We start from the raw sequence: 57671 nt of genomic DNA, 5'->3' as shown, positions 1-57671 counted from the left end.
TTTGTGTTTCCAGATTCAAGGTGACTCCCGCCGGTTTCGCGGGCTCTCGCCGTCAGATTGAGGTGTAGCGGTTTATGCAGATTCTCGTTCGCGATAACAACGTCGACCAGGCTCTTCGTGCACTCAAGAAGAAGCTGCAGCGTGAAGGCGTGTATCGCGAAATGAAGCTGCGTCGTCACTTCGAGAAGCCCTCGGAAAAGCGCGCTCGCGAGAAGGCTGCCGCGGTTCGCCGCGCCCGCAAGCTCGAGCGCAAGCGCCAGGAGCGTGACGGCGTCAAGTAAGACGGATCGGGGCGGAAACGCTCCATCTGGCTACTTGCCGTAAGCGCCCTGATGGGCCAAGAGGGCGCCGCACTCCGGCGCCCTTTTTCGTGGGCCTCGGTCAGGTCATTCGAATCATCCGGCGCGATTCGGGCGAATCGCGCTCCAGGGGGAAAGCATGTCGGAAATCACCCGCGTTCCGCTCCAGCCCGTTGCCAAGGGCTCCGTCGGCAAGATCTGGCTCGGCGTCATTGCCGCAGTCCTGCTCGGTTCGGGCGTGGCCTATGCCACCCGCTATCAGGGCATCGAGATCGAGACGGTCAAGGCCGGCACCGGCGCTTCGCCGACTAAGGCTGATGTCGCGCTGATCAACTATGTCGGGCGTCTCGCCAGCGGCAAGGAATTCGACCGGGGCCAGAACGCGGTCCTCCCGCTCGAGACCGTGATCCCTGGCTTCTCCGAGGGCCTTTCGAAGATGCAGAAGGGCGGCAAGTACGTCCTCGAGATCCCGTCCGAGAAGGCCTATGGCGCCGAGGAAAAGCGCAATCCGCAGACCGGCGAAGTGGTGATCCCCGCCAATTCCGACCTCGTCTTCGAGATCGAACTGCTCGATTTCCGCAGCGCTGCCGAAATCCAGCAGCAGCGCATGATGCTCGAACAGATGCAGCGCATGCAGGGCGGGGCCGGTGGTGCAGAAGGCGGCGCTCCCGGTGGCGTGCCGATGCCCGAAGGCGCTCCGCAACCCTGATCCTGGCCGGGCGCCCTTATGGGGCGGCCTCGGCTTGAAGCACGCCGTGCGCTCTGGTAGCGCGCGGCGTTCCTTTTTTCTTTCCGATAAGAGTATCCGCCATGTCCGTAGATACCGCCACGGTGGCGAAGATCGCCTCGCTGGCCCGCATCAAGGTCACCGAGGCCGAGCTTGACGCGATGGTCCCCGAACTCAACGGCATCCTCGCCTGGGTCGAACAGCTCGGCGAAGTCGACGTGACCGGGATCGAGCCGATGACCGCCGTCATCCCCAACCACCAGCGCCTGCGCGATGACGTGGTCAACGCCGATCCGCTGACCGGCGGCGATATCCGCGATGCGGTGCTGGCCAATGCGCCCGCGCCCGAACATGGCTTCTTCGGCGTGCCCAAGGTGATCGAATAATGACTGACCTGACCAACCTCGGCATTGCCGCCATCCGCGATGGCGTGGCCAAGGGCGAGTTTACCGCCACCGAAGTCGCCACCGCGTTCAACGCGGCGGTAGAGGCAGCACAGCCTGCCCTGAACGCCTTCATCGTCACCACGCCCGAAAAGGCGCTGGAAGCCGCTGCAAAGGTCGATGCAGACCGTTCGGCGGGCAAGGTACTGGGCAAGATGGCTGGCGTGCCGATCGGCATGAAGGACCTGTTTGCCACCAAGGGCACGCAGACCACCGCCGCCTCGAAGATCCTCGAAGGCTTCAAGCCCGAGTATGAGTCGACCGTTTCGCAGAAGCTGTGGGACGCGGGCGCGGGCATGCTCGGCAAGCTCAACCTCGATCAGTTTGCGATGGGCTCCTCGAACGAGACCAGCGCTTTCGGCAACGTGATCTCGCCCTGGCGCCGTCCGGGTGACACGGCGCCGCTGGCCCCCGGCGGCTCGTCGGGTGGTTCGTCATCTGCCGTCGCCGCGCGCATCGCCCCTGCCGCCACCGGCACCGACACCGGCGGCTCGATCCGCCAGCCTGCCGCCTTTACCGGCATTTCCGGCATCAAGCCGACCTATGGCCGCTGCTCGCGCTGGGGCGTCGTCGCCTTCGCCTCCTCGCTCGATCAGGCAGGCGCGATGGCCCACGACGTGACCGACTGCGCGATCATGCTCGAAGCCATGGCCGGATTCGATCCCAAGGATTCGACCAGTCTCAACCTGCCGGTGCCCGAATGGACCGAAGGCCTCAACGCCGACATGCGGGGCAAGAGGGTCGGTATCCCGCGCGAATACCGCCTTGATGGCATGGACCCGGACGTGGCCAGGTCGTGGGACGACGGCATCGCCTGGCTGAAGGACGCGGGCGCCGAGATCGTCGAAATCTCGCTGCCGCACACGAAGTACGCGCTGCCGACCTATTACATCATCGCTCCTGCCGAAGCTTCGTCGAACCTCGCCCGCTATGATGGCGTGCGCTACGGCCTGCGCGATCTGCCCGACGGTGCCGGCCTGCAGGACATGTACGCTGCCACCCGCGCTGCCGGCTTCGGCCCGGAAGTGAAGCGCCGCATCATGATCGGCACCTATGTGCTTTCGGCCGGCTTCTACGACGCCTACTACACGCAGGCGCAGAAGGTCCGCACCCTGATCTCGCGGGACTTCACCAACGCGTTCATGGACGTCGACGTGATCCTCGTCCCGACCGCGCCGTCCTCGGCCTTTGCGCTGGGAGAAAAGAGCGCCGATCCGCTGGAGATGTACCTGAACGACGTGTTCTCGGTGCCCGCCAGCCTTGCCGGCCTTCCGGCGATGTCGGTGCCCGCCGGGCTTGACCGCAACGGCTTGCCGCTCGGTCTTCAGGTCATCGGCAAGGCGTTCGACGAGCAGGGCGTGCTCAACGCCAGCCTTGCCATCGAACAGCGCGCGCAGTTCACCGCACGACCGGAGAAGTGGTGGTAAGCCAGCCGACCGACGGGAGCAGCGCCGGCAAGCCCTTGCGCTATCCCGTCCTCGATGCCTTGCGCGGTCTTGCGGCGCTGGGGGTGGTGTTTCATCATATCCCTGCCATGGCCGGCATTTCCGCTGCGGGGTTCGATGCGAACTTCGGCCGCATGGTCGACCTGTTCTTCGTGCTGTCGGGCTTCGTCATCGCCGCGTCCTATGGCGCGAAGCTCTCGGCAGGCTTTTCGTTCTCCCGTTTCATCTGGCTGCGCTGGGGCCGCGTGTGGCCGCTGCATGCGGCGATGCTCACCGTTTTCGCGCTGTCGATGCTGGCGCTGGGGCTGATGCGGCCGGAGTTGCGCACCCATGGCCTGATGGCGGGGGCGGCCGATCCGGCCGACCTGCCGATTGCCTACCTGCTGCTGCAGGGCGTGGTGCCTTCGCTGGGTGTCATCTGGAACCACCCAAGCTGGTCGGTATCGGTGGAGATGTTGCTTTACCTGCTTGCGGCCGCAGGCTGGCGCGCGGGCGGACAGCGCAGCTGGATGGCGTGGTTGGCGCTGGCCGTGGCCGTGCTGACATACGTTGCGCTTGGCGGACCGTTCTACGGCCTGGCGTCCAACATCGGGCGCGGCATTGCCGGGTTCGGCCTGGGCCTCGCTCTCCATCGCGCTTACCAACGCTCGACGCCGCCGACCCTGCCGGTCTCCCTGGCGACCGCGCTGGAAGGGGCTGCGCTCCTCGCTCTTGGCGCGGTGCTTTGGGGCAGCGGCAGTCTCATCGCCTTCGATCTTGCCGCCACTGCGCTGGTGGCCTTGGCCGCACTCCAGCGCGGGCTCATTTCGCGCCTGCTGTGCGCAGCGCCATTCCAGTGGCTCGGAACGATGTCCTATGCGCTCTACATGGTCCACGTCTTCGTGATCGGCCGCGTGTTCGATCTGCTGGCCGTGTTCCAGCCGCGCCTGGGGCTGATGATTGCCGATTCCACCATTGGCGGGGCAGACGCCCTGACCGGCCCGGCTTGGCAAGCTGACAGCATGAAACTTCTCATCATGGCACTGTGCCTGATCGTCGCCGTGCCTTTTGCCAGGCTAATCGAGCAACCGGCGCGCAGCTGGTCGCGCCGCGTGGCCGGGCGACCGGTGCCCAGGCCGGCGATTTGACCCCTTTCCAACCCATCCCTCACACCTTATCGGGCGGATCATGAGCGAATATCGTATCCAGGGCGCAACCGGCGAATGGGAGGTCGTGATCGGCCTCGAAGTCCACGCGCAGGTCACTTCGAATGCCAAGCTGTTCTCGGGCGCGGCCACCGCTTTCGGGGCCGAGCCGAACACGCAGGTCAGCCTCGTCGATGCGGCAATGCCAGGCATGCTTCCCGTGCCGAACATGGAGTGCATCCGCCAGGCGGTGCGCACCGGCATGGCCATCAACGCGCAGATCAACAAGTGGTCGCGGTTCGATCGCAAGAACTACTTCTACGCCGATCTTCCGCAGGGCTACCAGATCAGCCAGCTCTACCATCCGATCGTGGGTGAGGGTTCGATCGAGATCCAGCTTGACGACAAGAACCCGGAATCGACCAAGACGATCGGGATCGAGCGGATTCACGTGGAGCAGGACGCGGGCAAGCTGATGCACGATCAGCACCCGACGATGTCCTATGTCGATCTCAACCGCTCCGGCGTCGCGCTGATGGAGATCGTCAGCCGCCCCGACATGCGCTCCCCGGCCGAGGCCGGAGCGTATCTTTCGAAGCTGCGCACGATCCTGCGCTATGTCGGCTCGTGCGATGGCAACATGGACCAGGGTTCGATGCGCGCCGACGTCAACGTCTCGGTCCGCCGCCCCGGAGAACCCTTCGGCACCCGCACCGAAACCAAGAACGTCAACTCGGTCCGCTTCGTCATGGCCGTGGTCGAACAGGAGGCCAAGCGCCAGGTTGCCCTGATCGAGGATGGCGGCACGGTGGTGCAGGAAACGCGCCTCTACGATCCTGACCGCAACGAGACCCGCTCGATGCGCTCCAAGGAAGACGCGCACGACTATCGCTACTTCCCCGATCCCGATTTGCTGCCGCTCGAACTCGATGATGCCTTCCTCGAGGATTGCCGCGCGAGCCTGCCGGAACTGCCCGACGCCAAGCGCCACCGCTACGAGACCGCGCTGGGCCTCTCGGCCTACAATGCCGGTGTCCTGACGGCCGATGTCGAGACCGCGCGCTGGTTCGAAGTGCTGCTGTCCGAAACCGCGGCAAAGGCGAAGAAGAGCGAAGCCGATGTCGCCAAGCAGGCGGCCAACTGGCTGATCTCCGAACTGTTCGGCGCATTGAACAAGCTCGGCAAGGGCCTCGACAATTCGCCAGTCAGCCCGGCAGCAGGGGCCGAACTGCTCGCACTGATCGCCGACGGCACGATTTCGGGCTCCATCGCCAAGCAGGTGCTGGAAAAGATGCTGGAAAGCGGCGACGGCGCTGCCGCCATCGTCGAGCGCGAAGGCCTCAAGCAGACCTCGGACACCGGCGCCATCGAAGCCGCGATCGACGGCATCCTTGCAGCCAACGCCGACAAGGTCGAACAGTACAAGGCGGGCAAGGAAGCCCTGTTCGGCTTCTTCGTCGGCCAGACGATGAAGGCCATGCAGGGCAAGGCCAACCCCGGCGTCGTCAACGAACTGCTGAAGAAGAAGCTGGGGTGATCTTGCTGGCGCGGTGGGCGGTGCGCAGTGCGCTCCGCCCGAAGTGCTGGTGTCTATGCCGTACCGGTCAAATCAGTTCGAAGCGGGCATTACCCCGACCAGACCCTTCGACCAGATCACCATGCTGCCGGGGCCAGCTGTTCCACGATCGACCGCAGGGCCGAAGCGCCCTGCAGCCTGCGCCATGTCAGTCATGGTGGCAAAGGAAGCCACTCTTCCGGTGTCCAGCGCCAGCGACTCCGGAATAAGATCGCGCAACTGTCCGAGTGCACGATCAATGGCGCTGCGGGCAAGCTCTCCATTGTTGGCTGACCAGCGCGCAACGTTCTCGCGTACGACGAACGACGGCTTGTTCAGCACGACGGCGCTGGTAACATGCTGCAAGACCAGCACAGTCACCGTGGCACCGCCCTTGCCCGCCTTGCGCACGATCTCGAGATCCGCGCGGGCTTCGATGCGCGTGGCATCGGGCGAGAGGTAATATCCGATCCGCACGAGCCCGACGGTTGGCGTCTTGGCGACGGCGATGAAATCCAGTGGGCGCGTGGCGCCGGGCTCGACGGCAGTTTCCAATGGTGCCGGATTGACCCACGGCACGACGGCAAGGCCAGCCTTGGCTGCGTCCAGCGCCTTGGCGTTTGCGTCGTAGTCCTTGAGTGCTGCGCGCAGCGGAGTGATGGCGAAGTCCGCCTCGCGCTGGGCTATGCTGGTTAGAGCCGTGATCTTCGAACCTGCTGAAAGATCCGGGATGACACGTCCGATCTCGACCGTTGCGCCAATCTGCGGCGTGTCCACCACGATCTGGACGGCGCGACCTTCGGGCGCTGCACGATCCTTTTGGGCGAGCGTCAGTGGTCCCTTGGCCAGGTTGGGGGAGCCGGCGAATGCCGGATCTGCTGCCAGCAAGGCAATAACGGCGGCCAAGCCCGCCTTGGCAAATAGCCTCAAGGGCAGTGCTCCTATGGATCGATTGTCTGTGTGTCGCTAGCCAGTGCGGGAGGGCGAAGCGCGAGCTCTCCCTCCCGCAGTTTCCTTACTTGGTCGCCTTCAGGGTGCCAGCAAACTCGAGGAAGTTCTTGGTGAACACGTCACGCAGTTCCTTCTCTGCGCCTTCTGCCTCTTCGGTGGTCTTCGGCGGGAACAGGCTCAGGCCATTGCCGCCGCGTCCCTTTTGCAGGTCGGTCTTGGTCTTTCCGGTCCGGAAGTCCTTGACGATGAACCGGTTGTTGAGCGCACGTCCGTAGATTGCGCGCTTGGTGTATAGGTTCTGCGTGACGATCAGCTCGGCGTAACACGGCGCGGTGGAGGCCGAGAGCCGGTTGCCCGCCTTGGTTGTCACGTTGCGATCGGCGATCGGCGTTTCGAAGATCACCTGCGACGCCGGCAACTTCAGTGCGGCGGCAAGGTCGAGCGCCTTGAGCGCATCGACCTGCATCGCTGGCCCCAGCGCTTCCTTGAGATACGCGGCATCGCCGACGTTGCGGTTCTTGTTCGCGGATGCATCGGCCACCGCGCCAATGATGCCAAAGCCGGAGAGCCAGCCGGTCGTCTGCGCCTGACCTTCGATGGTCGGGAAGACGTGGAGTTCACAAGCGGGAGCGGCAGGCGCTGCAGCCTCCGTCGTCGCCGGCGCTGCCGACGTGCTGGCTTCCTGTGCCAGGGCGGTGCCGGACAATGCGCACGAAATTGCTGCCACCGCAGCAGCGAAACTGGATTTCATCTTGGGCATGAAGTTTCTTCCTCTCGTCTTGCAAGGATTTCAGGATTTCAGGACATAGGGGTGGCGGACGCGGCAGGCATGCTGCTGGCAGGCAGAGGCGACTCTGGCTTGTTCGGCTCGCGCGGCGGCGCTGATACTGCGGGTGCTGGAATGAAGCTTATCGCCTCGCCGGTCTTGCCCTTGAGGACAAGATCCTTCGGGATGGTGCCGGAGTCGCCCTTGATGAGACCCGCGAGGATGCCGACCGTGAAATAGGTTGCTGCGGTCGATCCGTTGCGATTCTTGCCTTCCTGGCGGAAGCGTCCGTCAAGCATGATCGTGCGACTGCCGACGACGAGATCGCGCAGGGTGATGTAGATGAAGCCCGCCTTGCCAAAGCTGCCTTTGTCACCCGTATAGAGTATCTCGCCGTGACCCACAGTTCCCTTCGGGATCACGACCGTTCCAGCCATGGAGACATCTTCGACCACGATCACATCGAAGCGGTCACCGGTCTTGCTGGTCTTGGACGATAGTTCGCTGGCAATCGCGACGGAAACAGCCGTGCCGACTGGCAACTCGAGCGTTGTGGCGGCTGGCTGTTGGGCAGATTGACCCGATTGCGCCTCTGTCGACATTCGTGCTGAGCTGGTTGCCGATGCAGATTGGCCATCCAATCCTTGCGCGGCCAGCGCGGCAACGCCTGTCACGAAGCTTGCAAACAGATGCATAGTACCTGAACACCCCCACCCTGCGCGCTTACTTGCACAGGGCGGGCGGTTCCACAATTACGAATCCGTCTGAAAGGATAAATCGAACGCGTTACAGGCTCGGACTTGCTGAACTACTGGGATTCACCCCCGCGTCCCCTCCATCGGGAATGTCCCGAACATGCCTGCCGTGACCTTGCCGGTCAGGGTGTCGCCCTCGATCGTTGCGGTGCAATCCAGCGTCATCGGCATCGGCACGGTCATCTTCATTTGCCAGGTCAGCGTGTTGCCATCGACCTTGCCGTTCTCGACTTCCATCGAGCCCATCTGGCCGGCGTTGGTGCCGGTGAAGCTGTCGCCATCGACGTTGACGGTGAAGGTGCTGGTCTGGTCGCCCATCGGGGTGTGGGTCACGCAATTGTAGGTGCCGGCAACGGACATTGATGCTCTCCCATTATGGTGTGCTGAGCGAAGTCTATCTACAAACGTGTCAATAGCAAGGCAGCCTCGTGACGAAGCGTTGCCCCAGTTGGCGGCACGAAAAAAGGGGCGCGCTGGCCGCACGCCCCCCAATCCGATTCGAGATGCGAAAGCTTACTTCGGCGCGGCCATTTCCTCCACCGGCAGGCCGAACTTGTCGAGCTGCGGCTTCACCTTGGCGGCGTCGCCGACCACGACCCAGACCATGCCGTCCGAGTTGATCTTCGAGCGGAAGGCCTTGTCCACCTCGGCGGCGGTCATCTTGCCGTAGCGCGCGGAAAGCGTCTCGTAGAAGTCATCCGGGCGCTGGTAGTTGACGATCTTGGCAAGGCCATCAAGCACTGCGGCGCTGGTCTCGAACATGCCGGGCAGTTCGCGGGCGCTGCCCTTGGTCGACCAGTCCAGCTCCTCTGCGGTCACGCCCTTGGTGCTGCCGTACTCGTCGATCTCGCGCTTGATCTCGACCAGGGAATCGCCGGTGCGGTCAGTCTGGACCGGGGCGATGACCTGGAAACGGACCTTGTCGAGCGGTTCGCTGACGCCGTTGTAGGCGCCATAGGTCCAGCCCTTGGCTTCGCGCAGGTTCATGTTGATGCGGCCGAGGAAGTTGCCGCCCAGGATGTCGTTGGCGGTGTTCAGCGCGACGGTGTCATCGGTGCCCTTGGCGTCGATCACCTTGCCGGCCATGATGAACGACTGCGGCGAGCCGGGGCGGTCGACGAGGATCACGCGCGACTTCTGGGCCGGGACCGCGGCGGAGAAGTCCTTCACCGGGCGGGCCATGCGGTTCGAAGGCCAGTTGCCGAAGCTGTCATCCAGCATCTTGACCACCGCATCGAGCGTGGTGTCTCCCACCACGAAGATGCGCGCGGTATCCGGGCGGAACCAGCGGGCGTGGAAGGCCAGCAGGTCTTCGCGCGTCAGCTTCTTGACCACTTCGGCATCGCCCAGGCCGCTCGACGGGAAGGCATAGGGGTGGCTGCCGTAGAGCGTTGGCACGAGCACTCGGGCGGCGAGCGCCTGCGGGCTCTTCATCTCGGCCGAGATGGCCGTGAGCTGCTGGGTGCGCACGCGCTCGAGGTCCGCCGGAGCCAGCGCCGGACGGCGTACCACGTCGGCAAGCAGGCCGAGCGATGCACCGAGGTTGGGCGAGAGCGCATCGACCTGGAACGAGGTCAGGTCGCTGGTTGCCGAGAGCGAGATGTTGGCGCCGAGGCGTTCACGCTCACGCGCGAATTCCGAGCCCGAGAGCTTCTGCGTGCCTTCATCCATCAGGCTGAGCAGAAGCGATTCGGTGCCGAGCGCCGACTTCGGATCGGCGGCATAGCCGGCATCGAAGCTGACGCGGACCGAGACGGTCGGCACTTCGGAACGCTTGGCGAAATAGACCGGAATGCCGTTCTTGAGCGTCGCGCGCTGGATCGCCGGGAAGTCGAGCGGCGCAAGCTGGCCGACGGCGGGCAGCTTCGAACGGTCCGCGCCCGCGACTGCCGGGGCAGGCACGCCCTTGGCCGGCATGTCCGGATCGCGGAAGTAGGCGGGGCGCATGCCGGTTGCGCCGTTGGTGTAAAAGCCGCCACGCGCTTCGCCGCCTTCGGTGCGCTCGCCCGGCTCCACCGTCAGCGCGAAGGCGGGGCGGGTCAGCCACTTGCCCAGCGCGGCCTTGACCTCGGCGGGCGTCATCTTGGCGGTGCGATCAAGCTCCTGCCGGTAATGCTCGGGGGTGCCGTTGTAGAGCAGGCCCTCGGCCAGTGTCGGCGCCTTGCCGTTGAAGCCGCCGGTGCGCTCCAGCCCGCGGATCTCGTTGGCGGTGGCAGAGGTTGCGGCGCGCAGCAGTTCGTCCTGCGTCGGGCCATCCTTGATGAACTTCGCGATTTCGGCATCGAGCGCGGCGGCGACCTTGGCCGGGTCCTGCCCCGGCGTGACATCGGCCTTGATCACGAACTGCGCGGCCTGCGCGAACACTTCGGCATCGGCCGAAACCGCAACGGCGACCTTCTGTTCACGCACCAGCGCGTCGTCGAGGCGCGAAGAGGCGAGGCCGCCCAGCACCGAGGCGGCAAGATCGAGCGGCAGATAGTCGGGGTTGTCGAGACCGGGCACGGCCCACATGCGGTAGATGCGCGTGGTGGCAACCTGATCCTTGATCGTCTTGGCGACGGTGGCGGGAAGCGTCGGCACCGGGGCGCTGACCGGCTTGACCTGCGGGCCCGGCTTGATGTTCCCGAACCACTTGGTGACCTTGGCCTTTGCGGTAGCCGCGTCGATGTCGCCCGAAAGGACGAGGATCGCGTTGTTGGGCCCGTAATGGTCGGTGAACCAGCCCTTCACGTCCTCGAGGCTGGCTGAATCGAGGTCGGCCATCGAGCCGATCGTCGAGTGATGGTAGGGGTGGCCCGAGGGGTAGAGATTTTCGAGCTGTTCGTACTCGACGATGCCGTAGGGATTGTTGTCACCCTGACGCTTTTCGTTCTGGACGACGGCGCGCTGGTTATCGAGCACCTTCTGCGTCACCGCGCCGAGCAGGTGGCCCATGCGGTCCGATTCCATCATCAGCACCATGTCGAGCGCGGCGGTGGGCACGGTCTCGAAGTAGTTGGTGCGATCGAACCAGGTGGTTCCATTGACGTCGGTGGCGCCGACCTGCTGCAGCGGCGTGAAGAAATCACCCGGCACGTTCTCGGTGCCATTGAACATCAGGTGTTCGAACAGGTGGGCAAAGCCGGTCTTGCCCTTGGGCTCGTTCTTCGAGCCAACGCCGTACCACACCGAGACCGCGACCACGGGAGCCTTGCGGTCGGTGTTGACCAGCACGGTCAGGCCGTTGTCGAGCTTGAAGCTTTCGTACGGAATCTGGACCTTGGCAACGAGGTCGGAGAGCGGGGCAGGCTTTGCTTCCTGCGCAAGGGCAGGTGATGCAAGCGCGGTCGATGCGGCAAGGGCAAGCAGGCTGGCGGAAAGTTTGTGCTGCATGAGTGTCCCGTGAAGTGGCAGCGGACAGGCGCGCTGCGGGGGTTGTGCGAGGTCGAAGAGCAGGTCCAGCCTGAATGTCGGCTTAGCCACAGCTCCCAGATTTGGTTTGATTGGAAACTTTCTAGTGCCCATGCTCGCGCGCGCAAGTGGCGCGTGCCCAATGGACAGGTGCCACGCGATCCGTTTCGACAAACGACAAAGAGAGACCGATGAACGTCAAGCTGCTTGTTTCTGCGCTGTTGCTGTCTGGCGCAGCAGTTCCTGCCTTGGCCGAGGAGCCGGTGTTCGATGCGCAGGCCGTGCGTGCGCACGTGACCTTCCTGGCCGACGATCTGCTGGAAGGGCGCGATACCGGCAGCCGCGGTTACGACATCGCCGCCAGTTACGTTGCCTCGCAGTTCATTGCGCTGGGGCTCAAGCCTGCCGCCGCCGATGGCTCGTTCTTCCAGAAGCTGACGGTGCGCGAGGCGCGGCTGGATGGCGCGCCGAAGCTCGCGCTGACTTATGGCGGCAAGGAGACTGTGCTGTCCGATACGGCGCAACTGCTGGTGCGGCCCAGCCTGACCGACGCCAAGGTGTCATTCGAAGCGCCGCTTGTGTTTGCAGGCTTCGGTTTCGACCGCCCGGACCTTGGATTCAACGACTACAAGGGCCTCGACGTAAAGGGCAAGATCGTCGTCGTGCTCACCGGCTTTCCCAAGGGCACGCCGAGCGAGCTTGGCGCGCACCTCAATTCCGACAAGGCGATGATGGCGATGAAGCGCGGCGCGATCGGCGTGATCAGCGTGCCGACGATCGAGGATACCGCCCGCCGCCCGTGGGACAAGCGCGTGGCGATCTCTGATGGTCCGGCCAAGGGCTGGGTCGGCGCTGATGGCAGGGCCTTCAGCCGCACGCCGGGTATCAAGGGCGGGGCGACGCTCAACCCCGATGCTGCCGCGCCGTTGTTCGCCGCATCGGGCAAGCCGCTGGCGAAGATTCTTGCAGAGGCCAACAGGACCGGCGGCAAGCCCAAGGGCTTTGCCATGAAAGCTCGCGCCAGCCTGTCCTATGCGCAGACGTGGAAGGACGTGGTCAGCGAGAACGTGGTTGCCATGTTGCCGGGAAGCGACCCGCGGGTTGCGGACGAGTTCATCGCCATGACCGCGCATCTCGATCACATCGGCGTGCATGGGAAAGGCGAGGACACGCTGCACAACGGCGCCATGGACAATGCCTCGGGCGTGGCGACGATGATCGAGGTGGCGCGTGCCGTGGCGAAGGAGAAGCCCCGCCGTTCGGTGATGTTCGCGGCGCTGACCGGGGAGGAAGGCGGTCTGATCGGCTCGGACTATCTGGCGCGCAACCCGGTCGTGAAGGGTGAGGTTACAGGCCTCGTCAACTTCGACATGCCGGTGCTGACCTACATGTTCAGTGATGTCGTGGCCTTCGGTGCCGAAAATTCGACGATGGGCAAGGTCGTGGCCGAAGCGGCGACAAAGGCGGGGATCAAGCTCTCGCCCGATCCGATGCCCGAGGAGGGGCTGTTCACCCGCTCGGACCATTACCGCTTCGTGCAGCAGGGCGTGCCCGCGGTGTTCATGATGACCGGCTTCGAAGGGCCGGGCGAAAAGGCCTTCCGCAGCTTCCTGAAGGATCACTACCATCAACCCAGCGACGATCTGAAGCTGCCGTTCAATTGGGATGCCGGTGCGCTGTTTGCCAAGGTCAACTACTACACCGTGATGGGGCTCGCCAACGGGGCCGAGCGGCCGAAGTGGTACGCAGGCAGCTTCTTCGGCAAGGAATTCGCGCCCAGGGCTGCGAAGGCGGCCGATCCGGTGAAGTAGGCCGGAACCTTTGGCGTCCCCGCGCAGGCGGGAACCTCGGCGGTGTTAACGAAGGTTCGCGTAAACCGACCGAGGCCCCGGCCTGCGTGGGGGAGCAGGTTCCTGTCCTTGCTCCCGATCAAGGAACTACCCCTGTCGAACGGTGTAGCTTTTTCGTCGGCGCGACCCTTGTGTTGCGTAAAAGCCACACCATGTTCTGCGCAACAGGAGGATGTTCAACACCATGAACCTCGAGAAATTCACCGACCGCGCCAAGGGCTTCCTGCAAGCCGCGCAGACCGTTGCGATCCGCATGAACCATCAGCGGATCACGCCGGACCATATCCTCAAGGCCCTGCTGGAAGACAGCGAGGGCATGGCCAGCGGGCTGATCCAGCGCGCGGGCGGCAATGCCGCATTGGCGCAGACCGAAGTCGACAAGGCGCTGGCGAAGATTCCGGCGGTGTCGGGTTCCGGTGCGCAGCAGACGCCGGGGCTCGACAACGATGCCGTGCGCGTGCTCGATGCCGCCGAGCAGATTGCCGCGAAATCCAACGACAGCTTCGTCACCGTCGAGCGCATGCTCGTCGCGCTGACGCTCGCCACCACGACCTCGGCGGGGCAGGCGCTCAAGGCTGCCAATGTCACGCCGCAGGCGCTCGAAGCGGCGATCACGCAGCTTCGTGGCGGGCGCACGGCGGACAGCGCCAGCGCCGAAAACGCCTATGACGCGATGAAGAAGTATGCCCGCGACCTGACCGAGGCCGCGCGCGAGGGCAAGCTCGACCCGGTGATCGGCCGCGACGAGGAGATTCGCCGCACCGTGCAGATCCTCGCCCGCCGCACCAAGAACAACCCGGCGCTGATCGGCGAACCGGGCGTGGGCAAGACCGCGATTGCCGAAGGCCTCGCGCTGCGCATCGCCAATGGCGACGTGCCGGATTCGCTGCGTGACCGCACGCTGATGGCGCTCGACATGGGCAGCCTGATTGCGGGGGCGAAGTATCGCGGCGAGTTCGAGGAGCGCTTGAAGGCCGTGCTGGACGAGGTCAAGGGCGCCGAAGGGCAGATCATCCTGTTCATCGACGAGATGCACACCCTGATCGGGGCGGGCAAATCGGAAGGCGCGATGGACGCTGGCAACCTGCTCAAGCCTGCGCTCGCCCGCGGCGAACTGCACTGCATCGGCGCGACGACGCTCGACGAGTACCAGAAGTACGTCGAGAAGGACCCCGCGTTGCAGCGGCGGTTCCAGCCGGTCTTCGTGGGCGAGCCGACCGTGGAGGACACGATCTCGATCCTGCGCGGCATCAAGGACAAGTACGAGCTGCACCACGGCGTGCGCATTGCCGACAATGCGATCGTGGCGGCGGCGACGCTGTCCAACCGCTACATCTCGGACCGCTTCCTGCCCGACAAGGCCATCGACCTGATGGACGAGGCGGCGAGCCGCATCCGCATGGAAGTGGAAAGCAAGCCCGAGGAGATCGAGAAGCTCGACCGCCGCATCATCCAGATGAAGATCGAGGAGATGGCGCTGGCCAAGGAAACCGACGCCGCGTCGAAGGACCGGCTGGCGACCTTGCGCGAGGAACTGGCGAACCTTGAGCAGCAATCGGCCGAGCTGACCACGCGCTGGCAGAACGAGCGCGACAAGATCGCCGCCGAGGGCAAGGTCAAGGAAGCGCTCGATGCCGCGCGCAGCGAGCTGGAAGTGGCGCAGCGCAATGGCGACCTGGCGAAGGCCGGGGAGCTTGCCTATGGCCGCATTCCCGAGCTTGAGCGGCAGCTGGCCGAAGCACAGGGCGTGAGCGCCAATGCCATGCTGCGCGAGGAGGTGACCGCCGAGGACATCGCCGCCGTCGTCAGCAAGTGGACCGGCGTGCCCGTCGACCGCATGATGGAAGGCGAGCGCGAGAAGCTGCTCAAGATGGAAGAGGTGCTGGGCAAGCGCGTGATCGGGCAGAAGGACGCGGTGCTGGCCGTGTCCAAGGCCGTGCGCCGCGCGCGGGCCGGATTGCAGGACCCGAACCGTCCGCTGGGCAGCTTCCTGTTCCTCGGCCCCACGGGCGTGGGCAAGACCGAGCTGACCAAGGCGCTGGCCGGCTTCCTGTTCGACGACGACAGCGCGATGGTGCGCATCGACATGAGCGAGTTCATGGAGAAGCACTCCGTCAGCCGCCTGATCGGCGCGCCTCCGGGCTATGTCGGCTATGACGAGGGCGGCGTTCTGACCGAAGCTGTGCGCAGGCGGCCCTATCAGGTCGTGCTGTTCGACGAGGTCGAGAAGGCGCACGGCGACGTGTTCAACGTGCTCCTGCAGGTGCTTGATGATGGCCGCCTGACCGACGGGCAGGGCCGCGTGGTGGATTTCACCAACACGCTGATCATCCTGACCAGCAACCTCGGCAGCCAGTACCTCGCCAATCTGGAAGAGGGGCAGGACGTCGCCTCGGTCGAACCGCAGGTCATGGATATCGTGCGCGGGCACTTCCGGCCCGAGTTCCTCAACCGGCTGGACGAGATCATCCTGTTCCACCGGCTGGGCCAGGAACACATGGCGCCGATCGTCGACATCCAGGTCGGCCGGGTGGCGAGCCTGCTCAAGGACCGCAAGATCGTGCTCGACCTGACCGATGCGGCCAAGCGCTGGTTGGGCCGCGTCGGCTACGATCCGGTCTATGGCGCGCGTCCGCTGAAGCGGGCGGTGCAGCGCTATCTGCAGGACCCGCTGGCCGAGAAGCTCTTGGGCGGCGAGGTGCCGGACGGCTCGACCGTGCGGATCGACGAGGGCGACGGGGCGCTGACGTTCATCGTGGAGTGATCGGGGAAGGGGCTGCTGCGGTGGCCCCTTTTTCGTTGGCGCGGCACTGATTTGCCCACCCCGCTGCGACTAGCTTCACTGCGTTCAGGAAGTCTCGCGGCCCTCCCGCCTGCGGGAGGGCAGGAGTCAGGCGCTGCCCTTTCATCCCCCCTCCCGTAAACTGGAGGGGATCGGGGTGGGCATCCTTCGACAAGCTCAGGATGAGGGGTGACGCGCGACAGGGCAGATCATCCGCTGGCGAATGCGGACCGTAACGCCGGTGGGAAGCTTGCAGATCGCGCGACCGGTGCGGTGCCGTTGTGGCACGCAAAGGATGGGGCGCGGGACCGGTTGCGAGTGGCCGGGGGGCGGTTCCGGGCCCCTTGTCGGCTCAGCCTGAGGGCGGACACATGCGAAAGGACGAAGCTTTGGCAGCGGCTCGCGTACTGCCTTGGCTTCTGGCAAGCGGCTGCGTGAAAAGAACCTGTCGTTTGCGCCGACATTGTCACGCAATCATGGCGGGTTCCGCATCCGCAGCGTCGCTCAGGGTTCGGCGCCGTGCTATCAGCCCTGGGTTGTCCTGTCTGTCCTTGGGTAACGGCAAGTCTTGCCCGGTGGGTCTGGGCTTTACGCCCCGCATTGAACCCGCTGCGCACCTGCCGCACCGATCGCGCCGGAAGCTTTCCGCACACAGCATGGGCTTCCGAAGGGAGAGGAGCGAGTTGGCCTTGTGCCCTCTCCTGACCTGTGGGCGGGGCGTATAACCTATATGGTTCGTTTTGTCAAGGGTCACCGCATCTGACTTACTCGTACTCAGCACGGATGACAAAGCTTTGGTGTGAAAGCCAGTTTGCATTTATATTGGCAACTTTAGCTGCCTCAGCAGTAACGCCGAATGACATGTCTAAGGTCGTGATGGTTTCTATACGCCCCCCATCCACACCTTTTGTCGCAGCGACTATCTCATCAAAATATGGCATCCAATGGAGAGTTTTATCCTCATCAAAACTCTCTTTCTTTGGATTTTTATAGCTCGCAGAAAACCACCGCCGCTGCTCTTCCGACAATTTTTTCTCACCTGAACCTCCGATTTCCCAGCCCCCGGCAGCATAATAATTTCCTGATTTTTGCGAAATAATTTCTATGCTTATTTCTCTCAGAGCTACTGCAGATCGGAAGTATCTAATAATATGGGATCTCTGTTCATTTAATATGTATGCATGCATTTGATCTGATCGAATATATACCTCGGGCAAGCGTGGGTGTTGCGCATATACAACGCCGGTTTGTAGAATGTCTCCATCGATATCGACAAAATCTCTAACGAACTTTGACTTTAAATCTTCGACTTCAACTGAACCCGATTTCGCAGAAATATTCTTCGAAATAGTATCTGCGGCTGTTGATATCGCCATTCCGGCGGATTTCATCCACGCAGGTGCCTTTGGTGAAAAACCAAAGCGTTTTGCAGTCTCAACCACAGGAAGTTGAGACAAGCTTTTCACTGCGTGATCAGACCATGATTTCTGGGTAGAATCGGGCACAATGCGTATGATGCGGGTCAGCAAGTTGGTTACCTCTGAAACATGAAACGTACAAGATCAATCTTATTGGATCTCTTGCTTCAAGGACAGGGTCTTTGTCAAAAATTTTGGCTGAGAGGCGTCTTGGGTGAGCGCAAGTTTTGTGTAGTTTATCTTGTCATCGGCACGTTACAATTAGTCTGATCTTTGGGCATTGCAGGGTCTTTGCGAAACTCTAAAATGAATGCGCAAATGCGAGAAGCCCACTGCACAGTCCATTACACCGCCTTGCACCCCACCTTCACCCACCCCATATCCCGGCAGATGGGGGCCGCAGATACGATCATTTCCGGGACTGTCGCGGCTGGCGGGCAGCGGCTGGACAAGGCTTTGGCCGATGCCTCGGGCTTGTCGCGGGAGCGGGTGAAGGCTTTGTTGGCCGAAGGGCGAGTGACTCTTTCCGGGAAGGTCGCTTCGCAGGCTTCGGTGAAGGTGGCCGAGGGCACTGCCTTCGAGATCCGCGTGCCTGAGGCGGCGCCTGCCGAGGCCATTGCGCAGGATATTCCTCTCAGCGTCGTCTATGAGGACGATGCGCTGATCGTGGTCGACAAGCCGGCGGGCCTGGTGGTGCATCCCGCGGCCGGGAATCTCGACGGGACGCTGGTCAATGCGCTGCTGCACCACTGCGCGGGGCAATTGTCCGGCATCGGCGGGGTGGCGCGACCGGGGATCGTGCATCGGATCGACAAGGATACCTCGGGGCTGCTGGTCGTCGCCAAGACCGACGTGGCGCACGAGGGACTGGCCAAGCAGTTTGCCGACCATTCGATCGTGCGCGCCTATAAATGCGTGACGGCAGGGCTGCCGGTGCCGCCATCGGGCACGGTGCGCGGGGCGATTGCGCGGTCGAGCCACGATCGCAAGAAGATGGCGCTGGTCGAGGATGGCAGGGGCAAGCATGCGGTGACGCATTACAAGACGCTGGCGGCGCTCGAAGGGGCGGCGCTGGTGGAGTGTCGGCTCGAGACCGGGAGAACCCACCAGGTGCGCGTTCACCTTGCGTCAATCGGCCATGCGCTATTGGGTGATCCTGTCTATGGACGCACACCTTCAAAGCTTCGGCCGCTGCTCCAGCGGCTCGGGTTTCATCGCCAGGCGCTGCATGCCGCGGAACTGGGGTTCATTCACCCCGTTACCGGTGCGACCCATCATTTCGCCAGCCCGACGCCCGTCGATATGCGGGAACTCATCGTCGAACTCTGCGCTGAAGGGCATGATGCAAAGGTACTGGCGATGTTGTAATGAAGGACTTTGGAGTCGTCCGCGAGGAGGCTCCGTTTGAGTGGTCCCGCCGCCGGTCGCCCATCAGGGGGCCGTCAACTGGGAACCGACGCGAAGAAAGGACGTGTTCAGGTGAGTGAGGAAAGAAACGCTGTGTCAGTACCTGCCCTTGGCGGGGAAGCCAGCCTCAACCGCTATCTCTCGGAAATCCGCAAGTTCCCCGTGCTTACGGCTGAGCAGGAATACATGCTCGCCAAGCGTTTTCAGGAACATCAGGATCCCGAAGCTGCCGCCCAGCTGGTGACGAGCCACCTGCGTCTCGTGGCGAAGATCGCCATGGGCTATCGCGGCTATGGCCTGCCGGTCAGCGAGCTGATCTCCGAAGGCAACATCGGCCTGATGCAGGGCGTGAAGAAGTTCGAGCCCGACCGGGGCTTCCGTCTCGCCACTTATGCGATGTGGTGGATCAAGGCCTCGATGCAGGAGTTCATCCTGCGCTCGTGGAGCCTGGTGAAGATGGGCACCACGGCGGCGCAGAAGAAGCTGTTCTTCAACCTTCGCCGGATGAAGAAGAACCTCGAGGCGTTCGAGGATTCTGACCTGCATCCTGACGACGTGCGCAAGATCGCGACCGACCTCGGCGTGCCCGAGCAGGAAGTGGTCAACATGAACCGGCGCATGATGATGGGCGGCGATGCCTCGCTCAACGTCTCGATGCGCGAGGACGGTGAAGGCTCGTGGCAGGACTGGCTGACCGACGACCGCCCGCTGCAGGACGAGACCGTGGCCGACGCCGAGGAGGCTAGCTATCGCCACCAACTGCTGGTCGAGGCGATGGACAGCCTGAACGAGCGCGAGCGGCACATCCTGACGGATCGCCGTCTGGTCGATGAGCCGAAAACGCTGGAAGAGCTTAGCCAAGTCTACAACGTCAGCCGCGAACGCGTCCGCCAGATCGAGGTGCGCGCGTTCGAGAAGCTGCAGAAGGCGATCCAGCGAATCGCGGTGGAGCGCAAGCTGCTGCCGGCCTGACGCGGGTTGCATGAGTCATACGAAGCGGCCGGGTGGTAAGCCCGGCCGTTTTTGTTTGTGCTTCTGGTTCCCCTGTCTGCTCGTGCTGAGCTTTTTCGAAGCATGCTGATTGGCCCAGCGTCCTTCGACAGGCTCAGGACGAGCGGAGGGTGGGGCCGGGGGGCTCACGACATATGCAGCCGGTCCGTATCCAGCGCCGCGCCCGCAAGGAACCACAAGGCGTGGCGGCCGGGGAGGAAGAAGTAGCCGCCGCCGCGCAGGGTGACGTAGCGCTGGACGGGGCACAGCTCGAGCGGGGCATTGCGGCCGAGGATGGTGAAGCGCTGGTCGGCGGTTTCGGTCGGGCCCTTGTGCATGGCGAAGGGATCGGGTTCGCATTCGAGGCCGTGGAAGGTGGGCGAGGCGAGCCAAGTTTGCTGGACGAATTCGAACTGGCGTTCGAGATCGGCGTTGAAGGCCATGAACAGCGTGCCGCGGGCGGTGTCGCCGTCCTGATCGAGATAGGGGCGGCCTCGGCGGAGCAGGCGGTGGCGGTTGCTGACTGACAGCTCCACCGGCTCGGTCGGGGCGAGGCTGTCGCGCGGGAAGGTGCGCCGGACGTGGCTGCCGAAGGGGCAGCGCAGCCCTTGCGGATCGGCGTCCTTGTAGAGGAAATCGTTCTTCCGCATCGCGTCCACCCCGCTCTTCATTGCCGGGTGGAAGGGATTGTCGATCAGCGCCGAGCCATCACGCCAACGGCCGAGCATCTTGGCAGCGATCCATTCGCGTGTGCGGTGGATGTTGCCGTTATGCGGGTTGATGACATCGGGCTGCCGGCAGATCTCGTGCGCCTTTTCATCGAGCTGCTTGCGAAAACCCTCGACATCCTGCGCCAGCTGGCGGATCACCAGATAGCTACCGTTGCGGCCGAAATCGCGCGCGCGGGCGCCCTGATCGGCGAAATCGGGGTACTGTGTCGGCTGGTCGGGCGGGGGCGAGGGCAGGAGGACTTCGGGCAACATGCCCAGGCTGTCCATGCGGCGCTCGACCAGCGGGGAAGGCGGGTAGTAGCCGCGGTTGTCGGTGTAGCCGAGGATGAACTCGCCGGGTTCGACGCCATGGACCGGATCGGGCGCGCCGTGGCGACCGGGGAAGCCGCGCACCAGTGGTTGCGAGACGCCATCGACGAAGCCGAAGGGTTCTTCGGAGAGATCGTCGTTGCTAGACTGGGCATGGACGAATTCCGCGCCCTCGGCCGGCTTGGAAACGCTGTCGTCACTGGTTCTCCATGCCTCCTTGAAGCGTTCGAGATCAAAGGCTTTCAGGCCCGTGCGGATCGAGGCTTTCTCGGTAATGCCGATGGCAGCAGCATCGCTGACGATCTGCGCGAACTTCTGCGCAGCGAGTTCGTCCTTGGCGTAGAGCAGCAGGACGACGTGGGTATCGTCGTCGCACCATTCGAGCTGCTCGGGATCGCCCAGCGCGCGCTTGCGGCTGGCGTGGGCCATGCCGAGCGAGAAGGCCGGCGGGAATCCCTGCTGCGTGCCGGGACCTTCGAGCGCCAGTTCCTTGTCCAGCCCGAGCAGGCGCAGGCCGGCGGCGGAGAAGGCGATGTTGCAGACGAAGTCCTGCGGCGGCTTGTCACCGAACGAGACGAGATCCTCGGCAATCAGGCCTGCGAGCCACTTCTGCACGTGGGCATAGGGATGGGCGCTGCCTTCACGGCGCGGCTCGCCGAAGTTCAGGGCGACGACGCGGCTGTGCGGGTGGCGCTTCAACCCGCCGAACATCAGCGTCTGGATTTCCTCGTACTGCAACCCGTAATCGGGCCGGGGAATCGAGCCGAACAGGTCGAGCCAGGCTTCGGCGTCGGAGGGGTTGGCTTCGAGGCGGTCCTTGCAGAGCAACCCGCTGACGATCAGCGCATGCTTGCGCATGGCGGTGGTCGAAAGATCGGGGTGTGCGGCGAACCAGAACGGGGTGGGGCGCATCGAGCAGCGCGCATAGCGCTTCATGCGGTCGCCATCCTCGGCGCCCTTGAAGAAGAGCAGGCGCGTGGAGGGAAAGCCCTCCGCGTTGCTCCACACGGCGGTGACGCCTTCGGAGGCCTTGGTGATGAAGTCTTCGAGGTAGCTTTCCCAGCTGCCATCGTAGTTCGAGAAGAACACGAGCTGGCGGGTGCCGGGCAGGACGACCCAGCGCGCGGCGTGGATCGTGCCGATGGTGGCGAGGAAGCCTTTTCGCATCACCCCGATCCTGGCCATGATGGCGACGGCAGTGAAGGCAAGCGGCAGGGTCCAGCGGCGCACCCACGCGCGGCGCAGCGTGGTCACGCTGACCATGTGGTTGGGGATGACGCCGGGCGCGTTCTCGCGCGCCATCATGTCGCCGAGCGCGGCGGCAGAGGGTGTGCGATCCACTGGCGTGTTGGCGAGTTCGTCGCGGCGCAGCAGCCACGCCACAGCCGCTACAATCATCAGTGCGATGACCAGGGCGGGGAAAATGGCGCCCTTGAACAGGGCGATGCCGGTTGCGCCTCCTGCCAAACCGAGCAGGAGCGCAAGGCCATAGCCGATCGCCAGCAGGGGCCAGATCAGCCCTTGCGCATTGGCAAGCCCCTTGCCGATCCAGCCCAGCGTCCAGCGCGAGCGGGCGAAATCGAGCCATGGCGCGTCGGCGCGCTCGCAGAAGGCGAGCTTGGGTGGCTTGCGGTCGTCCAGCCTGGCGAGATCGTCTTTCAGCTCTGTCGCGACAACGCGGAACAGGCTTTGCGGGCCGTGGAGCGAGGAGCGGGCACGCTCGCGCGCGATGATTGACCGTGCCTTGGCAACGATCGCGCGATTCTCGTCGATGGTGCGCACGCCAAGGCCCGGCAGACCGACGAAAGGCAGGCCGGTCAGGCGGCGGTCAATCCAGGGCACGCGGAAGACGGCGGGGTTGATACCGTAGGCATGGCGACGCAGCAGCGGCAGGACTTCGCCGACCGCGCCGATGCCGCTGGTCAGCTTGAGCACCGGGAGCAGCAAGGGGCCGGCATGCTCGGCAATCAGGTCAAGCGCGCGTCCGGCGTCGCCATCGACCGTGGCTTCGATGACGAGATGTGCCCGCTTTCCCGGTGCTTCGGGCGGGATGGCATGGATGCTGGCGAAGTGGACCACGCCGGTCTGGCGCAGGGCGCTGGCCATGGCTTCGTTCGCCGGATTGCCGAGTTCGCCGATCTCGCGCTCGATGTCGCCCACGTCGCACCATTCGGACTTGTCTCCGAAGGGGATGGCAACGGTGACGAAGTCCTGAGTGACGCTCAAAGGTTGGTTCCTTTGTGTTTACTGGCGGATGGCGGTGAAGCTCAGATCGTCCGGCAGGCCGAGGAAGGTGCCAAGGCTGGCGTTTGGGGCGGGTTCGATCCGCCCTGCAGTGGCGGCGATGGCCTCGGCAATGATCGTCCAGGCGATGCCGCGGCCATAGCAGACATGCGGACCCTGCAGCGGGCCGGAGGTGATGTAGGGACGGGCGGGATCGGGCGCGAAACGGTCCGCTTGCGGGAAGGCGGCATCGTCGTGCGCCGCAGCGCCGACCAGAGCGACGATGCGGTCTCCAGCCTTCAGTTGCTCCCCGCGCCAGGTGCAATCGCGGCGGACGCGGCGAACGAGCTGGCTGGTATCAGCCAGACGCAGCATTTCGGCGATCGTCGCGTCGCGCGCTTTTGGCTCAAGCGCGGGATCGCACAACCGCTGCACCAGCGCAGGCCAGGGAATGCCTGCTTCGCGCCCGCGCTCCGAAGCGCTGAAAGCGGCCACTTCCGAAAGGACCTTGCCGACGATCAGCACGAGCGCGCCGGTCAGTTCGAACAGGACGCTGCGTGCCTGCAGGCGGTAGTCTGCAACATCGGGGAATTGCGGCTGCACCGCGACAAGTGCGCTGAGCAGGCTGATATCAGGCGCGACTTCGGGCATGTCGAGCGCATCGTCGATGGCGGCGAGCCCGACGCTGGCGGTCTTTCCGGCGAGCCATGGAACTGCGCCGGTGCTGGTGATGATGGTCCCGAAGACATGGCCGAACAGCGGCACTTGCAGGAACAGGGCGCTCAGCGCGTCGCCCAGTTCGTCCTTGCGGCGCAGAGCGGGGCCGGGTCTCGCCAGGTTCCGCGCAAACAGCAGGAGCGGCACCGGCCACGGCACCTTTTCCGGCGCAGGCACGCCCAAAACCCGCCGCGCCACGCGGTAGGAGAGCAGGAAGGCATATTCCCGGACGAAATTGATGGTCTCGCCGGTCTGCGCACGTCGCTGCAGGACGTCGAGAATGTCCGACGCCTCCTTGCGTGCCATGGCAGCGATCCAGCCGCGGAAGCCCGGGTCCAGATTGGGCGGAACGCTTGGGTCCACGCCCGGAATGCGGGCATTGAGCCAGCTTTGCGCGGCATGGAGCTGGCGAAGGCGCACCTGCCGGTTGCCGTCGTTCTCGCCCACCAGATAGCGCGTGCCGGGCACGACCTGTTCGAGCAGGTCATCGTACTGCTGCAGCGAGAAGGTGTCTTCCTCGCTCAACACTGCGCTGACCACGTCGTGCCTTGCGGCGGCAAAGACCCGAACGCCACCCTTGTCCAGTTCGGCGCAGCGGAGCAGCGCTGGCGCGCCCGGCTGGAACAGGCGGGCTGACGCTGCGGCAAGCACGGCCTGCTGGTTCATGCGATGCGATCCTCGATGGCGACGAGCCGGCGTTGCAGGCAAGCGAGGCCTAGTTCGTCGATCCTGCGGACGAGGTCAGCCGTCGGCACATCCTGCGCGCCCCACACTGCCATCCCGGTCTGCGCCTCAACCTCGCGGCACAGCACCAGTGCGTGCAATTCGTGCATCGCCTCTCCGCACGAACGGCAGTGTTCGAGCGCTTCGGCGGCAAGGTCGGCGGCCTGCACCACCTTGCCCTGCGCCAGGGCAAGGCGGGCGCGGGCCTCGTGCAGGTAGTAGGTCGCAGAGGTGCGGACATGCCGGAAGTGGCCCCGGGCGACCGACTCTGACAGAACGGCTTCGGCTTCGCGCAGCTGGCCCAGTTCGATCAGCGTCAGGGCAAGCCAGCTTGCACTGGCCGGTTCGAAGCCGAGGAAATGATGGTGCAGGCAATCGGCGTAGGCGCCGCGCAGTATGCCAAGTGCCCGTTCGAACCTGCCCTCGCGGTAGTGCAGGTAGCCATGGGCGAGATCGGCGAGCAATTGCGAATAGGCGTGCGCATAGCGGCGCGAAAGATTGAGCGCTTCGGCCACCCACGAACGCGCCTTGGCGATATCCCCCAGATCGGTGAGATACCACGCGCCGAAAGCGCGGGCGAGCACGTGGGGAATGACCACGACTGCACCGAAGGTCGATCCGCGCTGTCCATCGTCCAGCCTGTTTCCCAGACGTTCGATGCGCGCGATTGCAGCACGCGGACGGGCTTGCGAGAAGGCGAGATAGGCCGCGACGAGATCGGCATAAGTCCGGCGTGGCAAGCTGTCGTGCGCATCGAGATCGGCCTCGGCGCGGGCGAGCCAGGCTTCGCCCTGAAGCGGAGCGCCATCGATCCAGTCAAGCAGCGCCATGTTGATCCGTGCGACGGTGCGGATGCCCGGGCCCATGTCGACGGTGCCTTCAGCCAGGAGCGCCATGTCCTCGCGCGTGATCTGCTCTTGCGACAGCTGCTGCAGCGTATCGAAGGCGAGCAGCGAGAAGCGCGCCCGTTCCGATGCGGCAGCGGCGGGTTCGAGGCGTGCTGCCATATCGCGCGCGCGCAGGTAAAGCTGGCGCACCGAATCGATCGCCGCGAGGCTCAATGCCTGCTGGCAGGCATCCCAGAGATGCCCGAGTGCGCGCTGCGGCAGGCCGGCCTTTTCGGCGTGGGTCGCAAGTTCGGCATGGCTGGCGACCTCGGCCTCCTGCGATGACGAGGCCTGCGTGGCGAGAAGTTCGAGCGCCTTGGCATGCATCGCGGTCCGCCGCCGCCGGGGCATGGTGCGATAGGCCGCTTCCTGCACCAGCTGGTGGGTGAACCGCGCCTGGTTGGCCACGGCGAATTCCACCACCCGCGCTTCTACCAGCCGCGCGATGGCGCTGGAAGGATTGCGGCAGACGAGTGCGGCGCCTTGCTGCAGGCGGCTCACCGGGAAGATGGGGCCAAGCGCTGCGCAGAACTGGCACAGGCGTGTCGAATCGTCGTCAAGCGCCGCGAGCCGGGCGCCGAGCAGGGCATCGAGCCGTGCCGGAATGCGTGCCGACAGTTCGGCTGGCTCGGTGCCGTCCTCTCCCTGCGCGCTGACCGCGAATTCCTGCAGTGCGAGAGGCAGGCCTTGCGCACGGTCGAGAATCCGCTCGATGGTGGCTTCGTCAAGCGGAGCGAAGCGATTGATCATCGCGACAAGGCTGCGCGCGGCGCGGGGGCCGAGCGGATCGAGGTCGATCACCTGATCGCAGCATTGGGCGAGGCTGGTGCGCGCTTCCGGCCGCGCGGCCAGAAGCATCGTCATGATGCGGCCCTCCCTGATGCCGGTGAGCACCGAGAGGGTTTCGCGATCGAGATATTGGCCATCGTCTACCAGCAGCAGCAGCGGGACGTGGACTACGGCCAGCTGAAACAGGCGGAGAATGGTCTGGGTAGCGATACGGTTGCGGTCGCCCGGAGCGAGATGGGCAAGCCACGTCTGGCCGTTGTCGATGAGGCCCTGCAGGCATTCGGCCTGGTCTGCGGTCAGCGCTGCTGCGGATGCCACGTCAGCCAGCAGGGGCTGCAACAGTTCCACCAGATGGCGGACAGGGCCGGAAAGGCAGCCGAACGGGACCGGCGCAAGCAGGGCGTTGCCCCGGACCACCAGCGTCGTGACGCCAAAGCCGGCCGAAAGGCGCGCGCCTTCCAGAAGCAGGCGGCTCTTGCCCATGCCGGCTTCGCCAACGATGCACAAGGCGGCGCCAGGCTCGCCCGAAACCAGCGCCTTGACCGCGTCGAGCTGGACATCGCGGCCGATCAGGGGGCTTGTGGCGTTGCCCTTCACGGGAATGCGATCGGCACCTTCAAGGTCGATGGCGGTGAGTTCGAAGACCGCTTCGCCGCGCTGGTCGATCTCGCTGGTGATCGTGCCGAGCGGCTGCAACTGGCACGATTCGGCAATAAGCGAAACGGTGGTGGCCGAGATTGCCACGCTTGCCGGTGGCGAGAGCTTTTCGATCTGCCCGGCAACGTGCGTGGCATGGCCCACGACATCGAGGATGCTGCCGAAATCGTTGTCCTGGCGGCGCAGCAGGATCGGCCCGGAATGGAGGCCGACGCGCGCGCGGTGCCGGGAGAATTCCCGATGGCCCGGTGCGCATGCGCTCGACAATGGCCCGTGCGGCAAGCGCGGCGCGCAAGGGGTGGTCCTCCACTGCCGGATGCACGCCGAACACGGCCATCACGCCATCGCCCTGCACGCGCACGACCATGCCGTCGAAATCGTGGATGGCGTTGCGGATGAGCGTGATCGTGCTGTCGAGAACATCGCGGGCGTCTTCCGGATCGAGCACGGAGATAAGCCGGGTGGAGCCGACGATATCGGCGAAGAGCACGGTCGCAAAGCGCACGGCCTCGACATCACCGGACAGCGAGGGCGCCCGCCCGTTCGCTTCCCCGGCAATCGGCTGCACCGGTTGTCCGGTGGCAGTATCGAGTCCCTCGGCCCGCACCCTGTCGTCTTTCGCCCCCATGACAGTCCGGTCGAATCCCGCGCCGAACCGACTGACAGTGGCAGATATTCAGTTTGTTGACTGAATCGCAACGAGAATCGGCAGAGGCGTTCGGCATGTGCTTTCGCACTGCCGATCATGACAGGCCGATGATCTGATGGCTGCGCGCCATTCCCGAGCGTTCGGGGATGCGTTGCAGTTGCGCCCGGGTAAAGCCATCGCGGCGCAGCGGCAGCGGCGTGCCGTCAAGGTCGTAGCATGGCAGGGCCTCGCCCTCGCGCGAGACGCGGATCGACCAGCCCCAGCGCCGCTGGTCGCACGCCAGCCCCAGGAAGGCATCGCATTGCAGCATCAGGCAGGGCGGGCGCAGTCCACCCCGCGCCGCAAGCACGCGCTCGACATCCCCGTCCGAAAGCGAGAAGCGTGCGACATCGCAATCGTCCTGCCGAGGCAGGGGGGCTGAACCGGTTGGCGTCACGATCTGCAGCGACGGGCGCAGGATTGCCTCGCCCACGCGCCGGAATTCGACCTGCAGGGGGCCGGGGCCGGATTTCCAGATGAGATAGCGCTGCATTGGCCTCGATGGTTCGCGACCGGCAATCAGGCCGGAAACGGTCGGAGTGTCGGGCCGCTCTCTATGCCGCCCGCCCGCGTGAGGCGTCCGTTGGCCAGCGCACCGGCCCCTTGTGATTTGGCGCACATTCACTAAGCCTCGGCCGTGAGATGCCGCGGGAACGGTGATATCAATGTCCAGTTCGATCCTAAAGGTGCCGGATGATGTCCAGGCAGTTCTTGCTCTTCACGGGCGGCAGATGCGCGTGCGCAAGGGGCAGGTCCTGCTCGCGGTGGGACTGCCTGCGAACGACGTCTACGTCGTTCTGGAAGGCAGCGTCAGTGTCTCGCTCGTCTCGGCGCAGGGCCGCGAAACCGTGCTCCGCGCCATCGGTCCGCGGGAAATGTTCGGGGAATTGGCCGCGATCGACGGGGAGCCGCGCTCGGCCGACGTGGTCGCGGTAGAGAACAGCACGCTGCTGGTCATTCCCGGGCCGACCTTTGCCGGCCTGCTGGGCGTGGAGCCGGTCCTGTCGCTGTGGCTGGCAAGGTACCTCTCGCACCAGGTTCGCTATCTGACCAACCGCATCTACGAGCTTTCGACGATGGGCGTCGGGCCGCGCCTGCAGGCCGAATTGCTGCGGCTGGCAGGCGAGCCGGATCAGGCCGGTGCCGCCACGATCAATCGCATTCCGACGCAGGCCGAACTTGCCGCCCGCATCGGCACGAACCGCGAAACCGTGACGCGCGAATTCTCGCTGCTGATCAAGGAAGGCCTCGTCATGCGCGAGGGGCGGCGCATCGTCGTGCCATCGGTGGCGCGGCTTGCCGACCGGCTGCATCGTTATTCGCAGAGCAGTTGACGATCCCATCAGCGAAGACGTTGCCAGATCGGGTGCGGCGCGGATAGGCTGGGGCCATGCTCGAGGACCTGAAGAACCCCCGCACCACGACTGGCCGACGCTCCGGAATCATCGGGCGCATTGGCTGGGTTCTTGCCCGGCTGATTGCCGCCTTCCTGTTCATCTCGGTGGTTCAGGTGGTGATCTACAAGTTCGTGCCGGTGCCGATCACGCTGACCATGCTGATGGACGATCATTCCATCACCAAGGACTGGACTCCGCTTGGCGACATCGACCGCGACATGGTGGCGGCGGTGATTTCGGGCGAGGACGGCAAGTTCTGCCAGCACAACGGCTTCGATCAGGAAGCGATGATGGAGGCCTTCCGCCGCAACCAGAAGGGCGGGCGCATCCGGGGCGGCTCGACGATCAGCCAGCAGACCGCCAAGAACGTGTTCCTGTGGCAGGGCGGCGGCTATTTCCGCAAGGGGCTGGAGGCCTGGTACACCGTGCTGATCGAGACGATCTGGGGCAAGCGCCGGATCATGGAAGTCTACCTCAACGTCGCCGAGACCGGGATCGGCACTTATGGCGTCGAGGCAGGTGCCCAGCGGTATTATGGGAAGAGCGCGCGCAAGCTGAGCCCAGTGGAGGCCGCGCGCATCGCCGCCGTGCTGCCTTTGCCCAAGGAGCGCGAAGTCAACGGCGCGGGCGGCTTCACCCGCCGCCATGGCAATTCGATCGCCCGCCAGGTCCGGGTGGTGAAGAACGGGGCGCTGGACGCGTGTGTCTATAATTGAGGTTTGTTAGCGGTGCAGTCGGTTGCGGGGATGGACGTACGTCGGGTCTGGGTGAACCGGCCGGATGCGCTGAATGGCGTGTTTGGGGTAAATCGTTGCGATCACAAATTTTGGACTTCTACGTTAGCGCTGACCGGAGGAAGATAATGCAGCGTGATCGACGACTGCTCGCTGCGCTGTTGCTTTTCCTTGTCTCGCTTCTGACGGGAGCGGTTCAAGCGTGGATCGTAAATGCGTATGTGAGATCGGCAATTTCCGGCGGGTGGGAGTCTTTTGCCGATTTCTTTGGCCTCGATGCTCCAGCCAAAGGTCCGGCGGCGTATTGCATCGACTTCTGCGGACCTGAACTGCCTTTTATGGCGGGCTGGATAGCGATCGGCGCGTTTGTCAGCGGCCTGATGATTTTGGCTTTCGCTTGGTGGAAGCCGAAGGCGTGAGGTCGCAGAGGTAAGTGACTGGAATTCCTGCGGGCGCATCCCTAGCTTTTCTGTATGACTTCTGGTGGCCCCCCCGCGCAACGCCCTTATCGGCTCAGGACTTGGGTGCGGCAGAGATTGCCGTTTTGCCTTATTGGCCTCGTCCCGAAGGGTGCGGATTGTAAGCTGGCCGGGGGGACGCACGACTCGTACAGCAAGGACGGTCGAAATTCCGCGTGTTATCATTGCCAAATTGTTCGCGAGGGCAGGTTCTGGCGAAAGTGAAGCGGTGGGGACATTTGGCCGGCGTCCGAGAAGGCCTCGTGCGCTGAACGGCAGCTTTTGGAGCAATGGCCCCTTGATCGCCAAACATCCCCCCAGCACAACAAAAAGCGCGGGGTGAGTTTCCCCACCCCGCGCCGTTTTGTTCAACCGTTTAGGCTTATCAGAAGCCGACGCTGATCGAGCCGATCACCGTGCGCGGTGCGCCGATCTGGGCGAAGGGCACGCTGGTGGTCGAGGTTGCGGTGCCGCTGAAGCCGCCGACGTAGACTTCGTCGAACACGTTGAGGACGTTCAGCTGGAAGAACGTCTTGTCATTCAGGCCGAGGAACTCGAGGCTGACCTTGGCGTCGAGATCGACCAGCGTGTAGGCCGGGGTCTTGTTCGGATAGACCACCGAACCGCCCGAGGTGATCGGCAGGTTCTGGTCGTTGACGTAGCGCGGACCGGTGCGCTTGGCCTGGACGCCGAGCGAGACCGGGCCGATTTCACCCTGGGCGCGGGCGCCGAAGGTGTAGACCGGAGCGCCGCCTTCACGCTTTCCAGCAGTCTGGGCGAAGACCGGAACGGTCTGGCCGTTCGAGATCGTCTCGCCCGTGACCACGTTGTTCTTGATCTTCGACTTCAGGTAAGAGCCAAACAGGTAGAGGCTGAACTGGTCGATCGGCATGAACGAGATCGAGCCATCGATGCCGTACTTGTCCACGCGGCCGAGGTTGCGATAGATCGTCGCGTCGAGATCGACGTCGTAGGCCGAGGCCAGACGGTTGTTGTAGATCGTCCACCAGCCCGAAGCCTGCGCCTGCACCCGGCCCGAACGGACGCGGAAGCCGAGGTCGAAGTTGTGCGAGGTTTCGGGTGCGGGCTTCGCTTCAGCACGATCCGGAGCGTAGAAGAACGACTGGTAGAGGTTGTCCGTACCCGGCACCTGCAGACCCTTCGAGTAGTTGCCGAACACGCTGGCGCTGGCACCGATGCGGTAGGTGAAGCCGGCGGTCGGCAGCGGCTTCGAATAGTTGAAGATGCGCTGCTGCGGACGCTCGAAGGTGGTTGCCGCGTCATACGTGGCGTTGGCCGCATCGGTGCCGAAGCAGGCGACGTTGCCGCTTGCCGAAGTGGCAAAGCAGTAGTTGGTCAGGTTGCGGCGGAAGAACGGCATGCGCACGCCGGCGGTGACCGTCAGATCCTTGAAGTCGCCGCGGTATTCGCCCGAAACCTGATGCAGGATGGCATAGGACAGGCGGTTGCGCTTCTGCAGGCTCGAACCGTCCTTGGCGAGGATCGGGTTGTCGACCGGGAAGTAATCGGCGCCGAAGCCGTTCTGGCCGAGCAGCCCCGCTTCACCCGTCTGCCGGTGACGGCCGCGATCGTACGAATAGGCAAGGCGGACGGTGTTGTTGTCGTCGATATCGTAACGCAGCGACGAGATGACGCCGAGGCGCCAGGTCTGGGTCTGGCTGGGGCTGTGGACGCGCACGGTGTCCTTGGTGTCACCGTCGCCGTTGATGTCGACCCCTGCAAAGTAGTTCGGGTTCGAGCTGGAGCCCTGGATGAAGCCCGAAAGGCCCTGCGGGGTGAGGCCTTCGCTGGCGATCAGCGTGCCGCCGCCGTTGGCCTTGGTGTACTGGATGCTGGGATCGACGGTCAGCACGAGTCCGTCGGCCAGCGTGAAGCGCGAATTGATGCGGATGTTGCCGGTGTTCGAGGGGTTGTAGCGATAGTCGAACGCCGAACCGCAGCTGCTAGCCTTATCTTCAACGCCAGCAACCGGTGCAGGAATGATGCAGCGCGCGGTCTGGATGTCACGCTCGGCCTTGGTGTCGGGGAAGGTGTCGCTGCGCAGGTTGACCGAACCGAAGAAGTTGTTGCGGTTGCGGTTGTAGTGACCGGCGATCGAGATGAAGTCGCCATTGTCGCCCAGCGGCTGGTAGATGCGGGCGTTGATCTGCTTCTTGTTGATCTCGCCGATGCCGCCGAAGATCGTGTCGTTGGTGGCAGAGCTGGCGGCGATGAACGCGCGCAGGCCCGAGGCGTTGAGGTTGCCGGTGTCGATCGAGCCGAACACGCGCATGAAATCAAAGCGCCCGGCCGAACCGACCATGCGCACGCCGAAGTCTTCGGTCGGCTTGCGGGTGCGGTAGTTCACGGTTGAACCCGAAGCGGCAGCAGTCGGGCTATCGACATCGGTCGAGCCGAGGTTGACGTTCACCTGCTCGATCAGCTCGGGATCAAGCTGCTGGTTGGAATAGAGCGCGTAGTTGCCGGTGTCGTTCAGCGGCAGGCCGTCGAAGGTCTGCGAGATGCGGGTGCTGTCGAAGCCACGGATGGTGAGCGTGCCGCCGGCCGAACCGAACGGGTCGTTGTTCTGGAAGCTGACGCCCGGCACGAGGTTGATGATGTCGTTGATCGACTGGCCGGGAGCCTGGCGGCTGATGATGGCCTGGTCGAGCACCTGCTTGGCGCGGGTCGTGTTCGGCGTTTCGACGCCTGCGACCGACTTGGCTACGGTGCCCGTGACGATGATCGGCTGTTCGAAGTCGACCGAGCCGGTCGACTGGGCGTGGGCTGCGCCGGCCATTGCGACGCTACCGAGAGCAATGGTCGACGCTGCGACCAGGAACTTCATCTGCATTATCTGACCCCGTTACATGGCGCCGTGTGGCGCGGTTTGTGGCGTGGTTGATTCCCCGCCGTATGCTTAGGCCGGAGCGGGAATCACCCGGTGCGCCGAACCTTCGCGAGCGGCCTTAGCGGCCCTTGCGATGGCTCCAAACCGGTCTCAGGTGACACTATAATGACGAGGTTACGACAGTGCGGCGGCTTTGTTTGCGACTGCGTAAAAAACTGTCGCGAAGGTTGCCTGCGCATATCCAAAGATTGCGCAGATCGCCGGTTTCAAGCTACTTTTCCGAAGACGTGGCTATGTTGCAACACATAACAAAAATTGTTGCATCGCAGCGAAGTGCGCCGCCTCAACGGCTCAGGCGGCTTCGCGTTCCTGCGGTGCGATGAAAGCGGTCAACAGCCAGCGGTGATCGCCTTCGCAGCCCAATGCGGTAAGCTTGCCAGAGGCGAAAGCGCCGGTGTCTATGCCGATGCGGTTGTGCCTCAAGACCGGTTCGTCGGTGATGGTGTGGCCATGCACGACGAGGTGCCCGTGCGGTTCGGCATGATCGAGGAATTCGCGGCGAATCCAGCGCAAATCCGACGGCATCTGCCGGTCAAGCGGTACGCCAGGGCGAATACCGGCGTGGACGAACAGGTAATCGCCGATGACGATCTGGTTTTCCATCGCCTGCATGAAGGCAACGTGTTCGGGTGGAACCAGAGCGTTGGCCCGATCGATGATCTCCTCGAGATTGCCCCGGCTGTATTCTTCGCCACGCAGCCCATAGCTGAACAGCGTTTCCCGGCCACCGTGGCGCAGGAAATGGCGCATGGTTTCCTCGTCGCGCAGGCTTCCGAGCATCATCTCTTCGTGGTTGCCGGCAAGGATACGCACCTTGCCCGTGGCCATGAGCTGCATGGCCCGTTCAATCACGCCGCGGCTGTCCGGGCCACGATCGACCAGATCGCCCAGGAGGATAAGCGTCGTATCGGCAGGCCCACGTGCGGCGTCGTCGGCGTCGATCCGCGCGAGCAGCTGCTCGAACAGGTCAAGCCGTCCGTGGATGTCGCCAATCGCATAGACGCGCTGCCCGGCAGGCATGGACGCCTGCGGCGGCAGGGGCTCTTCGACGACAGGAGATGAAAACAGCGAGCGAAGCTTGTTGAACATGGATCCTCGTTAGCGCGCGATATGGCCCCGGCCTGTGCATCATGCAACACCTTTGCCATCCGATACGTTGCAGAGGCCCTCCAGGCTTGCCGCAGCCTCGCCCGGTCAGCGCAAGTAGAAGTCGATGGTCGTGACCACCCGGACCTTCTTGTAGGGCGTGTCCGAGACGCCCCAACCCCCGCCATCGCCATCGCGCGCGGTGATCTCGAAATAGCCTTGGCTCGCGGTCTTGATGCCGTCGACCGAAGCGCCACTGTCACGCGCGAACTGTTCGGCGGCGGCGCGTGCGTCCTTGGTGGCGGCAGCGACCATCTCCGGCTTGATCGCGTTGAGGCGCGTGAAGGTATAGGCCATCCCTGAGCCTTCCTCGAGCATCACGCCGCGCCGGACCAGATCGAACTGGCGCTTCACAGCCCGTTGCGCCCGGGCGATGTCGGTGGTGCGCAAGGTCATGCGCTGGCGGACCGAGAAGCTGACGACACCGTCGCTGGTCATGGTCTGGACGTTGACCCCGGTCGGCTGCAGCGCTTCTGCGGGAAAGCCGAGCTCGCCGAAGAAGGCCCGGATCGACTGGCTGTCGCGGTCGACGCTGGCCTGTGCGCTGGCAAGGTCGGGCGCGGTGGCGGAATAGGCCAGGGTCCAGGTGGCAAGGTCGGCCGTCACCTCGCGCTCGGCGAGCCCGCGCACGGTGACAGAGCGATCAGCGACCTTGGCGCGGCGGAAACCATCGCCGATGAACCAGCCGCCGGCGACCAGTCCAGCTGCGAGGATCGCCACCGGCAGGAGCGCCATTCCGCCTTGCGGCAGGATGCGCGCGCGCGACCCTTGGGTTTCGATCCTGTCGTCGCTATCTTCACCCTGCATCGCCACCTCCCGGGCTTGTGTGCCTGCGACAAGTTGTGCGATTCTATCGATGAACTGTTTTTGAACGGAATGCCTAGCCGTGACCAAGTTTCTCCATACCATGATCCGCGTGACCGACCCGGACGCGACAATCGCCTTTTTCGAACTGATCGGTCTCAAGGAGACGCGCCGCTTCTCGAGCGAGCAGGGCCGCTTCACACTGATCTTTCTGGCTGCACCGGGCCAGGAGGGCGTGGCCGAAGTGGAATTGACCTACAACTGGCCGCCCGAGGATGGGTCTCCAGCCGAAGTCTATGACGGCGGGCGCAATTTCGGCCACCTCGCCTATCGCGTCGACAATATCTACGAGACCTGCCAGCGCATCATGGACGCAGGCCACATCGTGCATCGCCCCCCGCGCGACGGGCACATGGCTTTCGTGAAGTCGCCCGACGGCATTTCGATCGAACTGCTTCAGGAAGGTCATCTCCCGCCCCAGGAGCCTTGGGCCAGCATGCCGAACACCGGCACCTGGTAAGCCCCCCTATCCTGCACCAGCCAAAGCGGCGTCCGGTTCGGTCCGGGCGCCGTTTTCTTTTATCGGTCGGTGGTTCCGGCGGGGGTGGATGAAAAGGGTGAGGCACCTGCCCAAAAGGGCGTTGACTCCATGTTGCTGTGCAGCATTATCAATCCCGGACAGGCGTCATGGAATGGCCAAAAGGCCGCGCCGGTCGAAGGGGTATTGCTGACAAACTGACGTCTGTCGCGCTGACGCGACGGGGCCGGAGACACTGCTGTCTTCGGCTGGCGGGAAAGCTTTGCCTTTTCATCTGGGCCGTTCGCGCGGCGGCCTGGCCATGTTGCGGTGCAAGGTGGCGAGGATGCGCAACGAGATTGGGGATGGATGCACGGGGAGAAGCGAGGGCCGGGCCAGACTTGCCTGGCCGAGCCATACAGGGGGTTGACGAGATGAAAAAGCAGATCGGGTTCAAATCGAAAGCCATGCGGGCGCTGGGCGTTTCAACCATCCTTTCCACGATGGTCCTGCCCGCAATCGCCCATGCCGCCGACGAGCCGCAGGAAGCCGCCGCTCCCGCTGCCGAACCGCAGGCCGCCGAAGAGCAGGGTCTGGGCGAGATCGTGGTGACGGCGACGCGCACGGCCACTTCGATCCAGAAGGTTCCGATCTCGATGCAGGCCTTGAGCGCCGACACGCTTGGCCAGCGTCAGGTCAAGGGCCTGACCGATTTTGCCTCGCTGCTCCCCTCGGTCACCTTCGCCGGCATTGGCCCGGGCCGCAACACCCCCTATTTCCGCGGCATCGTGCCGGCAGGTGGCGGGCGCGAATCGGTCGGCTACTACATCGACGACATTCCGATCACCGGCACCGGCCTGCCCGACATCATGGCCTATGATTTGGAGCGCATCGAGGCGCTTTCGGGTCCGCAGGGTACGCTCTATGGCGCAGGTTCGCTGGCCGGCACGATCCGCTTCATCACCAAGAAGCCGACGACCGACAAGTTCGAGTTCGGCTATGATGCCGAGGTCAACAAGTACGGCAAGGGCGATTTCGGTGGCCAGTACCAGAGCTACATCAACGTGCCGATTGCTGACAATCTGGCGATCCGCGCGATGGGCTTCTACCGGCGTGACGGCGGCTACATCGACAACACGCCCAACAACGGCAAGTTCAACGATGGCAGCCCCTCGGTCCTGACGCTGGGCGACGACAACCCGAACACCAGCTACACGCTCGACAACTCGTCGATCGCGCAGGACGATTACAACACCATTGAAGGATACGGCGGGCGCCTGCAGGTGCTGTGGCAACCGTTCGATGGCTGGGACATCATGCCCCAGATCACCGCGCAGCAGCAGATCGCCAACGGGTATTTCGGTTTCGATCCGCGCGTGGGCGACCTTGAGGTCCACGACTACGACAAGACCAGCCAGAACGACAGGTTCTACCAAGCCGCGCTGAGCATCCACGGCCACATTGGTGATTTCGATCTGGTTTCTGCGACCGGTTACTATCAGCGCCAGATCAAGCTGCTGAACGACTACACCTACTACACCGTAACCTATGACGGCTTCGGCCCGGGCTACGAGAACTACCTCCAGTTCTTCAGCAAGGACGGCTGCACCGGATCGGGCGCAACGCTGAAATGCACCAACCTCATCAACCCGACGCAGTATTACAGCGGTCTGCGCAACGAGCGGAAATTCACGCAGGAAATCCGGCTGACCACGCCCAAGTCCTGGCCTTTCGACGTGACGATCGGTGGCTTCCTCCACCACCAGACCAACGAGATCAACAATGACTACGGCATCCATGGTCTTGCCGACATCGTCGGCTATACCATGTCCGGTGGCGGCGACAGCAACCCCGCCGGCTTCGGCATTCCGGTCAGCCAAGGCGGCACGATGGTGCTCGGTTCACCTGCGGTGAAGCGCGATGCCTTCTACCTGAGCGAGCAGACCAACCACTGGAAGGACTACGCGGTCTTCGCCGAAGGGCATTACAACATCACCCCCGAACTGAAGCTGACCGGCGGCATCCGCTATTTCTGGACGCGATTTGACGTGACCGGGTTTGGCGGTGTTGCGGCATCGGCGCAGAATGCACCGTCGATCTTCCTGCCGACCAACTCGGTCGGCTGTCCGCTGCCTCTGCCGGCCGAACGCCTGCAGTGCCGCAACTTCAATCGTCTCGATCCGCTCAGCGTCGGACGCTATCGCGAGCAGGGCGAGACGCACAAGGTTGCGCTGAACTGGCAGTTCCAGCCGGACAAGATGATCTATGCAAACTACTCGACCGGGTTCCGGCCGGGGGGCTTCAACCGACCCTTGCGCATTCGCGCCTCGGGCGGGTTGCCGCAGGTCATCGTGGCTGCACCGCCTTTCAAGTCGGAAGAGCTGACCAATGTCGAGCTGGGCTTCAAGGGAACCTGGAACAACATGTTCCGCCTGAACGCAGCGGTCTATCTCGAGAAGTGGAACAACATCCAGTATTCGGTGGTGGTGGCGGGCGCCCAAGGCGCGGGCTACACCGGCAACGCCGGCAAGGCTGAGGTCAAGGGCATCGAGTATGACGCCGATCTCAAGCTTGGCGCGGTTACAGTCTCGACATCTGGCGCGTTCAACGACGGCAAGCTGAAGGGCAACTTCTGCAACTTCATTGCAGACCGGACGGCGCTTACCATCACGCAGCTGGCGACCTGTGCCGTGGGCACGCCGGTTCCTGGCACCAACGGACAGACTCCTTCGGTTGCCGCAATCGATGGGACCCGCCTGCCACGTCAGCCGAAGTTCAAGGGCACTACTTCTGTGCGCTATGACGGCGATTGGGGCGACAAGGACTTCTACGTTCAGGGTGCGGCGCTTTACCAGACAGGGGCGACGCAGGACCTCAACGTCGACCAGAACGCGCTGTACGGAAACACGCCGGGCTTTGTCAGCTTCGACTTCTCGGCCGGGATCAAGACCGAAAGCTGGACGCTCGACGTGTTCCTCCAGAATGCTTTCGACAAGCGCGGGCAGCTGACCAAGAACACCTTCTGCTCGATCGACTTCTGCTCGGGATCGTCGCGCACCTTCATCATCAAGCCGCAGTTCTTCGGCATCCGCTGGGGCCAGAAGTACTGAGGTTTCAAAGACTTTACCCTGCGTAAGGAACCTGAGGCCCCCGCGGGAAACCGTGGGGGCTTTTTTGGGGTGGTGGGATATGGCGTGGGAGCGATGGATGAGGTGTGCGTCGCTGGCGTCATGGACCCCGGCCTGCGCCGGGGTGACGATCCCTTTGACTCGTTGAGACAATTGCCGTCACACCGGCGAAGGCCGGGGTCCATTGCCTCGCTGCATTCGCAACGGTTGGACTATCAGCCCGCAGGCGCGTCGGGATAGCTTTCCAGCACCGGTCCCAGCGCTGCCTTGAGTGGGGCAAGCCACGGCTCGTAGGGCTTCCACGCCTCGAGCCCATCCTTGAAGATCGGCTGGCGGACCTGCTCGGAACTCGCCGTGCGCACGGCGCGCTCGGTCTTGTAGAATTCGAGACAGGCGGGATCGAACGGAATGCCGATGTAACTCAGCAGGCGCCGCACTTCGGCTTCGGTATCGGCGACCATGCGCTCGTAGATCACGCGATGGACGTGGCCGGGCGCTTGCGCATCCCACTTTGCCATCAGGTTGACGTAGTCGGCGTAGTAGCGACCGATGTCGGTCAGGTCATAGGTGAAGGTCTGGCCGCGCGCGAAATGCTGCTTCCAGCCGGAAAAGCAGCAAGACAGCGGGTGGCGCCGCGCATCGACCACCTTGGCGTTGGGCAGGATCAGGCGGATCAGGCCGACATGCTGCCAGTTGTTCGGCATCTTGTCGATGAACAGTGGCCGATCGGTCTGGCGGTGAACGCGGGTGCGCTCGATGTACTCCTCGCCCAGCCGCAGCCGGTCTGCCGGGGTGAGCGAGGCTATCATCGTGGCGAAATCGGCGAACTCGCCCTCGTCGACGCGCGATTGCAGGCGCGCGCCGATCATCATCAACTCGGGCAGTTCCATCGTGCCTTCGACCATCGGATGGCTCGACAGGATCTGCTCGACCAGCGTCGAGCCTGAGCGCGGCAGGCCGACGACGAAGATCGGATCGGGCGCAGGGCAGCCACCTTCGCCCAGGGTGGCAATGAAGGCGGCGGTGAAAGTCTGCTTCGCGGCCTGCACTTCGGCGCTGAACGCATCGGCATCGTGGAGGATCATCGTGCGACGCAGGGCATTGCCCTTGTCGTAGTGCGCGAACGAGGGTGCGGCGTCCTTCGCGTCCTCGAAGGCCTTGCCGAGCGAGAAGTGCAGGTGGAAGACGTCCTCCTTGCGCTCTTCAACCGCATCCGAGAGCGAAGCGAGGGCGGATTCCATGGTGGCGATGTCGTCTGGCCCGAGCTTCACCGTCTTGAGATTGGCAAGGCTCCACCACGCTTCGCCCATGGTCGGCTGGCGGGAGACGGCGGCGCGATAGGCCTCGACCGCCTCGGCCTGCTGCCCCAGCGTCTTGAGCACGTGGCCGAGATTCTGCCAGACCTGCGGCTGGTCCGGGTCTGCGGCGAGCAGCTCGCGATAGAGACCCGCAGCGCGTTCCTGATGTCCGAGCCGCACCAGCACCGAGGCAAGGATCAGCTTGTGCCCCGGCGAAGGGATCGGCGAGGCCTGCAGCACTTCGGCATGATCGAGCGCTTCTGGCAAGCGGTTGGTCTGGAGCAGCAGGCGGATCAGGAAATCGCGCGCTAGGTCGAAGCCGGGGGCGCTGGTCACGGCTTGTTCGACGCGCGCGATGGCGGGCGTCATCTCGCCCTTGCGCCAGGCGATTTCACCATGGAGGCGCAGCGCGGGTGGGTCGTCGCCTTCGCGGGCGAGGCGTTCGGCGAGCATCCGGTCCGCACTCTCGAGATCGCCGTCCTGGACGGCGAGCGCCGCCTTGAGCAGGCCCGTATCGCGCGAGGATGCGTAGACGCCGGACAGATCTGCGCGCCATGCTTCGTCGGCGCGGCCAGCCTTGCGCAACTGCCGCGCGAGGAGGAACCAGCCGCCGGCGATGCCCGGCTGCAATTGGGTGAGCACCTGCAGTGCTGCGATGGCGCGCGGCGTGTCCTTCGCTTCGGCAGCGGCTTGGCCCAGTTCCCACAGCACGGCGGGGACCCGACCATTGCCGCGGGCGAGGGCATCGAGCTTTGCCACTGCCTGCTTGCCCTTGCCCATGCGGCGCAAGGCGCGGGCGGCGAGGAATTCTGCGGGCGGAAAGCCGGGTGCCTGCCGCAGCACGGCTTCGGCAGCTGACAGCGCCTTGTGCGGCGCGATTACGAGCAGCGCTTCGCCCTCGGCGAGAGCTTGCTGGGGCGAGGGCGCGCGCAACTGCTGGATCATGGTGCAAGCCTAGTCGGCACCGATCCTTTGCGGTGTACGCAAATCGGCGCAAGCTGCGATGACCTCGGCCCGGCTCCGCAGCCCATGTGCCGCGATCCAGCCGGTTACCTGCGCCACGGCGAAGCTGACGCCATAGAGGTTGCGGCGAGGTTCGACGCCGGGGATCGGGCGCGGGTAGCCTGAGGCGATGACCATGAGGCGGTCGGGAGAAAGGCGCGGCTGGCCGCGCGGCAGGTCCCAGTCGAGGCCGACGCCGAGGACCTGAGGCAGGCATCCCGGCCAGCAGGGCTGTCCCTCGGCCTCGCAAGCAGCGACGATCAGCGCGCCACGGTCTGCTGCTTCCTCGGCAAGCAGGGCGAAGACCTCGGCATGGGTGGGGTTGGCGGTGCCGAGGCTGAGGTTGATCAGGTCGCATTCGGCTTCGAGCGCCTGCCGGATGCCCGTCGCCAGTGCGCGGGCCGAGGCGCGAAGGCCATCGCGGAAGACGCGGATGGTCAGGATCTCGGCGTCGGGCGCAAGCTCCTGGATTGCGGCGGTGACGGCGGTGCCGTGCCCAAGCTTGTCGACCGTTTCGAGCGGGTCGGTCAACACCGTGCCATCGGCGAGAACCGAGCACCCCGGCAACAGCCGTGCCGCGTCGATGTGCGGGTGGGTGGGGTGGACCCCGCTGTCGATGACAGCAACCTTAGCCATGGGCGGTGACCTGCGGTTCCCGGCGCGCCTTGCCGTTCTCGAGCCGGATCACGTGGTCTGCCATCTCGGCCAGCGCTGGCTTGTGCGTGATCACGATCAGCGTGGCATGGGGCAGGGCGCGTCGCAGGCCGAGCGCGACGAGGCGTTCGGTTTCCTCATCCAGTGCGGCGGTGGGCTCGTCGAGGATCAGGACGTCGGGCTGGCGCAGCAGGGCGCGGGCAATGGCGATGCGGTGGCGCTCGCCCGCTGAAAGCGCGAGGCCGCGCTCGCCGGTGCGGGTGGCGAGGCCTTCGGGCAGGCGGGCGATCAGCGGGTCCAGTCCGGCGGCAGAGGCGGCGGCGGCAATGTCATCGGACGTCGCGTCGGGCCGGGCGAAGGCGATGTTCTGCGCGATCGAGGCGTTGAACAGGAACGGGGCCTGATCGACCAGCAGGACGCGCGCGCGCAGGTCGGTTAGCGACAGCTCGCGCAAGTCGGTGCCGTCGATGGTGACGCTGCCCGCGACGGGATCGAGAAAGCGCACCAGCAGGTCTGCCAGCGTGGACTTGCCCGCGCCAGAGTGGCCGAGGATGGCCGTCAGCGAGCCAGCCGGGATGGTGAGGCTTGCTTTGTCCAGCACCGGTTCGCGGCCGTGATGGATGGTCACGCCTTCGAGGCGGATTTCGCGGGCGACCAGTGGCAGCGGCCATGGCTTTTCGGCCTCGGTCACTTCGGGCGCGGTATCGAACAGTTCGAAGATGCGGGCCAGCGCCACGCGCGCAGTGGCGAGACTGGCGGTGAGGCCCATCAGTGCCTGCACCGGGGCGAGCAGGCGGCCATGGTAGGTGATGAAGGCGACGAGCGCACCCACGGTCATGGTGCCGTCGATGATCTGCTTGCCGCCATAGAGGATCACCGCCGCGCTCGATGCCGTCACGATCGTGCCGGGCAGTGCGCCGGTGAGGTGCGAGGTGGTCTGCATGCGTAGCATCGTGCCGACAAAGCCGCTGTTGGCGCGGGCGAAGCGGCTGGCTTCGTGATCCTCGGCGCCGAGCGCGTTGACCGTGCGCATGCCGAGGATCGTGTCGGCCAGCAGGCTGCCGATATCCGCGCCACGTTCGCGCATCTGCTGGGTGAGGTCGGTCATGCGGCGCTGGAAGTGGAGGAAGCTCACTACCGCAAACGGCACTAGCACCGTGCCGACGAGGAACAGCTTCCAGTCGAGCCATAGCATCATGCCGACCGAGCCGGCGAAGAACAGCATGTTGCTCAATACTGAGAGCAGGGTGTCGCCCGCGACGCGCTGGACATCCGAAACGTCCGAATTGAGCCGCGACATGAGGTCGCCCAGGCGGAAGCTGCCGTAGAAGCGCGGGGAGAGGCGCTGGAGGTGGCGCAGCAGCGCGACGCGCATGTCGAACAGCATCTGCGCCGAGAGCGAGACATAGCGGTAGGATACCAGAGCATTGACGGCAAAGCCGCCGACCGTTGCGCCCATCATCAGGGCGGCGATCCTGACCAGCATGTCCCAGTCGCGCTTCAGCAGCGCCTCGTCGATCATCAGCTTGGAGATCCACGGTTGGGCGAGCGTGAGGCCAGTGGCGATGAGGCTGCCGAGGAGGACCAGCACCAGCCTGGGAGCGTAGGGCTTCAGCCATGGCCAGAGGCGCTTGTAAGTGCTCCAAGGTGCGATATTCGGCGCTTCGCTCATGCAGCCTGCTCGCGGCGGACGAGATCGAAGCCGTGAAGTGCAAAGCGAGGTTCGGGGAGCCTTGCGAGCAGCACGGTGGTCTGATCGTAACCGGCCCGGGCGGCGGCGTACTGGTCATGCCACCATGGCCCTGCACCGCCATTGGCGTAGAACGGCAGTGACAGTTGCAGGTGGCGCCGCAGCGAGGCGAGCAGCAGGGAGTGGTAGTGGGTGGCGAGCATGGTCGGGTCCTCGCCCCGCGCGAGAGCGCCGATGACGGCGGCGGCAAGGATGCCCTCGCGCGCGGCTTGCGCGGTGCCGTCGCCGCAGATGGGGTCGAAGGCGATGGCGGACGTGCCGCAGGACAGCCAGTCGTTTCCGGCGAGTTGGGCCAGCATGCGTGGGCTGGTGTCGAACCGGCCGCCCGGAAGTTCGAGTGCGTCGATCAGCGGGCCGATCAGCGGCGCATCCTGCGTCAACGCTTGTGGATCGCCGCCGACGGCCAGCAGCCACGCTTGGCCGAAGCCATCGGGGATCAGGAACAGCCAGCCTGCGTCGACCGCCTCGATCCAGCAGGTGCGGACGGGGGCATCTGCTTTCAGAGTGACCCGCGCCGTCGCTGAAATTCGCTCACCGAAGCGCAGCATCTCGCCGCAGGAAAACGGTGCCATCGCCTCAATCGTGAACGCTGTGTGCACCCGCCCCGGATCGTACAGGCCAGCCGGATCGAGCGCCGCGGCAAGGTCGTCCTCCGAAACCACAACCGCCCCGTGCGGCATGGCAACCGCTTCAGCGCTGCCCCACTTGACCACCCGCTGATTGATCCGGGGCCTGTCGGCAAAGAGCGACGCATCACCGAACACGTCACGGAGCAGGGCGAGGGCCGGATCGCTGAGCATGATCACCGGCACCGGACGCCGCAGGCCGGGCTCGCGCAGACACGCGAACCCGGCCCGGTCCAGCAGGTGCGCGGCCGTAGCCACCGCGACGCCCTGCCCCCTCATGAGTATTTCCGACGTCACTGGGTTATGATCATCCCCGCGCCGGTGGTGTCGTTGCCGAGGTCGATGGTCTTGACGTGGCTCAGGGTCTGCGCATCGTACATCTCGATGTCGTAGCTGGCGCCATAGATGTAGAGCAGCTTGCCATCGCCCGACATGCCGAACTGGAAGCGCGTGCGGCAGGGGAACTCGGCCTTGTTCTTGACCAGGTTGGTGGTGAGGTCGAGGTGCCAGAATTCGCAGCGCTTGTTGCCGACCTTCTCCTGCGTGACGACGGTCCAGCCCTCCTTCATGTCCTTCGATACCTGCAGGCCGGCCATGCCGCCGCCGACCGGGGCGGGGCCAATGGGGCGGAAGTCGAAAGTCTTGGTGACGAGATCGAAGCGACCCACGCCATAGACCTTGTTGCGGATGTAGGGGTCCTGCGCGGTGAACATCGAAACGTACTGGTCAGGATTGCGCAACGTCTCCACGCCGCCGCCGAAGCTGACGCCTTCGATGCCGGTCGCCTCGGGCTTCGAGAACTCCAGGCGATCCTTTACCTTGAGCGATGCGGTATCGACGACCAGCACCTTGTCGCGGATCAGGAACAGCGTGGTGCCGTCCTTCGACAGCATGTAGTTGCCGCGGCCAGCGCCGTTGCGGACGTCCTCGTCGGGCACGTCTGCGGTGCGCACGACGGCCTTCTTCGTCAGGTCGATCACGCCGAACGTCTGCGGGCTGACGGTCCAGCGATCCTGCAGCTTCTCGAACTTCTGGATCATCGTGTAGAAGAAGCGGCCCGTGGGATCGGGCACGCCGCCGCCGAAGCGGTAGCGCACGGTCGGCGTATTCAGGCTGAAGGAATTGACCACCTTCCTGGTCGCCGTATCGATCACCTCGATGCCGCTGGTGGTGATCGTGGAGACGTAGATCTTCTTGCTGTCGTTCGAGATGCGCATCGCGGTGGGCAGGCCAGAGGCCAGCGTGATGCGATCCTTGATCTCGCCGGTCGCCTCGTCGACGATCAGCATCTTGTCGGGGTAGGACCCCATGAACACGGTCGATGCGTGCGCCGGCGCGGCGGTCGCAAGAAGGGGCAGGAGCGCGAGACCAAGTTTCTTCATGGGTCGGGTCTTCCGATGCTGAAATGTCAGGAGTGGAGGCGGGCCGCTCAGGGGAAGATGATGTCGAGGCTGCGCCAGTCCTTGGCCGCGGTCGCGCAATTGCTGGCCCAGTCGGGCGAGTAGTTGACGTGATCTGGGACCTGCACCGGCCAGAAGCAGGTGACGTAGCAGTCGTAGATGTCGCGCTCGGCCGGCTGGCACAGGCCTGCCGTGCCGCCGCCCGCATCGACCTCCCAGCCGGGCGAGAACGAGATCGAGCAGCCCATTGGCGTGTGCATCGGCTTCTGCTGGAGCGCGACGACGTCCTCTTCGGTCGAGGCGATCGTTTCCTCGATCCGCAGTGCCTTCTTGTTGAGGGGTTTCAGGTGCTTCATGACAAGCCCTTTCGTGCAGCAAAGCGTTCAAGAAATTCAGGGTTACGCTGGGCGACGGTGCCGTAGATCTTGAGGCAGGCCTCGGTCCATTCGCGGATCCAGTCGCAGTAGTGCAGGTTGGCGTGGCCGGTATCGCGGTAGCGGACGAAGGCCTCGTGATGGCAGCCGCCGGCGCAGAGCGGGCGGGCCCAGCACGACGAACATTCATACTTCGCGCCAACGTGCCCGCGCGTCAGGAAGTCGGTGCGCTTTTCCTTGTCGAGGCCGGTGGTGACGTGGCCGAGTACGTGGGTATCGGCATCGGTGAAGCGATGGCAGGGTGAAAGGTCGCCCGAAGGGCTCACTCCCACCAGCCCGAGACCAGCGCCGCAAGGGTGCGACTTGTTGGTGCCCTGGATCAGCTCGCTGATCGTTTCCGACACATTCGAGAAGCCGTGCATCTCGCCGCGCAGAGCATAGGCGAGCCACTCGGCGGCGAGTTCGTGGAACGCGGCGACGACCGTGTCCATGCCCTCGTCATCAAGCGTGTAGGCCTGTGCGCCGGAGTCCGTCACCGGCGCGAAGCCGACTTCGTGGAAGCCCAGGTCATCCTTGAGGTGACGGTAGATGCGGATCACGTCGGTCACGCCTTCGGTCAGCGTGACGCGGGCGGTGATGGCGCGGGTCTTGTGCCCGGCGATGAGCTTCCTGAGGCGCGGTTCCATCACCGCATAGGAGCCCTTGCCGTTCTTGTAGACGCGGTGGCGGTCCTGCAGGTCAGGCGGGCCGTCCATCGAGACGGTGACGCCGATCGCCTGGTCCGAGAGGAACTGGATGATCTCGTCGGTCAGGAGCGTGGCGTTGGTCGTCAGGCTGTAGGTCATGCGCTTGCCGACCGCAGCCGCTGCTTCATTGGCATAGAGCACCACGTCGCGCAGCAGCTTGAAGTTCATCAAGGTCTCGCCGCCGAAGAAGGTGATGTGCGGCACCTCCCGCTCGCCCGAGCTCTTGAGCAGGAAGTCGACCGAGGTCCTGGCCGTTTCCAGCGTCATGTACTTGGGCTTGCCCGCCGGCGTGGCGATCTTGTCCGCGCCGAATTCGTAGCAATAGGTGCAGGCAAGGTTGCACTGGTTGGTGACGTTTAGCACCAGCGCCTGGAGCGGGTAGTCCTCAGGGGGTGCCGCGGGGGCGAGCGGGGCTTCGCGGATCTCGTCCGAGACTATGCCCCGCACCGCGCGCAGTTCGCGGATCAGGTCTTCGGCATCGGCGCGCGAATAGCCCTTTTCGACCAGCCCGGCGACCATCTCGCCATAGGCCATCTGCCGTTCGCCAAGGATCGCCATGACGCTGGCGGCGCCTTCATCAAGCGCGAAGATTGCGCCAGCAGAGGCAAGGTAGACGAAACCTGCGCCATCGGCCTCGAACAGGTGGATATCGCCGCGGCGATACTTTGGAGCGAGGATCGTGGTCACTTGGCCACCTCCGGCTGATCCCAGCGCTTGTAGGCGGGCACTGACACGACCATGAACGCCTTGCCCTTGAGCGGCTTGCCCAATGCGTCCTTTTCGGTCTTGGCCGTGGCGACGACCCAGACCTCGCCATAGTTGTTGCGGCCCCACTTGCGTTCAGGGTTCGGCCCGTCGATGGCGGGCGTGAACAGTGCGGTCGGGCTGAGCTTGCCGACGTAGTTGACGTCGTCGTCGTAATAGACGGTCGGCAGCTCCTCCATTGACCAGGTCACGTCGATCGGGCCCAGCGAGACGTCATCCGCGGTATAGGGCTTGCCGTCGAGGCCCGCGTCATAGCCAAGCGCGTCGAACTGCTGGTAACCGGGCGCGTGCTTCTCGCTGCCGCCGAGGCGGGCAATGGCGGTTTCGGGCGTGACCTTGATGTAGTCCACCCGCTTGTAGACCGGCAGGCCCGCCGCAAGAATCGAGCCGCCAATGCCGACGTCATGCGCGCCGATGGTCGCATCGGGGGCGACATCGACCGTGAGCACCGCCTCGGTCGGGCTGTTGGAGACAACCTTGGTCACCGTCACGCCCTTGCCGAGGTCGACGTCCGAAGGCTTTAGGCCTGCAGGGAAGGCATCGCCAATCAGCTTGAGCGTTGCGCCCCTGGCTCCGGCCTTGAGGGCATAGGGCCAGGTCGCAACGACAGTCGGTTCGGCGGCGGCGCGGGTCAGCTTCACGTTGAAGCCGAACTCGGTGTAGTCGCCCCAGAACCAGCGGCCTTCCGCGCTCTTGCGGTCGGGCGAGAACTGCATCGCCTCACGCGTTTCGTGGTCCTGCGGTGCATCCGGACGCGCGCCGGCCGGGCCGCTTGATGACGTGCCCCGCCACGAATAGCCGGTGTAGACGAGGCCCTTGCCGCTGCGAGTAAGGGTGGAGCCATCGGTCAGTGACTTCAGGGTGATGGCGGTGGTGTAATCGTCGTCGGTGCCGGCCGGCGTCAGCATCATCTCGCCGACGTAGAGGCCCTTGCCGGGCAGGAAGGCGTTTACCAGCCACTTGCCGCCGAGCTTCGCGGACGATTGCCGCGCCTGCCACTTCGTCCATTCGGGCGTCATCAGCGGCGCGGTCTTGTTCATGTAATCGAGCGCGACCTCGACCGGGAGCGGCTTGGGCGCGCCGTTGGCGGGGACGGGCTGTGTCGGGTCCTCGACCGGCTTGCGGAACTGCGCATCAGCCTGCGAATACATCGCGACGTGAAGATTGCGCAGCAGGCCCCATTCCGCCTTCGAACGCCGCCACGACAGTGGCTGGGCGAAGGCGTGGCAGGCCGCGCAGGACTGGCGGATCGTCTCGTTGGGAATGTTGCTCTCGACCACGATGCGGTGTTCGGGCAGGTAGGAAACCGGCCTGGCTTCCTCGGGCGAGAGACCGTTGCTGGCGGAAAGCGAGCGGATCACCGCCTTGGCCTCGGCCGGGGTGATCGACAGGCCGTTGAGCGAGGCCATGCGGCGGATGACCTGCGCCCAGCCTTCCGGGGTGGTGCGCACCCAGGAGATGCGCGAGAGGTTCCCCTTCGCATCTGCAGTATGGCAGCTGCCGCACTTTTCGACGACCAGCGGGTCCTTGATCGCGATGCCGGCCTCGGTCTCCACCGGGTTCGAAGGATCGCGCGGCAGCTCCTTGGCCGACTGTGCCAGGACGATCGATGCGGGGAGCGCGGTCAGGGCTAGGAATTGGAGAAGATGCCGACGGTGCGGGCGTTTCGCCCCGGTCTGGCTAACATCCGTGGCAAGATCACGGGCAGCAGTTTCGGCCAAAGTCATGGTCGCGATTTCCCCCTTGGCAGGCCGTGTCCGGGAACGAGTCGGACGCGGTGTCAGGGCAAAGACTGGACAGACGTCAAAAGTTCGTCAACGCCTTTGTTTTTGCGGGTGCGAAAAGGTTTTGGCGCTCTATCGGATGATCTTCGCGCATGGCCCGGCCAGGATCCATACGCTGATCGCGCACATTGTTCAGCGGCATGTCGGCAGCCGCGTCGTGCAAATGCGGCCAAGTGCAGGCGCAAGGTTGACGACGAGCCCTCGATCATGCCAGAGGCAGCGCATCCGGCAGCCCCGGATCAAGCAGCCTTTGCGGCCGCGCGGGTGTAGCTCAATGGTAGAGCAGCAGCTTCCCAAGCTGAATACGAGGGTTCGATTCCCTTCACCCGCTCCAGCCCTCCCTTCCCACAACATCCCGGAAATGCTACGAAGTCCTCGGAAATCCTAGGGTTTTCACACTGCATTTGTCCCGCCAGCGCCCGCCTGTTCTCGCCGCATCTCGCGAATCTGGGGGCTCTTTTGGGGGCCAAGTGGGTTTCGCTCAATTCGAGTGGCCCCCACCCAGGGGGCCACTCAGGATGGAAGGGATTGAAATCGTGGCACTTACCGATGTGGCCGTCCGAAATGCTAAGCCGGGTACGAAGCCCTATAAGATGGGCGACTCCCATGGCCTGTTCCTGCTGGTCCAGCCAACCGGCGGAAAACTCTGGCGGTTCAAGTTCCGCGTTGACGGGCGTGAGAAGAAACTGGCGATTGGCCCTTACCCCGAGATCGGCCTGGGCGAGGCTCGCAGGCGGCGCGACGAAGCCCGCGAGGCCATGGCAGCCGGCAAGGACCCGGCGCGAGAGAAGCAACGCGATAAGGTCCGCGCGAAGGTTGAGGCCGAAAATACCTTCGGGGCAATCACTGCTGAGTTCTGCGAAAAGCGAAAGCGCGATGGGCAGCGTGCTTGGGCACCGGCCACTGCCAAGCGCTGCGAATACCTTCTGTCGATCCTGTGCGGGTCCATCGGCAACATGCCGATCTCCGAAATAGAGCCTGCCGATGTGCTGGTTGCCGTTCGCCGGATCGAAGGCAAAGGCAACCTCGAGAGTGCTCGCCGAACGCTCCAACTGGCGGGCTCGGTGTTCCGCTTTGCGGTAGCCACGGCGCGCCTCAAGTCCGACCCTACGCGTGACCTCAAGGGAGCACTGACAAGCCCCACCGTCACCCACTACGGGGCAGTCATCGATCCCGCCGGGGTGGGCGAACTGCTCCGGTCAATTGATGGCTACGAGGGGCAACCGATCACAAAATTCGCGATGCAACTTGCCCCTCATGTGTTCGTCCGCCCCGGCGAACTACGACACGCGGAATGGTCGGAAATCGATCTGGCAGGGGCGCTGTGGACGATCCCGGCAGGCAAGACCAAAATGCGCAAGGAACATGTCGTTCCGCTCTCGCGGCAGGCCATTGCGATCCTGAAGAGCGTCCAGCCCCTGACCGGTCCAAGCGGCTATGTCTTCCCCTCCGTCCGCACCCGACGCCGCCCGATGAGCGACAACACGATCAACGCTGGCCTGCGCCGCCTTGGCTACGCCACCGACGAAATGACTGCCCACGGTTTCCGCGCAATGGCGTCCACGCTGCTAAACGAAAGCGGGAAATGGAACCCCGATGCCATCGAACGCGCTCTGGCTCACGGCGACACTGACAAGGTACGCGCTGCGTACCATCGCGGCGCCCATTGGAAGGAGCGTGTAGCCATGGCGCAGTGGTGGAGTGACTACCTGGACGACCTGCGGAACGTGGCGAAATCGGTCTGATGGGCGATCCAACGAGCTGATCGCTGGCAACTGGCGCGCAAATCGCGACTTGCGTGCAATTCGTCAGGATAGACCATTGTTATGGCTGTATTTATCCCCCCAGCAGACGCGATTGCAAATCGCGATTTGCAAGCAAATCAGTTTGACACCAGACCGATATTTCCCATTTTCCGTAATCCCGCCAATAACTTGCATCTAGCAGTCCACTGCGTACGGTGTGCCTGTCAAGTTCCAATGTGCGCGGGGGTTTCCAGCACGCCCTGAGTTCCGTTCAATCGCTTGAATTCGCATCCTTATTCTCGGAGCGTGAGCAACCGGGTCGTTGCAGGGAAAAACGAAATTCAGGGCAAAAACGCCGCTGGGCTACCAACTGGCCTTAGTTATGTGGGAATTCCTCTCGGCGGGCCATTGCTCAGGGGGGGCAATTGCCCGGTCGTTTGAGCGGATCATGGGGACCAAGTAGTCATTACCGAGCCGTCCAGAGATCGAAAGGAGCTGGGGCGCATAACGATCGGGGATGCCCATCACTCCTACCCCTGCGAACAAGAAAAAGGGCAGGAACCGTTCCCGGTCCCTGCCCTGCTTGTCCGGTCAGAACTCATCGAGCATCGCCCCGTGGATCGTATGCACCACGCGCGCTGCCAGATGCGCTGGAAGAGCGTTGTAGTCGCCCTCGTCAAGAGCGAAGTATCCAAGTTCGCGGTCCTCAACGATGTGCTGATCGAAGAAGCTGTGCAGCGCCCGCCGCTCTGCCACAGCCAGCGCGGCAAAGTAGCGTTCCGAGTTCGAACTGGTTCGAAAAATTGAAGCCATGATATCCTCCTGATGTCTGCCGTTGACGGCAGGAGCAGGACGGATGGGCGTGTGACCGGCGGGTCAGGGATCGCCCAAAGGGCGACCGCGAAGCGGCGGTAGGGGTAACGATTTTGTCGGACCGTAGCGCAGCGAAGGGGAGGCAAAATGGTGGGACCCTGCCGTCCTTGACGCGCCGGTTGCACGGCCATCAGAATGGGAGAACGTGAGCCAGGCCCCCTCCCCTCCAGTCCCGAGCTAGATTGCTGCCGAGACCTTCTGCGCGACCTCTGTGAGCGTCGCCTGAAGACGATTGATCTCCGACAGGGTGGTTCCGCCGGGCACATATCGCGTGACAAGAAATTCGCGTGACTGCGACATGGTATGCAGGTGTTCCCGCGTCCGCTTCCTTAGCACCAGCCCAATCTGCACCGCTAGGTCCGCCCTTGCCGCGAGGTTGTGCTGGAGACCCCGCACCTGGCCCGCGCTGTGACCCGATCGGAGAAGGAATGCGTTGAGGTAAAGCTCGACCGCATGGATTGCGACCATGCGAAACGGTGCCCGCGAGCTGGGCACTTTGGGCCGTCCATTCTGCACGAGAAACTGGGCCGCAATCCGATACTCATCGGCAAGAGCCACCATCTCGGCAGCGGTCGCACCCTCACCCGGATAGCAAGTGATCGTCTGGTCATTCATGGCATTCTTCGTAGCACCGCTTTTGCAAACGATTACTGAAAAATCTCTGGGTTTTCATACACCACAAAGGGGCCCTGTCCCACATGGACAGGACCCCTTCGGGAGAGAGATCTACGGGAGAGGTCAGTCGATCCCGGGAGCATCCTTGTTGTCGGCGTTCTCGCCGGAGCCGTTGCCGCGGGAGAGGAAGTCGACCTTGTCGGCGAGGATCTCGGTGCCGTAGCGCGTGACCCCGTCCTTGTCCTCCCACTGGGTGTAGTGGATCCGGCCCTGGACCGATACCAGCTGGCCCTTCGAGCAGTACTGGCCGACGGTCTTGGCGAGGCCGTTGAAGCAGGTCACGCGGTGGAACTCGCTTTCCTTGGCGGTGTAGCCGTTCTCGTCCTTGTAGGTATTGCCATCCTTGTCGCGTGCGGGGCGATCGGTGACGACGGTGATCCCGGTGACGTTGGTGGCGCTCTGGGTCGTACGGGCTTCCGGATCGCGGGCGAGGCGGCCGGTGAGGATGGCGATATTGGTCATGAAATAGGTTCCTTCAGTTCCTCAAACCGGAGACCATCTCCGGCTTGCGAACATCCAGAAGAAGCAGGGCATGGGAGGACTGCACCGAAGGCCTGAAGGGCCGAAGGGAAACCTGTTCATGACGGGTGGTGCGGGCAGGCAGCGCAGCTGCCAACACGGCCGGAAAGGAACGGGTTGCCGTCCTCAGCTGACCTGGTTCAGGACTGTTCGCGACTAAAGCCGGATGGGTATCGGGTGTGGGTCTGCAGGCTCACTTGACCTTTCCTGCAATCAGCTAACGCCATCGCCCTCCGATGCCTCCAGGAGATCCATGAAGTTGCAGGCTGCTTCTCGGTCTTGCTCGTTCTCGAACGCCACATCGAGATCGGGGGCTGACCCGAACATGTGCAGGAACGATCACAGGGCAAAGTGCTCAGCGGCAGCGTAATTTGAGGCAGATAAGTCCGTAATGCGCCCTCTAGGTAGCCTTTCGACATGGCTCGCATCGTCCTTAAAAGTGGTCGTCCGTCGGGCCGATGGCCCGCAGTGCAGGAGCAGGATCAAAACGCCGTCGCTGCTGGTGAATCGGAAGTCGCGGTTGGCACGCGCATCGCTGCATAGTTCAACGATGACCTGGGGCTCGTACTAGCGGCCTGTCCAACATGCGCTGCCACTTGATCACATGGCTACCGCGCTGGCCCCGAAAAGCGCCTCGATTTTGGCCTGGGCCCCAACCCCGAGGTCAGCCACAATCAGCTTGTCTTTGGCGCGCGAGCAACAAACATAGAAGAGGTGGCGGGTTCTCCGCTCCCGGCTTTCGCTGGTGTCGGTTCCTGCCAGCAGCTTGCCAAACGAGTATTGGTTCCAGTTCGCGCCAGCGTCATCCAAAACCACGATCACGTTCTGAAATTCATCGCCTTTCACGCCGTGTTTGGTTGAGAACGGCATGCTGTTTTCCAGCACGGCGCGGTAACGACTGACTTCCAGATAGGGCACCGCCAGAAGAAGATCCAGAAAGGCCTGATGCGCTGCCTCGGGCGATCCTGCCTCGGCAGCCACCACAGGGCCTGCCACGGCCGCTTCCAAGTCATCAAGGAGTGTGACCAATTGCGCTGCCCGCAGATGCATTAAGATTGCTTCAATCGTTCCTCCGGCATCAATTAGTTTGATGAGGTCATCTAGGGCCGCCTTCACTCGCGCCTTCTCGGCTGCCCCCGCGATCGGGATCGGGCGTTCCTTCAATGAACTGATAGCGCGCCCCACCCGCCCTTCACGCCAAGCAGTAATAAATGGCTCGACTTTTTTAAGGAAGAAGGCTGCAATCGGGTCTTCGCCGCTCTGAAACTTATCTTGCGTAAAGCTTCCCCGACTGGCGAAGGCTGCCAATAGATCGGCATATCCGGCCTTGCGGGCGATAAGGCGGTGAGTGAGGAATAGAACCTTCAACTCGCCCTGTACACTCCAGCCGAAGACATCCTGCGCTTTCTGGACGGCGAGTTCGGCAATGTCCGCGTCCGGAGCCGTGCCGGTGAGACTGACATACACCGCGCCCCCCGGTAAATTGGCACCCGCTGGCTCCTGCTGAATGTCAGTTCGGACCTTGTTGAGAACGTCGATCACCGCCTTGGAGCACCGATAGTTCTCCTCCTTCTTGATTTGAACCAGCTGTGCCTGCTGATCGGCCGACAATTCGCCGACCCCTCCCGAATAGATGTTCTGCATCTTGTCGCCAAAGAAACCGATCAGCGGGGGATGCTCTGTCTTAAGAAGATGATCCAACAGGGCGGAGACAACCAGCGGATCAGTGTCCTGGTATTCGTCTACAAATATGAACGGGAATCGAGCGGCGACCAATTTCGATAAAAGCGGATGGTCGTGGAACATAATGTGAGCCACGCCCAAAAGGTCGTCGTGAAAAATTCGGCCTTCCAAGAAGTTTGCGCCGCGATCGGAGTAGGCGATCGTCGGTACCGTCTTTAAAGCTTCTGCCAATTCCTCCTGATCTTGCTTTCTGCGGCTGCTTGCAGGCAACCGGTCATTGAACGCAAGAAGGGCCGGCCTCAGCTCTTTCTGAAAGTCTTTGATCGAGGCCCATAAGAAGTCGTGGATCGTTGAGACCACAAACAAGGGGTCGTGCTCTGTACGCTCGATGATCTCATTCTTTGCTACATTCGTGAAAGTAATGCAGGCCACACGCTGGCCTTCCCCGATAACGCTCGAACGGTCCGGTCCTCGAATGAAATCAAGAGCGCGAATGAGGGACGATGTTTTGCCCGAGCCCGCCCCGGCGTCGATCAGGAAGCTCTGTCGCGTGTGCAGACAATCCAGGATTTTTTCGTCCGCTTCCGTCATCATTTTGCGGGATGCTCGGCCAGCCATTGGAGGCCTTGTTGAATATAGAGGGGAATCTCCCAGCCTGGTGCGCCCATCAGATCGAGGGCGAAATCGACCTTCCCGAGCTTGCCGCTCAACTCCCACGCTTGTGCTGTCAGGCCTGCGTCTATCGCTTTCTTGACGGCAGCCTTAGTCGTGCTGAGCTTGGCATGATTGTCAGTCAGCCAAGTGATGTTGGCGTAGATGAATGCTTCCTCGAATGAACGACCACAATGCCCGTCCTGGGTGACCTGATAGGCAACCCGAATGCAGCCTTGCGTCTTGGCCGCATTATCGCAGGCTTGCAATTCTTCGACGGTTTCCTTCTCGGGAATCCATTTGCGGAGACAGGCGTTGCTAGTGCTTTTCCCCGTCGCGACCGGGCATTTTTTTCCTCCGTCATCGACCGAGTCCAGGTCGGTAATGATCAGGCTCGGAATGCCAAGAAAGTCGATGATCGGCTTAAACTTATGGGCGTGCCCCCCGCCCACCTCAGAAATGCTGACATACTGACTTCCGAGCGTCTCGCAGCCAGCCACCTTGGCTTGCTCCTCAATCATCATTGGGAGCAGCAGCCGCTCGACCTGGCCTTCCACGAAGATGGCCTTGTCCGCGAAAAACAGATCGCAATGAGTCAGTCGAATATAGCGGCGCAGGAAGTCGAGAAGGTCGGGGTTGTCTGGTGGCAGCGGTAGCTGCGAAAGGTCCTGCATGACGACCTGACGGCCAACCCTGCGGAAATAGCGCACGGGCTCGAACTCAGAATGAGCGATCATGTGGGACGAGTGTGTGGAGAGCAGAACTTGTGCTGTCGTCCCTCCGTCCGTTTCCAAAACCTTCGAAATCTCGCTGATGAAAACCGTCTGCATCTGCGGGTGCAGGTGCGCCTCGGGTTCTTCAATCGCGATTATATGAACGCGCGGCTTGTCGCCCATCGTCGCGTCGATCGCAGCGCGGAAGGACTCCAGCTGCAGGACAATGTAAATCAGGTTTTTGTAGCCGAGCCCGTTATATTTTTCGGGCAGCTCGAACTCCTCCATTACTCCTTCTTTTTCGGCGTGTTCGCTGGCATAATATATTCGCGCATTGTCACGGTAAATTGTTTCTGCGCTCAGTTCAGCACGTACCCTCAGGTCCGGCGCTTTTTGGCCTGGCGGATAGCCAAAACTCTGAAGGCGCTTCGTCAAACGGCCAAAGGCTTTGCCGTACATCCCCGTAAGGTCGCCTGCGCTCGCCGTGAGTGCATCTTCGATCGCTTGATAACCGGCAGCGTCATCGACCCGATAGAAGCGTTCGTAATGATCGTGGAGAAGTTTTGAGAGCTTCGCGGACCGGCTTCCCTCATCGTCATCGACGTGCCGCTGAGCGGGCACGATGTCGATGCGCAGTAGGGATTTCAGCAAATTGCCGTCTTCGAGTTGTTCCACTTCTTTGCCGTCAGGGGACACTTTGAAGAAAACGCGTTTGAAATGATCTCTGAACGTCTCTTTCAGATAGTCGCACAGCGAGACGTCTTTGCGAGGCCTGGCCCCAAACTCGTCGAGAAGCTTTTTCGCGTTCTCCAGTCGATAGTCGATCCGCATTCGCACTCTGCTTGTGCCAGGCGTAAGGTCCATCAAAAGCTTGGTGGCTGCAACGAGGTCGGCGGGATCTTCGCCATAGGAAAAGGTCAGATCGAGCCGCATACGCGGTGTAAGCCGCCTAAGCAGCTCAATCTTCTTTTCTGGATCAGCTTCAGCCGCAACCTTTCGCTCGATCCGCTTCAGGTCCCGGTGGCGAAGCTGAGAGAGGTCGTGGAAGGAGATTTTAGGAGCCTCGGCTCCTTGCCCGATAAACAGCCGGAGAGCCTCCATTACTGAGGTTTTCCCGCTATTGTTCGGCCCCACCAAAATGGTCGTCGTTTTGTCCTGGGCGAGATCGATTGAGAGTCGGCGCAGCAACCTGAAGTTTCGGATCTTAATGTTCTCAAGGCGCATGCGGTCATTATCTCAAATGGCTCGAAGATCTCGAAGGTGACTGTAGGGCCATCCTGACACAAGGGGGAAGTAGTTTGCTATCGAATTGAACCGGAATCGCCTGTCACTCGATCCCGGGTGGCTTGATGAATTCCGTGATCAGCCGGCGAGCGCGGTGCACTGATCGCTAAACGGGTCACCGGGCTACGGTCCGCTTTCGGTCCAAGGCGTGGCATATCCCGCTCGGGCTCCTTCCTCTGGGCTTCGAGGCAGACCTTGGGCGTGGGACGCGGTCGTTCATTGTGCATGACAATCACAGTTTGGGTGTAAGTCGATGTAAGTTCGGCTACTCCACTCAAAGTATGGAGGGTCTTAGTGTTCCAAGGCGCATTGTTCACTCGTGATTGGCTGAAGTGTCCGTCGTCGAGACATTTGGCACAGATCGGGGCGTGGATTAGCGGAGAGCGAGCCTCGTCTGGGGGTTGATGT

The 57671-nt window shown here is 63.5% G+C and carries 43 protein-coding genes, 1 tRNA gene and 1 pseudogene; 17 read left to right on the top strand and 28 right to left on the bottom strand.

The window, feature by feature from the left end; translation table 11 throughout:
- Positions 1 to 74: 74 nt before the first annotated feature.
- The 6 genes from rpsU to gatB all read left to right on the top strand — a co-directional run bounded on the left by rpsU (position 75) and on the right by gatB (position 5575).
- The gene (gene rpsU, locus AC1Q5P_RS17600) at positions 75 to 281 is read left to right on the top strand and encodes a 30S ribosomal protein S21 (RefSeq protein WP_039331685.1); all 207 of its coding nucleotides are present in this window, start codon (positions 75 to 77) and stop codon (positions 279 to 281) included.
- A gap of 157 nt (positions 282 to 438) precedes the next feature.
- Positions 439 to 1008, top strand: coding sequence for an FKBP-type peptidyl-prolyl cis-trans isomerase (locus AC1Q5P_RS17595; protein ID WP_039331687.1), 570 nt, complete (start codon positions 439 to 441; stop codon positions 1006 to 1008).
- Between the two features lie 101 nt (positions 1009 to 1109).
- Positions 1110 to 1412, top strand: a complete 303-nt coding sequence (gene gatC / locus AC1Q5P_RS17590; protein ID WP_039331689.1) for an Asp-tRNA(Asn)/Glu-tRNA(Gln) amidotransferase subunit GatC — start codon at positions 1110 to 1112, stop codon at positions 1410 to 1412.
- Positions 1412 to 2896, top strand: coding sequence for an Asp-tRNA(Asn)/Glu-tRNA(Gln) amidotransferase subunit GatA (gene gatA, locus AC1Q5P_RS17585; protein WP_492519624.1), 1485 nt, complete (start codon positions 1412 to 1414; stop codon positions 2894 to 2896). The genes gatC and gatA overlap by 1 nt, the downstream gene beginning before the upstream one ends.
- Positions 2890 to 4041 carry an acyltransferase family protein gene (locus AC1Q5P_RS17580; RefSeq protein WP_492519623.1) on the top strand — a complete coding sequence of 384 codons (1152 nt, stop codon included), beginning with the start codon at positions 2890 to 2892 and terminating at the stop codon, positions 4039 to 4041. The genes gatA and AC1Q5P_RS17580 overlap by 7 nt, the downstream gene beginning before the upstream one ends.
- A gap of 40 nt (positions 4042 to 4081) precedes the next feature.
- Positions 4082 to 5575 carry an Asp-tRNA(Asn)/Glu-tRNA(Gln) amidotransferase subunit GatB gene (gatB, locus tag AC1Q5P_RS17575; protein WP_492519622.1) on the top strand — a complete coding sequence of 498 codons (1494 nt, stop codon included), beginning with the start codon at positions 4082 to 4084 and terminating at the stop codon, positions 5573 to 5575.
- A gap of 72 nt (positions 5576 to 5647) precedes the next feature.
- On the opposite strand, the gene AC1Q5P_RS17570 is transcribed toward gatB, so the two are convergent.
- From AC1Q5P_RS17570 to AC1Q5P_RS17550, 5 genes are all read right to left on the bottom strand, one after another.
- Positions 5648 to 6523, bottom strand: a complete 876-nt coding sequence (locus AC1Q5P_RS17570; RefSeq protein WP_492519621.1) for a hypothetical protein — start codon at positions 6521 to 6523, stop codon at positions 5648 to 5650.
- A gap of 85 nt (positions 6524 to 6608) precedes the next feature.
- Entirely contained in the window at positions 6609 to 7295 is a 687-nt protein-coding gene (locus tag AC1Q5P_RS17565; RefSeq protein WP_492476888.1) for a hypothetical protein, read from the bottom strand.
- Between the two features lie 47 nt (positions 7296 to 7342).
- Positions 7343 to 7912, bottom strand: coding sequence for a hypothetical protein (locus tag AC1Q5P_RS17560; RefSeq protein WP_492476887.1), 570 nt, complete (start codon positions 7910 to 7912; stop codon positions 7343 to 7345).
- Positions 7913 to 8128: 216 nt separating this feature from the next.
- On the bottom strand, positions 8129 to 8425 hold the full coding sequence (locus AC1Q5P_RS17555; protein ID WP_039331704.1) for a hypothetical protein: 297 nt from the start codon (positions 8423 to 8425) through the stop codon (positions 8129 to 8131).
- A 153-nt stretch (positions 8426 to 8578) separates the two neighbouring features.
- Positions 8579 to 11437 (bottom strand): M16 family metallopeptidase, encoded by a 2859-nt coding sequence (locus AC1Q5P_RS17550; RefSeq protein ID WP_492519626.1) that lies wholly within the window; start codon positions 11435 to 11437, stop codon positions 8579 to 8581.
- Positions 11438 to 11646: 209 nt separating this feature from the next.
- On the opposite strand from AC1Q5P_RS17550, the gene AC1Q5P_RS17545 reads away from it, so the two are divergent.
- The gene (locus AC1Q5P_RS17545; protein ID WP_039331708.1) at positions 11647 to 13266 is read left to right on the top strand and encodes a M28 family metallopeptidase; all 1620 of its coding nucleotides are present in this window, start codon (positions 11647 to 11649) and stop codon (positions 13264 to 13266) included.
- A gap of 223 nt (positions 13267 to 13489) precedes the next feature.
- Positions 13490 to 16069, top strand: coding sequence for an ATP-dependent chaperone ClpB (clpB, locus tag AC1Q5P_RS17540; RefSeq protein ID WP_039331930.1), 2580 nt, complete (start codon positions 13490 to 13492; stop codon positions 16067 to 16069).
- 782 nt (positions 16070 to 16851) lie between these two features.
- Here the strand turns inward: clpB and AC1Q5P_RS17535 are convergent.
- Complete coding sequence (locus tag AC1Q5P_RS17535) at positions 16852 to 17616, bottom strand: hypothetical protein (RefSeq protein WP_492519620.1); 765 nt, start codon at positions 17614 to 17616, stop codon at positions 16852 to 16854.
- A 279-nt stretch (positions 17617 to 17895) separates the two neighbouring features.
- On the opposite strand from AC1Q5P_RS17535, the gene AC1Q5P_RS17530 reads away from it, so the two are divergent.
- Entirely contained in the window at positions 17896 to 18873 is a 978-nt protein-coding gene (locus AC1Q5P_RS17530; protein WP_492519619.1) for an RluA family pseudouridine synthase, read from the top strand.
- Between the two features lie 111 nt (positions 18874 to 18984).
- Positions 18985 to 19884 (top strand): RNA polymerase sigma factor RpoH, encoded by a 900-nt coding sequence (gene rpoH, locus AC1Q5P_RS17525; protein ID WP_448995313.1) that lies wholly within the window; start codon positions 18985 to 18987, stop codon positions 19882 to 19884.
- A 164-nt stretch (positions 19885 to 20048) separates the two neighbouring features.
- Here the strand turns inward: rpoH and AC1Q5P_RS17520 are convergent, their stop codons facing one another.
- The 5 genes and pseudogenes from AC1Q5P_RS17520 to AC1Q5P_RS17500 all read right to left on the bottom strand — a co-directional run bounded on the left by AC1Q5P_RS17520 (position 20049) and on the right by AC1Q5P_RS17500 (position 28119).
- Complete coding sequence (locus tag AC1Q5P_RS17520) at positions 20049 to 23168, bottom strand: Dyp-type peroxidase (protein WP_492519618.1); 3120 nt, start codon at positions 23166 to 23168, stop codon at positions 20049 to 20051.
- Between the two features lie 18 nt (positions 23169 to 23186).
- Positions 23187 to 24548 carry a cytochrome P450 gene (locus tag AC1Q5P_RS17515; RefSeq protein ID WP_492519617.1) on the bottom strand — a complete coding sequence of 454 codons (1362 nt, stop codon included), beginning with the start codon at positions 24546 to 24548 and terminating at the stop codon, positions 23187 to 23189.
- Positions 24545 to 27205: an AAA family ATPase gene (locus tag AC1Q5P_RS17510; RefSeq protein WP_492519616.1), complete on the bottom strand. Its 2661-nt coding sequence runs from the start codon at positions 27203 to 27205 to the stop codon at positions 24545 to 24547. Before AC1Q5P_RS17510 ends, AC1Q5P_RS17515 begins: the two co-directional genes overlap by 4 nt.
- Positions 27206 to 27281: 76 nt before the next feature.
- Positions 27282 to 27566: pseudogene (locus tag AC1Q5P_RS17505) on the bottom strand (adenylate/guanylate cyclase domain-containing protein); the annotation flags it as partial.
- Between the two features lie 115 nt (positions 27567 to 27681).
- On the bottom strand, positions 27682 to 28119 hold the full coding sequence (locus AC1Q5P_RS17500; RefSeq protein WP_039331718.1) for a hypothetical protein: 438 nt from the start codon (positions 28117 to 28119) through the stop codon (positions 27682 to 27684).
- A 172-nt stretch (positions 28120 to 28291) separates the two neighbouring features.
- Between AC1Q5P_RS17500 and AC1Q5P_RS17495 the strand changes: the two genes are divergently transcribed.
- The 3 genes from AC1Q5P_RS17495 to AC1Q5P_RS17485 all read left to right on the top strand — a co-directional run bounded on the left by AC1Q5P_RS17495 (position 28292) and on the right by AC1Q5P_RS17485 (position 30176).
- Positions 28292 to 28960 (top strand): Crp/Fnr family transcriptional regulator, encoded by a 669-nt coding sequence (locus AC1Q5P_RS17495; RefSeq protein WP_052241965.1) that lies wholly within the window; start codon positions 28292 to 28294, stop codon positions 28958 to 28960.
- A 56-nt stretch (positions 28961 to 29016) separates the two neighbouring features.
- The gene (mtgA, locus tag AC1Q5P_RS17490; protein WP_052241967.1) at positions 29017 to 29739 is read left to right on the top strand and encodes a monofunctional biosynthetic peptidoglycan transglycosylase; all 723 of its coding nucleotides are present in this window, start codon (positions 29017 to 29019) and stop codon (positions 29737 to 29739) included.
- 146 nt (positions 29740 to 29885) lie between these two features.
- A complete protein-coding gene (locus AC1Q5P_RS17485) occupies positions 29886 to 30176 on the top strand; it encodes a hypothetical protein (protein ID WP_039331719.1) in 291 nt (96 codons plus the stop codon).
- A 424-nt stretch (positions 30177 to 30600) separates the two neighbouring features.
- On the opposite strand, the gene AC1Q5P_RS17480 is transcribed toward AC1Q5P_RS17485, so the two are convergent.
- From AC1Q5P_RS17480 to AC1Q5P_RS17470, 3 genes are all read right to left on the bottom strand, one after another.
- Positions 30601 to 33063, bottom strand: coding sequence for a TonB-dependent receptor (locus tag AC1Q5P_RS17480; RefSeq protein WP_492519625.1), 2463 nt, complete (start codon positions 33061 to 33063; stop codon positions 30601 to 30603).
- A gap of 354 nt (positions 33064 to 33417) precedes the next feature.
- Entirely contained in the window at positions 33418 to 34215 is a 798-nt protein-coding gene (locus tag AC1Q5P_RS17475) for a metallophosphoesterase family protein (protein WP_492476876.1), read from the bottom strand.
- A 105-nt stretch (positions 34216 to 34320) separates the two neighbouring features.
- The gene (locus AC1Q5P_RS17470) at positions 34321 to 35007 is read right to left on the bottom strand and encodes an SIMPL domain-containing protein (protein WP_039331935.1); all 687 of its coding nucleotides are present in this window, start codon (positions 35005 to 35007) and stop codon (positions 34321 to 34323) included.
- Positions 35008 to 35158: 151 nt separating this feature from the next.
- Between AC1Q5P_RS17470 and AC1Q5P_RS17465 the strand changes: the two genes are divergently transcribed.
- The gene (locus AC1Q5P_RS17465; protein WP_039331721.1) at positions 35159 to 35596 is read left to right on the top strand and encodes a VOC family protein; all 438 of its coding nucleotides are present in this window, start codon (positions 35159 to 35161) and stop codon (positions 35594 to 35596) included.
- A 431-nt stretch (positions 35597 to 36027) separates the two neighbouring features.
- Complete coding sequence (locus AC1Q5P_RS17460) at positions 36028 to 38703, top strand: TonB-dependent receptor (protein ID WP_492519615.1); 2676 nt, start codon at positions 36028 to 36030, stop codon at positions 38701 to 38703.
- A 233-nt stretch (positions 38704 to 38936) separates the two neighbouring features.
- On the opposite strand, the gene AC1Q5P_RS17455 is transcribed toward AC1Q5P_RS17460, so the two are convergent.
- From AC1Q5P_RS17455 to AC1Q5P_RS17415, 9 genes are all read right to left on the bottom strand, one after another.
- Positions 38937 to 40964, bottom strand: coding sequence for a tetratricopeptide repeat-containing sulfotransferase family protein (locus AC1Q5P_RS17455; protein WP_492519614.1), 2028 nt, complete (start codon positions 40962 to 40964; stop codon positions 38937 to 38939).
- A gap of 9 nt (positions 40965 to 40973) precedes the next feature.
- Positions 40974 to 41657, bottom strand: coding sequence for a subtilisin-like serine protease QhpE (gene qhpE, locus AC1Q5P_RS17450; RefSeq protein ID WP_193827141.1), 684 nt, complete (start codon positions 41655 to 41657; stop codon positions 40974 to 40976).
- Entirely contained in the window at positions 41650 to 43347 is a 1698-nt protein-coding gene (locus tag AC1Q5P_RS17445) for an ABC transporter ATP-binding protein (RefSeq protein ID WP_492519613.1), read from the bottom strand. Before AC1Q5P_RS17445 ends, qhpE begins: the two co-directional genes overlap by 8 nt.
- Positions 43344 to 44330, bottom strand: a complete 987-nt coding sequence (locus AC1Q5P_RS17440; protein ID WP_492519612.1) for a hypothetical protein — start codon at positions 44328 to 44330, stop codon at positions 43344 to 43346. Before AC1Q5P_RS17440 ends, AC1Q5P_RS17445 begins: the two co-directional genes overlap by 4 nt.
- A 14-nt stretch (positions 44331 to 44344) precedes the next feature.
- The gene (locus tag AC1Q5P_RS17435; protein WP_492519611.1) at positions 44345 to 45433 is read right to left on the bottom strand and encodes a YncE family protein; all 1089 of its coding nucleotides are present in this window, start codon (positions 45431 to 45433) and stop codon (positions 44345 to 44347) included.
- A 47-nt stretch (positions 45434 to 45480) separates the two neighbouring features.
- Positions 45481 to 45807, bottom strand: coding sequence for a quinohemoprotein amine dehydrogenase subunit gamma (qhpC, locus tag AC1Q5P_RS17430; RefSeq protein ID WP_039331741.1), 327 nt, complete (start codon positions 45805 to 45807; stop codon positions 45481 to 45483).
- Complete coding sequence (gene peaB / locus AC1Q5P_RS17425) at positions 45804 to 47258, bottom strand: quinohemoprotein amine dehydrogenase maturation protein (RefSeq protein WP_492519610.1); 1455 nt, start codon at positions 47256 to 47258, stop codon at positions 45804 to 45806. The genes qhpC and peaB overlap by 4 nt, the downstream gene beginning before the upstream one ends.
- The gene (gene peaA / locus AC1Q5P_RS17420) at positions 47255 to 49063 is read right to left on the bottom strand and encodes a quinohemoprotein amine dehydrogenase subunit alpha (RefSeq protein ID WP_492519609.1); all 1809 of its coding nucleotides are present in this window, start codon (positions 49061 to 49063) and stop codon (positions 47255 to 47257) included. The genes peaB and peaA overlap by 4 nt, the downstream gene beginning before the upstream one ends.
- Before the next feature lie 76 nt (positions 49064 to 49139).
- Positions 49140 to 49262, bottom strand: coding sequence for a hypothetical protein (locus AC1Q5P_RS17415; RefSeq protein WP_255355097.1), 123 nt, complete (start codon positions 49260 to 49262; stop codon positions 49140 to 49142).
- A gap of 118 nt (positions 49263 to 49380) precedes the next feature.
- On the opposite strand from AC1Q5P_RS17415, the gene AC1Q5P_RS17410 reads away from it, so the two are divergent.
- Together AC1Q5P_RS17410 and AC1Q5P_RS17405 are read left to right on the top strand one after the other, a co-directional pair.
- Positions 49381 to 49454: transfer RNA gene (locus tag AC1Q5P_RS17410), tRNA-Gly, on the top strand.
- Between the two features lie 202 nt (positions 49455 to 49656).
- Complete coding sequence (locus AC1Q5P_RS17405) at positions 49657 to 50865, top strand: tyrosine-type recombinase/integrase (protein WP_492519608.1); 1209 nt, start codon at positions 49657 to 49659, stop codon at positions 50863 to 50865.
- Positions 50866 to 51456: 591 nt separating this feature from the next.
- Here the strand turns inward: AC1Q5P_RS17405 and AC1Q5P_RS17400 are convergent.
- The 5 genes from AC1Q5P_RS17400 to AC1Q5P_RS17380 all read right to left on the bottom strand — a co-directional run bounded on the left by AC1Q5P_RS17400 (position 51457) and on the right by AC1Q5P_RS17380 (position 57203).
- The gene (locus tag AC1Q5P_RS17400; RefSeq protein ID WP_066559827.1) at positions 51457 to 51678 is read right to left on the bottom strand and encodes a hypothetical protein; all 222 of its coding nucleotides are present in this window, start codon (positions 51676 to 51678) and stop codon (positions 51457 to 51459) included.
- Between the two features lie 237 nt (positions 51679 to 51915).
- Positions 51916 to 52353 carry a hypothetical protein gene (locus AC1Q5P_RS17395; protein WP_066559829.1) on the bottom strand — a complete coding sequence of 146 codons (438 nt, stop codon included), beginning with the start codon at positions 52351 to 52353 and terminating at the stop codon, positions 51916 to 51918.
- A gap of 123 nt (positions 52354 to 52476) precedes the next feature.
- Positions 52477 to 52875 carry a single-stranded DNA-binding protein gene (locus AC1Q5P_RS17390; protein WP_066559831.1) on the bottom strand — a complete coding sequence of 133 codons (399 nt, stop codon included), beginning with the start codon at positions 52873 to 52875 and terminating at the stop codon, positions 52477 to 52479.
- A 657-nt stretch (positions 52876 to 53532) separates the two neighbouring features.
- Positions 53533 to 55209: a UvrD-helicase domain-containing protein gene (locus AC1Q5P_RS17385; protein ID WP_492519607.1), complete on the bottom strand. Its 1677-nt coding sequence runs from the start codon at positions 55207 to 55209 to the stop codon at positions 53533 to 53535.
- Entirely contained in the window at positions 55206 to 57203 is a 1998-nt protein-coding gene (locus AC1Q5P_RS17380) for an ATP-dependent nuclease (RefSeq protein ID WP_066846528.1), read from the bottom strand. Before AC1Q5P_RS17380 ends, AC1Q5P_RS17385 begins: the two co-directional genes overlap by 4 nt.
- Between the last annotated feature and the right edge of the window lie 468 nt (positions 57204 to 57671).

It is taken from the genome of Novosphingobium sp. GW835-FHT14H07 (genome assembly GCF_058793515.1).
Note: the sequence above shows the minus strand (reverse complement) of the source record. Positions and strands in the feature narration are given on the sequence as shown.

Coding starts and splice junctions, on each gene's coding strand:
- rpsU (WP_039331685.1), top strand. CDS start 75: ATGCAGATTCTCGTTCGCGATAACAACGTCGACCAGGCTCTTCGTGCA.
- AC1Q5P_RS17595 (WP_039331687.1), top strand. CDS start 439: ATGTCGGAAATCACCCGCGTTCCGCTCCAGCCCGTTGCCAAGGGCTCC.
- gatC (WP_039331689.1), top strand. CDS start 1,110: ATGTCCGTAGATACCGCCACGGTGGCGAAGATCGCCTCGCTGGCCCGC.
- gatA (WP_492519624.1), top strand. CDS start 1,412: ATGACTGACCTGACCAACCTCGGCATTGCCGCCATCCGCGATGGCGTG.
- gatB (WP_492519622.1), top strand. CDS start 4,082: ATGAGCGAATATCGTATCCAGGGCGCAACCGGCGAATGGGAGGTCGTG.
- AC1Q5P_RS17565 (WP_492476888.1), bottom strand. CDS start 7,295: ATGAAATCCAGTTTCGCTGCTGCGGTGGCAGCAATTTCGTGCGCATTG.
- AC1Q5P_RS17560 (WP_492476887.1), bottom strand. CDS start 7,912: ATGTCGACAGAGGCGCAATCGGGTCAATCTGCCCAACAGCCAGCCGCC.
- AC1Q5P_RS17555 (WP_039331704.1), bottom strand. CDS start 8,425: ATGTCCGTTGCCGGCACCTACAATTGCGTGACCCACACCCCGATGGGC.
- AC1Q5P_RS17550 (WP_492519626.1), bottom strand. CDS start 11,437: ATGCAGCACAAACTTTCCGCCAGCCTGCTTGCCCTTGCCGCATCGACC.
- AC1Q5P_RS17545 (WP_039331708.1), top strand. CDS start 11,647: ATGAACGTCAAGCTGCTTGTTTCTGCGCTGTTGCTGTCTGGCGCAGCA.
- clpB (WP_039331930.1), top strand. CDS start 13,490: ATGAACCTCGAGAAATTCACCGACCGCGCCAAGGGCTTCCTGCAAGCC.
- AC1Q5P_RS17530 (WP_492519619.1), top strand. CDS start 17,896: ATGGGGGCCGCAGATACGATCATTTCCGGGACTGTCGCGGCTGGCGGG.
- AC1Q5P_RS17515 (WP_492519617.1), bottom strand. CDS start 24,548: ATGAACCAGCAGGCCGTGCTTGCCGCAGCGTCAGCCCGCCTGTTCCAG.
- AC1Q5P_RS17500 (WP_039331718.1), bottom strand. CDS start 28,119: ATGCAGCGCTATCTCATCTGGAAATCCGGCCCCGGCCCCCTGCAGGTC.
- AC1Q5P_RS17495 (WP_052241965.1), top strand. CDS start 28,292: ATGTCCAGTTCGATCCTAAAGGTGCCGGATGATGTCCAGGCAGTTCTT.
- mtgA (WP_052241967.1), top strand. CDS start 29,017: ATGCTCGAGGACCTGAAGAACCCCCGCACCACGACTGGCCGACGCTCC.
- AC1Q5P_RS17485 (WP_039331719.1), top strand. CDS start 29,886: ATGCAGCGTGATCGACGACTGCTCGCTGCGCTGTTGCTTTTCCTTGTC.
- AC1Q5P_RS17480 (WP_492519625.1), bottom strand. CDS start 33,063: ATGAAGTTCCTGGTCGCAGCGTCGACCATTGCTCTCGGTAGCGTCGCA.
- AC1Q5P_RS17475 (WP_492476876.1), bottom strand. CDS start 34,215: ATGTTCAACAAGCTTCGCTCGCTGTTTTCATCTCCTGTCGTCGAAGAG.
- AC1Q5P_RS17470 (WP_039331935.1), bottom strand. CDS start 35,007: ATGGCGCTCCTGCCGGTGGCGATCCTCGCAGCTGGACTGGTCGCCGGC.
- AC1Q5P_RS17460 (WP_492519615.1), top strand. CDS start 36,028: ATGAAAAAGCAGATCGGGTTCAAATCGAAAGCCATGCGGGCGCTGGGC.
- AC1Q5P_RS17455 (WP_492519614.1), bottom strand. CDS start 40,964: ATGATCCAGCAGTTGCGCGCGCCCTCGCCCCAGCAAGCTCTCGCCGAG.
- qhpE (WP_193827141.1), bottom strand. CDS start 41,657: ATGGCTAAGGTTGCTGTCATCGACAGCGGGGTCCACCCCACCCACCCG.
- AC1Q5P_RS17445 (WP_492519613.1), bottom strand. CDS start 43,347: ATGAGCGAAGCGCCGAATATCGCACCTTGGAGCACTTACAAGCGCCTC.
- AC1Q5P_RS17440 (WP_492519612.1), bottom strand. CDS start 44,330: ATGAGGGGGCAGGGCGTCGCGGTGGCTACGGCCGCGCACCTGCTGGAC.
- AC1Q5P_RS17435 (WP_492519611.1), bottom strand. CDS start 45,433: ATGAAGAAACTTGGTCTCGCGCTCCTGCCCCTTCTTGCGACCGCCGCG.
- qhpC (WP_039331741.1), bottom strand. CDS start 45,807: ATGAAGCACCTGAAACCCCTCAACAAGAAGGCACTGCGGATCGAGGAA.
- peaA (WP_492519609.1), bottom strand. CDS start 49,063: ATGACTTTGGCCGAAACTGCTGCCCGTGATCTTGCCACGGATGTTAGC.
- AC1Q5P_RS17415 (WP_255355097.1), bottom strand. CDS start 49,262: ATGCCGCTGAACAATGTGCGCGATCAGCGTATGGATCCTGGCCGGGCC.
- AC1Q5P_RS17400 (WP_066559827.1), bottom strand. CDS start 51,678: ATGGCTTCAATTTTTCGAACCAGTTCGAACTCGGAACGCTACTTTGCC.
- AC1Q5P_RS17395 (WP_066559829.1), bottom strand. CDS start 52,353: ATGAATGACCAGACGATCACTTGCTATCCGGGTGAGGGTGCGACCGCT.
- AC1Q5P_RS17390 (WP_066559831.1), bottom strand. CDS start 52,875: ATGACCAATATCGCCATCCTCACCGGCCGCCTCGCCCGCGATCCGGAA.
- AC1Q5P_RS17385 (WP_492519607.1), bottom strand. CDS start 55,209: ATGATGACGGAAGCGGACGAAAAAATCCTGGATTGTCTGCACACGCGA.
- AC1Q5P_RS17380 (WP_066846528.1), bottom strand. CDS start 57,203: ATGCGCCTTGAGAACATTAAGATCCGAAACTTCAGGTTGCTGCGCCGA.